Below are 57671 nucleotides of genomic sequence, written 5' to 3' on the forward strand. Positions count from 1 at the left end.
TTTGTCGACATCCAGCAGGTGATTCCGACGCCAGAAGCCGCTGATTTCATGATCAGCATGGCGGAAAAAGAAACAGAAGAGAAGACAGCCAAAGGCGCCCAGCGGAGAAGCCATCGTCTCCGGTTTGATTTCTGGGAGCAGGCCCTGGAAGCCCTGCGCGCTCGGGGACTAACCCGTTACAACACCATCAACCCCTCAGGGGCCAATTGGCTGAGTTCAGGCACTGGCGTTTCCGGCTGTGTCTACAACTTGATCTTTTCGCGCGATGAAGCCCGTGTGGAGCTCAGCTTGCAACGGGCAGATCGAGACGAGAACAAGTGGATGTTCGACGAGCTGCTCGCTCAAAGGGAGGCGATCGAAAAACGCTTCGGTGCGGAACTTAACTGGAAACGGATGGACGACAAGAAGTCCTGCCGGGTGGAGTTTCCTCAACCCTTCGACGGCTTTGACCGGGAAAACTGGCCTGACATGATCGAGTGGCTGGGCGACCATATCGACCGGTTTGAGAATACGTTCCGGGATCCTTTGCAGAGATTGAACCAGGCCATGAAATCTGGCGAAAGGGCAATCTGATGGCGTTTTTCGCGGAAGCGGAGCTTGAAGAGGTGTTTCTTCAGGATCTGGAAAAGCTTGGGTTTGCCAGACAGCACGGGTCAGAGATTGCGCCCGACATGCCGTCGGCGATGCGGGCGAGCTATCGCGATACGATCCTTGCGCCTGTGCTGAAGGTTGCGCTCACCCGCCTCAATCCTGACCTGCCGGAGAGCGCGATTTCCGAGGCACAGAAGCGGATCGAGGACGGCGTCTTTGCCACCGATCTCTTGCAGGAAAACCGGCGTCTTCATAACCTGATGGTGAATGGCATTCCCTTGACCTACTACGCTGGTGGCGAAGAGCGAAACGCCCGCGTTCAGGTTGTCGACTGGGAGGATGCGAAGAACGACTGGCGGGCGATCAATCAGGTCGATGTTGTCGGCAAGACCCCTCGCGTGCCGGACGTCGTTCTGTATCTGAATGGCTTGCCGCTGGTGGTCATTGAGCTCAAGGGCATCGATGGGGTAAATCTCGAAGGCGCCTTTCGTCAGATTGAGACGTATAAGAGCGATATTCCCGATCTCTTCCGCACCACGCTCTTCTCGGTGATCTCAGATGATGTGTCCGCTCGCTACGGGTCGCTCTCTGCCGGTTTTGATCGCTTCATGCGCTGGCGCACGGTTGATGGCGAAACCATCGCCTCGCTCAGCGCGGCGCTGGAACTGGAAACCCTGACGAACGGTCTTCTGAATCCGCGCACGCTTCTGGACATGTTGCGCGGGTTCGTCGTCTTCGAGGATGAAGGCAAGGGGCCAATCAAGAAGATTGGCGGCTACCATCAGTTCCATGCTGTGCGCAAGGCGGTTGATGCTGTCCTCACCGCGCGTGGGCGGGACGGCAGGGGCGGGGTGATCTGGCATACGCAGGGCTCCGGAAAGTCTCTTCTGATGACCTTTCTTGCCGGTCGGGTGATGCATCACCGGGACCTGGAAAACCCGACGCTTCTCGTCATCACCGACCGCAACGATCTCGACAACCAGCTGTATGCCACCTTTGCCCGCTGCAAGGATCTTCTCGGCGAGGAACCTGTCCAGGCAAATAGCATAGGCGAATTGAAAACCCTGCTGGGCCGCGAAGTCGGCGGGATCATCTTCTCGACGATCCAGAAATTCCGCCCGGAGAAGGGCGAGTTGTTCCCTGAGTTGACCGGGCGCTCAAACGTCGTGGTGATGGTCGATGAGGCGCACAGGACCCAGTATGGTTTCGAGGCCAAGCTGAACAAGGAGACCGGCGAGGTCCGCCACGGACTGGCGCATCAACTGCGGTCTGCGTTGCCAAATGCCGTCTATGTGGCCTTTACGGGCACGCCGATCGATCTGGTCGGGGCCAACACCCGTGGTGTCTTCGGCGAGTATATCGACGTCTATGACATTGCTCAGGCAGTCCAGGACGGAGCGACCGTGCCGATCTACTACGAAGCGCGGGTCGCCAAGATCGAGCTGGACGACGCAATCGTCGAAGATCTGGACGAGGACTTTGAAGAGGCCACAGAAACCCTCGACGAGACTGAGGCCACCAGCATTGCCAGGAAATGGACCCGTGTTGAAGCTCTGGTCGGTGCAGACAAGCGGTTGGACGCTGTGGTTCAGGATATCCTGACCCATTTTGACGCCAGGCTGAAAGCTATTGACGGCAAGGCCATGATTGTCTGCATGAGCCGGCGCATTTGCGTCGAGGTGTATAACCGGATTATCGCGACCCGGCCGGACTGGCACGGCGAGACGGACGACGATGGTGCGGTCAAGGTTGTGATGACTGGATCAGCGACGGATCCATTAGAATTTCAGGCGCACATCCGCTCGAAGAGCCGACAGGAAGCCATCCGAAACCGGTTCAAGGATCTGGGTGACGGCCTTAAACTTGTCATCGTCCGTGACATGTGGCTCACCGGTTTCGACGCTCCCTGCATGCACACGCTCTACGTCGACAAGCCGATGAAAGGCCATGGCTTGATGCAGGCGATCGCGCGCGTCAATCGGGTCTTTCGCGACAAGCCATCCGGGTTGGTAGTCGACTACATCGGGATCGCCTCCGACCTGAAGAAGGCGTTGTCGCACTACTCACAGACCGACCAGGCACAAACGGGCATCGATGAGCGCGAGGCGATTGCAGCCTTCCTGGACGCACTGGATGTTGCCCGCGCTCAGTTCCATGGCTTTGACTATAAGGCGGCGCTTGGCGGCACGCCTGATCAACGGCGTCGAGTGCTGCCGGGTGCGCTGGACTTTATCCTGAGCAAGGAGCAGCAGGAGGACACGAGCGTCGGTGCCGTACGGCGTTTCCGCAATTCCGTGGCAGCGTTGGTCAAGGGCTTCAAGTTGGCAGCAGGCAGTCCGGCGGCATCGGAGAGTGCAGAGGAGGTGGCGTTTTTCGTCGCCGTACGTTCGGGCCTTGAAAAACTGGGAGCCGGGTCTGGTCAGGGTTCGTCACACAGTCCGGACTTTGCGATCCAGCAACTGATCAACAACGCTGTCGCTTCAACCGAGGTTGTCGACATTCTGGAATCCTGCGGATTTGATCGTCCTGATATCAGCGTCTTTTCCGAAGAGTTCATGCTCGAGCTGCAAAACATGCAGCACAAGAACCTCGCCGTTGAAGCACTCAGGAAGCTTCTGAACGGAGAGATAACCGCTAAAACGCGGACCAACGTTGTTCAGAACGAGGTGTTTTCCTCTCGACTTGAGCAGGCAATCGCACGCTATCACAACAGGAGCATCGACGCTCTCCAGATCCTTCAAGAGCTGATTCAGATCGCGAAGGATCTGAGTAAGGAGCCGGAGGATGGGCTGACCCCTCAGGAGCGCGCTTTCTATGATGCGCTGGCCCAGAATGTGAGCGCAGTTGAGGTCATGAGCAATGAGGAGCTTCGTATCATCGCGACCGAATTGGTTACGACGATCAGAAACAATTCGGGGGTGGATTGGTGGCGGCGTGAAAACGTGCGCGCCAAAATGCGCATTGCTGTGAAGAAGATCCTTCAGAAACATGGCTATCCGCCTGATCTGGCCTCGGAGGCCATCAAGCTTGTTCTCAAGCAAGCAGAGGCGCTCGCTCAGAGTGTATCAAACTGAAAGACGCCGCCTCATTGGGTTGCCCATTCACTCCGTCGGCGTTTCAACAGTTTGAACTAGGTTTCTGTTTCCATTGAGGCCGATGTCGAGTTTGAGTTCACGACGACGCGTAAAAAGCGTATCTTCGTGCTACCCTGGAAGGGCCATTCGCTCAGTGAATTTGTCTAGCCAATGAACCGTTTCTTTGTCGTTATCTGGCGCGGAGCTTGCCCGTAAGCGAGAGACAGAAGGGGGGAGATTGACACTGGTTTTTTTCCCGGACCGGCTTATTGCTTACATGACGATAACTCCCCATTCTTCCAGGGAGCCTTCCTAAGTTCGCGTGGCCGCGTCATGGGCCCAATACGCCAAAGATTTCGCAGCCAACAGCGACAAGAATGAGTGAGTGAAGGCGGGGGAGCAGGTCACGGCTTATGAGCTCTGTCGATCAAACACCTAAGTTTCATGTTGCATCCATGTTGCACGGATTTGCCGGAACCCTAGGGAGATGGCAGGAATCTGCCGAACTTTGATGCAGCAAAGCTGCAACATGTACTGACGTATTTCAGCGCATCAGGTTCGGAAAATCATTGATTTTATTAAGATAAAGTTTGGCTGGGGAACCTGGATTCGAACCAGGACTAACAGAGTCAGAGTCTGCGGGTCTACCGTTAACCTATTCCCCAACAGGCGAGCTGGTCTCGCTGAGCGGCTTTTGGGCAAAGCCGCCGCGGCAGTGCGCCGCTGTTGTTGGAGGCGGTATATAACCATCCCGCTGCCGGACGCAAGTGCCTTCGATTTTTTTTGTCGGCTTTCCACAGACACGCCGTATCGAACGCTTGTCACACCTCATGTGCAGCGCATTTCCGCTCGCGTCCAGCCCGATGTTCATCCGTCGTCGAGACCTCATAGGGGCGGGCTCTTGGGTCTCGAGCTTGCCGCTTTCAAAGTGGAGTACAGACAACTCTGCCCGATAGATTGCCCCCCATGGTAATCTGAACTAGGCGCCGACGCCGAGAGCTGATAAAGTCCCTGTCAACGAAGCAATATTGCGCGGGGCCGGAAACACGCCAGGATTCGCGCAAATAAAGGCAAAATACGTGACTGATTCAGCTCAGGATCCTCCCGAATCTCGGAAGGAAGCCGCTGATCCGTCCGGTTCCATTTCCCGCTCAGGACAGCGGGCCAATTCCCGGCGCAAACGGCGCCGTAGTCGCAACGGCAAGGTTCAGGGCACTGCAGACGTGCCTGATCAGAGCAAAGCCGTTTCGGAGCAGGACCTGACAGGCCATGGCCGTCGGTCCGCCCGCAAGGGCAAAAGCCATAAGGGCACCAAGGCCGGAAATCCGGCTGCCGGCGCCCCTGCTGGGAGACCTCGGTCCGGGCCATCGGCCTCCGGTTTCGACGGAACTCCGGCAGTTGCCGCAAATGATGCCGCGCGAACTGGCCGGCAGAAACGGCATTTTGGCGCTTCTGGAGGAGGGGGCAAGACCTCCTCCGCGACAGGTCAAGAATTGATGACGAATTCGGGCCCAGGCTCGAATTCCAGTTCTGGCCCGGAAACCGTCCCGGTTTCGGCTTCGGCCGCGGGAAATGGATCTTCGGAAGGATCGGACCCACGAAGCGCAGCCGCCGGCCAGACACGGGCGGGAGTCTCCAATCGCGGCAAGGGTGGTCGAGGACGATCGCGCCGTCGCGGCCGCAATCGGAAAGGGACGCCGGAGCCTGCTCTGGAGCCAAGCCTTTCGGCTGACCGGACAACTGCGCCGGATCACCTGCAAGCGGGACACGTCGGGCAAGCGGGACACGTCGGGGCAGAAGCTGGCCCGTCCAGCCGTCATGACGACCCGTGGCGCCAGGAGCCGGGATCTCCGGAATCTATGCCGAATGACATCCTGGATGCGGGGCCTTCCTCCGAGACCGCAGGCCGGAAGACACTCGTTGAGCCGGCTGAAACTCAAGCCGCAGGACGACCGCCACGTCGGTCTGGTCGTCGACGGCGGGGTGCTGGTCCTGGTGGAGGAGCAGAGGTTCTTGGCACCGGAGCACGCGGAGGGGGACGTGGGCAGAGTCATGGTGCGGTGGCGCAGACCCCTGGAGACAGCGGGCGCAGCGGGCAAGCGGCGGATTCGTCGCCCGGTTCTCCCGCACGATCCTTCAGCCGGTCCGACGCTCGATCCGAGCCCGTTCCTCAGGCCGTGTCTCCGACAGACCCGGCTACCAGTGGGAGCAGACCGCGGCACGCAGACACCCCCGCACGCGGGCGGCAGGTCGGGGCGAACGGGGTGGCCAACGGCCACTCCCATGGTCAGGCCACAGGACCGCATCGGGATCGCCGTCGCTCGGCATGGGGATCAGAGGGCAATCGCGCTTCAGGACCTTTGTATGCGGCGCTGGATCTGGGCACCAACAACTGTCGCTTGCTGATTGCGCGCCCGGATGACCGGGGGTTTCGGGTCGTCGATGCTTATTCGCGGATCGTGCGTCTGGGTGAGGGGGTCGGTCGTACTGGTCTCTTGTCTGAAGAGGCTATGGATCGGGCAGTCGACGCGCTCGGCAATTGTCAGCGCAAGTTGGTCGAGCGCGGGGTGACCAAGGCCCGTCTGATTGCAACGGAAGCCTGTCGGGCAGCCGGCAATGGCGACGCGTTCATCGAGCGGGTAAAGCAGGAAACCGGAATGGCGCTGGAGGTGGTCAGTCGTGAGACGGAAGCACGTCTTGCGGTGGCCGGTTGCGTCACCCTGGTTGATCCTGAAGCAAACGGCGTGATCCTGTTTGATATCGGCGGCGGTTCGTCCGAAATTGTCTGGCTGGATCTGCGCAACCGATGCGGGGCGCGTGGCTTCGCTCTGACGCGCTTCGTCCGTTCCTGGGCCTCGTTGCCGGTGGGTGTCGTCAATCTGGCTGAACGCCACGGCGGTGTCGATGTGACCTACGCAGTGTTTGAGGCGATGGTCGATGACGTGGCGAACCATTTGAAGGACTTCGCTCTCGGCGATGATCTGACGGCTGCAATTGGTGCCGGCGGCGTCCACATGTTGGGCACCTCCGGCACTGTCACGACACTTGCCGGCGTGCACCTTGGTCTGAAGCGGTATGATCGGCGCAGGGTCGATGGTGCATGGCTGGAAAATGGCCAGGTGGGCGACATGATTGATCGTCTGAGGGAAATGTCCTACGAGGAGCGCATCGACAACCCCTGTATCGGGGCGGACCGGGCCGATCTTGTGCTGGCGGGCTGCGCTATTCTTGAGGCCATTCGTCGTCGGTGGAGTTGTGAACGCTTGCGCGTTGCCGACCGTGGGCTGCGCGAAGGTATTCTGACAGAACTGATGGCCGCCGACGGGGTGTGGTCCAAAGGCAAGGGCGGGCGCACAGGCTCCCGCAAAAGAGGCAAGACATGACCGGATCAAGCAAGGGCTCAGGCGACCGCGGTTTTCACGTCAAGGTGAAGACGTCACGCGGGCGCCGGGCTTCGTCCACCCAATGGCTGCAGCGGCAGCTCAATGATCCGTACGTGCGGCGTGCCAAGGCCGATGGCTATCGCTCCCGTGCGGCCTACAAGCTGCTGGAGATCGACGACAAGCACAAGCTTCTCAAGCCAGGCTATCGTGTAGTCGATCTTGGGGCTGCCCCTGGCGGTTGGTGCCAGGTGGCCGCAGCCCGCGTCAAATCGGCGGAAGATGCGCCCAAGGTCGTCGGCATCGACTATCTGGAGATGGACCATCTGCCCGGCGTGACCTTTCTCCAGAAGGACTTTCTGGACGATGATGCCCCGGCTGCGCTGCTGGAAGCACTGGGCGGGTATGGTCCGGACGTGATCTTGTCCGACATGGCGTCCCCGACCACGGGTCATCGTCAGACGGACCATTTGCGCACGACCCATCTTTTTGAAGTCGCCATTCACTTTGCCGAGCTCAATCTGGTGCCCGGTGGATCGTTTCTGGCCAAGGTGTTCCGTGGTGGAACGGAAAATGAATTGCTGCAGCAGCTCAAGCGGTCGTTCAAGACGGTTTCCCATCTGAAGCCCCCGGCGAGCCGCAAGGAAAGCCCGGAGCTTTACGTGATCGCCAAGGGGTTCCGCGGCCGTCCGGAAAACCTGTCTGGTCATGGGGACGACACCGACGCATGATGCGGCTGGCGATCTGACACACTGTGGTTTGAGGTGCTGCCGCAACCGCAACACAAAGTCACGCTGACCTGACGGATCAGGGCGACAGGCACTGTAGACAAGATCAAGGAACACTCGCCCTCAAGAGGCGGGTGTTCCTGCATTTTCGGTCAGTTAAATCGGCGCCTGCAGTCGATAGGCTCTTTCCAACCTGTCACCTGCATGGTATTGACCCGCGCCAACTCCTCCGGCACAGCCGAACCACATCCAGCGATGCAAGAACCCTCTCGGTCCTGCGTCGTTTCGAGCCTATTCAAGTTAAGGGGAATTGGCGCATGGCCACATTTTACGTTCCGTCGACCGGTCCGGAAGCTCTCACTTTCGACGACGTCCTGCTGATTCCCGGGCATTCGGAAGTCATGCCGGCACAGACCGACCTCAGGTCACGCCTGACCAAGGAAATGGAACTGAACCTTCCAATCATTTCCTCGGCAATGGACACTGTGACCGAAGGGCGTCTCGCAATCGCCATGGCGCAGGCTGGCGGCATCGGCGTCATTCACCGAAACCTCTCCCTTGATCAGCAGGCTGAAGAAGTCCGCATGGTCAAAAAATTCGAGAGTGGCATGGTGGTCAATCCGCTGGTCATCGGACCGGACGCGACCCTGGCTGAAGCCCTCGACGTAATGAAGCGTTTTGGCATTTCCGGAGTTCCGGTGGTCGAAAACGGCGGTTCCGGTGGGCAGTCCGTCGGTCGTCTGGTCGGCATCCTGACCAACCGCGATGTTCGCTTTGCCTCCAATCCGGACCAGAAAGTCTACGAGCTGATGACCCGGGAAAACCTGGTCACAGTGAACGACAGTGTCAGTCAGGAAGAAGCCAAACGGCTCTTGCATCACCACCGCATCGAAAAGCTGTTGGTGACGGATGTCAATCAGAACTGCATCGGTCTGATCACTGTCAAGGACATGGAAAAGGCGCAGCTCAACCCGAATGCGTCCAAGGACGATCAGGGCCGCCTGCGGGTGGCTGCGGCGACCAGTGTTGGAGACGAGGGTTTCGAGCGTGCCGAAAGACTGATTGATGCCGGCGTTGATCTTGTCGTCGTTGACACCGCCCACGGTCATTCCCAGCGTGTTCTCGAAATGGTCACCAAGGTGAAGAAGATTTCCAGCTCGACCCAGGTTCTGGCGGGTAACGTTGCAACCGGTGAGGGCACAAAGGCGTTGATCGATGCCGGAGCCGACGCGGTCAAGGTGGGTATCGGGCCGGGGTCCATCTGTACAACGCGCATCGTCGCCGGTGTCGGCGTGCCGCAGCTGTCAGCCATCATGGATTGCGTGGCCGAAGCCTCCAAGCAGGACATTCCGATTGTCGCTGACGGCGGAATCAAATATTCCGGCGATCTGGCCAAGGCGATCGCTGCCGGCGCATCCACTGTCATGGTCGGCTCGCTGCTGGCCGGCACTGAGGAAAGCCCGGGCGAAGTCTACCTGCATCAGGGCCGGTCTTATAAATCCTATCGTGGCATGGGCTCCGTCGGCGCCATGGCGCGTGGCTCGGCAGACCGCTACTTTCAGGCGGAAGTGCGTGATACACTGAAGCTGGTTCCAGAAGGTATTGAAGGTCAGGTCCCATACAAGGGAATGTTGTCTTCCGTGCTGCACCAGCTTGCCGGTGGACTGCGTGCTGCCATGGGCTATTGCGGTGGCAAATCGATCACCGATTATCAGGAAAAAGCCCGGTTCGTCCGGATTTCCGGTGCCAGCTTGCGCGAAAGCCATGCACATGACGTGACGATCACTCGGGAAAGCCCGAACTACCCGTCCAACGTCTAAGCTTCTTTAAATGAATGAGAAGGCGGGATTCTTGTCCTGCTTTCTCGAAAGGGTATTGAAATGAAAGATGGCGGTCGACTATCCGCAGCCATTGAGGTTCTGACCGAGGTGGAAACCCGTCATCGGCCAGTCCAGATGGCATTGCGTGACTGGGGGACTTCCCACCGGTTTGCCGGCTCAGGTGACCGAACTGCCATTGGCAATCTCGTGTTTGATGCCTTGCGGCATCGCGCAAGCTTGTCGGCTCGGCTTTCCAGCGACACACCGCGCATGGCGGTGCTCGGCACCTATGCGCTGACATGGCGCAATGGAACCGAAGGTTTGCAGGCGGCTTTTGAAGCTGACAGCCACGCACCTGAGCCTGCGACGGAAGACGAGATTTCGGCGCTCACAGCTGCCGCTGATATCGTTCCCGAAGGCGCTGCGGCCGCAGACGTTCCGGCATGGCTTTGGGAGTCGTTCCAGGGCGCCTTTGGCGAAAAGGCCGAAGCCGAAGGGCAGGCACTTGCCACACGGGCGCCGATTGATCTGCGAGTTAACACGCTGAAGTCCGACCGCGAAAAGCTGCTCAAGAAGCTGTCCCACATCAATGCATCTGCCTCGGCACTGACTCCGACCGGCATTCGCGTCGTGGCAAAGCCGGGCGCCGCACGTATGCCGCATGTGCAGGCCGAGGAAGGCTACCAGAAAGGCTGGTTTGAACTTCAGGATGAGGGCAGCCAGTTGGTCTCGCTTCTGGGTCAGGCCAAGCCAGGTCAGCAGGTTCTCGACTTTTGTGCAGGCGGTGGCGGAAAGACGTTGGCACTGGCTGCCAGCATGGGCAACAAGGGGCAGATCTTTGCCTATGACGCAGAACGTCTGCGCCTTGCGCCCATTCATGACCGGCTGAAGCGGGCAGGTGTTCACAGCGTTCAGGTCAAGGATCCGGCAACCACGGATCTGAAAGAGCTTGAAGGCGCCATGGACCTGGTCTTCATCGACGCACCTTGCACTGGAACCGGCGTTTGGCGTCGTCGTCCGGACAGCAAGTGGAAGTTGTCGGAAAAGGCCTTGTCCGATCGTCTGGAAGACCAGATTGCGGTTCTCGACCGGGCTTGCAAATATGTCCGCCCCGGCGGACGTCTGGTTTATGTCACCTGTTCGGTTTTGCCACAGGAAAACACAGATCAGATAACGGCCTTCCTGGAGCGCAATTCCGAGTTCGAGGCGCTGTCAGCTCTGGAAATCTGGAAGCAGGTGCTGCCTGAGTGCAAGGAACCGGAGTACGTCAACGAGCGTGGTGACGTTTTGTTGACCCCGGCAACGATGGGAACCGATGGATTCTTTGCCGCCGTGATGACGCGCAAGGCCTGATAGTCACCGATAGATTAGCCGACAAAGCATCGCCGGCCAGAAGCCATTCCGAGATCTGCCATCAGGCCGGTATCAGGATGGCTTCTCTTCGTCGGGGGCGGCGGAATTCAGCTCATCGCCAAGATCAGATTCCAGTGCCAGATCATCGGGCAGGGGCCTGCTCTCGGGCCGACTGGTTTTCTGTGGTTCAAAAGTGACTTCCGCAACGCCGGAATCGTCATCTTCGTCGTCGGAGAGGTTCTCCGACGTGCTTTGTTCCAGATTTGCCGCTGTCGCCCGCGCAGCAAGGGTTTGCTCTGCGTCCGCAGCAGCCTTGGCAATCTGGTTTTTCAGCCCCTCGGCCAGCGCTTCGTCGCGCGACGCGGCCGTCAGGACCTGACGCGCCATCTGGCCCTGTTTCAGGGCCGCCAGGCAAGTGCCGAGCGTATTCAGCACATTGGCATTGCGCGGAGCCAGCTGATAGGCCTGAAATACGTCCACCAGGGCCGCATCAAGGTCTCCGGCCTTGCGGTGAAGCGCTGAAAAGCGCAGCAGCAATTCCGGCCGCTCAGATGACTTGCAAGCTTTCAATGCCTTGGAGAGCGCGTCACGTGCCCCCTCCAGATCGCCGCTCGCCATGCGCGCATCGGCCAGAGTGCGCAATGGCAAACTGGCCTGCGGCTCCAGTGCATGGGCTTGCGCGGCCAGAACCGCGGCCTCGGCAAACCTGCGTCGGCGCAGATACAATTCCGCAAGCCCGGTGATGGCCGGCATGTGAGTTGCGTCCAGCTCCAGCGCCTTTCGGAACGAGGCAATGGCTGCAGAGCCTTGCGGGTCCTTGGATTGCGATCGGGCAAACAGGGTGCGAACCGGTGCGCTTTGCGGCAAAAGCTCCACCAGCTTCTGGGCCGGAGCGAAGGCGGCTTCCGGTTTGTTCAAATCAAGCTGGACGCTGGCCAGGCCATATAGCGCATTACGGTTGTCTGGCTGCAACCCGAGCACTTCCTTGAAGTTGGCCTCGGCGGTAGTCAGATCACCCATCAGGTATTGGCAATTGCCAAGATTGGCCCGGGCGGGAACATTCTCAGGTTCGATGAAGACGATACGGCGCAATTGCGACAGCGCTTCATCCAGATGCCCGGCACGCATCAGTGCGGTGGCGGTCCGAAAAGCAATATCCAGATTGTCCGGCGCATCTTCCAGCGCCTGCAAATAGGCGGCGAGTGCGGCATCGGACTTGCCGTTGCGCTCGTAATAGAGGGCACGTTCGAAGGCTGCTTCGCCAGGAGGGGGCAGGGAGTCGCTCACCAAGGGAATCAATCCTTATCTTGAGCCTCTATTGAAGCGGATTAGCGGTGAAAATGGAATCAGGCAAAACGGGTTCTCCAGCACCCATTTGGGACAGCTTGTTTATGTCCATTTGAAGGGCGGTATGAGCCATGCAGGAGGAACAGCCTGGAAAATCCTCAAAAACAGTTTGAGAGGCTGAATTTCAGCCTTCAAATTGGCTAGGGAAGCGGGTAGAAGCAGCCCATGACACAGCATGATCGCCTCCTCATTATCGACTTCGGCTCCCAGGTTACCCAGCTGATTGCCCGACGTCTGCGCGAACTCAATGTCTATTGCGAAATCCATCCCTATCAGAACGTGACGGATGCGTTTCTGGACGAGTTCTCTCCCAAAGCCGTGATTTTCTCCGGAGGCCCGGACAGTGTTGTCCGTGAGGGATCCCCGCGCCCGCCCAAGACCGTCTACGATCTCGGTGTTCCGATCCTCGGTATCTGTTACGGCCAACAAGTCATGATGCATGACCTGGGCGGCAAAGTCGAAGCGGGCGAAAGCCACACGGCAGAGTTCGGTCGGGCTTTCGTCTCACCGACCCCGACCATCATCGACCTGTTGCACGGCTGGTTCAAGGCTGAACGTGAGCAGGTATGGATGTCGCATGGTGATCATGTCAGCGAGATCGCACCGGGCTTTGAGGTCTATGGCACCTCGCCGGGCGCACCGTTTGCCGTCACTGCCGATTTGAACCGCAATTTCTTTGCCGTGCAGTTCCATCCGGAGGTGCATCACACGCCGAACGGCAAGTTCCTCTATGAGAACTTCGTGCGGATGGCGGGCTTTACCGGCGACTGGACAATGGGCGCCTACCGCGAGGAAGCGATCCGGCTGATCCGCGAGAAGGTTGGCGACAAGAAGGTCATCTGCGGTCTGTCCGGCGGCGTCGACAGCTCTGTTGCAGCGGTTCTGATTCATGAGGCCATTGGTGATCAACTGACCTGCGTGTTTGTTGATCATGGCTTGCTGCGTCAGAACGAAGCCGACGAAGTGGTCAAGATGTTCCGCGACCACTACAATATTCCGTTGATCCATGCGGACGAGAGTGAGCTGTTTCTGGGCGAGTTGGAAGGCCAGTCCGACCCGGAGACCAAGCGCAAGATCATCGGCCGGCTGTTCATCGACGTATTCCAGAAATACGCCAACCAGATCGAAGGTGCCGAGTTCCTGGCTCAGGGCACGCTCTATCCGGATGTGATCGAAAGCGTTTCCTTCTCCGGCGGTCCTTCCGTCACCATCAAGTCGCATCACAATGTGGGTGGTTTGCCGGAAAAGATGGGCTTGAAGCTGGTTGAGCCACTGCGCGAACTGTTCAAGGACGAAGTCCGCGCCCTGGGCCGTGAACTTGGCCTGCCGGACAGCTTCATCGGCCGCCATCCGTTCCCGGGTCCAGGACTGGCGATCCGTTGCCCTGGCGAAATCACGCGGGAAAAGCTGGAAATCCTGCGCAAGGCCGATGCGGTCTACATCGACCAGATCCGCAAGCATGGTCTGTATGATGAGATCTGGCAGGCGTTCGTGGCGATCCTGCCCGTCCGTACAGTTGGCGTCATGGGCGATGGCCGCACCTACGACTTTGCCTGTGCCCTGCGTGCGGTAAACTCGGTCGATGGCATGACGGCAGACTATTATCCCTTCAGCCACGACTTCCTTGGAGAGACCGCCACGCGGATCATCAACGAGGTCAAGGGGATCAACCGGGTGACCTACGACATCACCTCAAAGCCTCCCGGAACCATCGAGTGGGAGTGAGTTCTGAGCTCAACGAAAAGGCGCCGCAAGGTGCCTTTTTTATTTGGCTCACTGCCTCTTGTTTCATCCTTTGCATGATCGGTGTGCGGCTGCTTGCAGGTGGAGAGGCGGGTTTGGCTTGCTCGAGGTTTAAAGTCCCGGATTTGAGAGAAAATACAACATTGGTGCTTATTGAAACCGTTTGACGAGTTGCCCATGAATCCCGTTGACTTGGTCTTGAACCAACCGGGCAAAGGTAAACGTCATGCGGGCCAGTCATACAATCGATCTGCCATTGTCGTGGCAAGCAATTGCCGGCGTTGCCCGCGGCTTGGATGTCGTGCTTTCCGAACCGGCGAAAGACCGGATCCGCCGATCCCGCGATGCGGCTGAAAAGCTGATGTCGGACAACACGCGCTGTTATGGCCTCAACACCGGGGTTGGTGGTCTGTGCAATGAAGTGATCGCGCCGAGCGACCGCTCCCGGCTTTCTGAAAACATTGCCTTCAGCCATCATGTCGGCGTTGGTCAGCCACTCTCACGTGAACAGACACGCGGACTGCTGGCGGCAAAGATCAATCTTTACGCGTTGGGGTATTCCGGCATTCGGCTGGAGGTTGTCGAAAGGCTCTGCGCGTTTCTCGACAATGATTGTCTGCCTGTCATTCCCGCCAAGGGTTCGCTCGGCTATCTCAGCCACTCCGCACCGGTGGCTTTGTCTGTCTTTGGAGAAGGCGATGTATTCCTGCGCGGCGAGCGGATGACCGCATCACAAGCCTTGTCGGAACTCGGATTGGCGCCGCTGCAGCTGGAGGCCAAGGAAGGTCTCAGTCTCGTCAGCGGAACCGGTTGTGCCTCCGGCTTTGCGGCACTGGCGCTGTCCCATGCTCATATGTTGCTCGACTGGGCAGATGCCGCCGCTGCCATGAGTTTTGAGAACCTGCGGTGTGATCCGGAAGGACTTTCCGCCCGAACTCTGGCCCTGCGACCAAGCCCAGACATGGCGACAGTCGGCGAAGCGCTACGGTTCTATCTCCGGGGAAGTCAACTGGCGCAGGGACCTGGCCTCAACCCAACACAACCGCCTTTGAGCTTGCGGGCAATTTCGCAAGTGCATGGCGGTGTGCGCCGGGCCGTACGTATGTCCGGTGAAACACTCGATCTGGAATTGGCCAGTTGCACCGACAATCCGGCGATATGGGAAGACAATGGCGAAGTCCATATGGCCTCTCAGGCGCATACGGTGGCGGCCGAACTTGCAATGTCTCTCGACAGCCTTGCCTTGGCGCTGGCGCATATTGGCGTCATCAGCGAAAGGCGTATTGATCGGCTGGTCAATCCGATGGTCAGCAACTTGCCGGCTTTTCTCGCAGCCGCCGGTGGCCTGCATAACGGCTTTCAGATTGCCCATTATACGGCGGTCTCTTTGGTCGGGGAAAATCGCCGACTGGCTCAACCGTCGAGCCTTGATGGCGGCGTGACCGCAGGCCTTCAGGAGGATTATCTGGCCCATGCGACGCCTTCGGCACTGAAGGCACTCGACCTTCTGGAAAACATTGAAACCATTCTGGCCATTGAATTGCTGTGTGCCGCCCAAGCTTATGATGTGCAACCGTGCGGGGCACAGGGCAAGCGCGGGCATGGGACGGAAGGCATTTATCAGTATATTCGCGAAGCCATTGGCGCCTATGACGACCGCCGACCACTGGCGAAAGACATCGAGATGATGCGCCGCCTCATGTGGATGATGCCCTATCCTGCCAGCATGGCGTCGAACGTCTCCCTGTCGCCAACACAAAAACCGGAAGTTTGAGCTGGGTGAATTAGGCGCAGGAGCGCCTAATTCTGGTTTGAACGGGTTGATCAGGCGTCGAGCATCCGCTGTTCTTCCTCAGCCTTGATCATCTCTTCGTGGTGCCGGCTCGCCTGCACCTCGATGAACAGGCGCGTCACATCCGGGTTCTGCCGCTTGATCGTCTGCTCCATCGAATAGATCGCATCTTCAATCGCACCGGCTTTCACCTGGTCCTCGAAGTCGAGGGAAAGGGCCAGAAGAATATCATGCGGACCGCGGTGCAACGTGCGGATCTCGTTGACCGCTGTCACTGTAGGCGAGGCCTCAACGATCTGGCGTATGCTGGAGATGATCTCCGGCGATGCGCCTTCGCCGATCAGCAAGCCTTTTGTTTCAAAAGCCAGGAAGGCAGCGGTTGCGGCGAGGATCAGGCCGATTGCGATGGAGGCTGCTCCGTCGAGCCATGGCAGGCCAAGCACCTGAGCTGCAGCTAGTCCGATGGCGGCAACCATCAGGCCCAGCATGGCGGCACTGTCCTCGAAGAGAACCGTGAACAAAGTCGGGTCCTTGCTGTCGCGAACCGTCTGGAACAGGCTTCGTCCGCCACGAGTCTGGTTGAACTCTTTCAAGGCAATCCACCAGGCGACAGATTCAAACGCAAAGGCCAATGCCAGAACGATATAGTTGACCATCGGATTGCTGACAGGATGAGGATGGATGACTTTCTGCACGCCCTCGTAGATTGAGACGCCCGACCCGACCGCAAAGATCAAGATCGCCACCACGAACGACCAAAAGTATAATTCAGCACCATATCCAAAAGGATGTTGCTTATCGGCGGGCTGCTTGGCCCGCTTCATGCCGTATAGCAGAAGCCCCTGGTTGCCTGTATCGACAAGAGAGTGAATGCCCTCCGACATCATTGCAGAGGAGCCGGTAAAAGCGGCAGCAGCGAACTTGGTGATGGAAATCAGGCCATTGCCAGCGAGGGCGGCGTAAATCACCTTTTTGGAACCATGGGCGGCCATCGGGCATCCTTCTTGTTGGCGGTCGGTCAGCGGTTCCCGTGACGAACGCTGATGACGGGTCTGTGAAACTCTACTTCGAACTGTGATTATTGGTAGAGCCGAAAGTCTGGCAGCATGGCCTGACACGTGTGAATGCGGCAAAAAAGAGAAGACAGTCAATGAAACAACCGCGAAAAGCCAATCCGGTTCCCATCGGACGTAGACTGATAATAGCCGTTGGCCTGTTTTGCGCTGCGACTTCTGTGGCGAGTGCCGGTGAAGTGGAGATCAACGCGGTCGTTGTGGAGCGTCAGGGCGACAGCTTACGCTTCGACGTGACGCTATTCCATCAGGATGAAGGATGGGATCATTATGCCGACCTGTGGCAGGTGGAAAGTCAAAGCGGCAAGGTGCTGGCCGAACGTGTTCTGCTCCACCCGCATGTAAATGAGCAGCCCTTTAAGCGCTCGCTGTCGGGTGTGAAAATCCCCTCAGAGTTGAATGTGGTCTTCATTCGTGCCCGCGACACCAGGCATGGCTTTGCTTCCAACAGATACAAGGTGCAACTACCAGATTGATGCAGCCCTCGCTGTCTTCCGGATAAAGTCCCTTGCCCATGGGGGCGAGCGCGCCAGGTTTAAGGGAGCCATCCCGATCTTCGGAACCGTCTGCAGGCGGCGTCCGTTTGATCTCTACTTTTCTGGTACAATTGGAGAGCTTTTGGTGCTCGTTCATTATCTCGACAACTCCCGTGCGCATCGCATTCTGTGGCTGCTTGAAGAGCTCGCGGTGAACTACGACGTGAAAACCTACAAGCGCGGTCCTGACATGCGCGCCCCCAAGTCCCTGAAGCAGGTTCATCCGCTGGGGAAGTCGCCGGTCATCGAGGACAATGGACGGGTTGTCGCCGAAAGTGGCGCGATGGTGGAATATCTCCTCGACTTTTATGGAACGGAAACGAAGTTGCGGCCGGCGCCTGGCACAGATGCTCTGCTTGAGTACAGATACTGGCTGCATGCTGCAGAAGGTACGGCGATGCCGATGATCACGCTGAAGCTGATTTTCAAGCTGCTCCCCAAGCAAGTACCATTCTTCGTCAAGCCGCTGGCATCAGCCATCTCCAAAGGCGCGCAGAGCAAGGTGACTGATCCGCAGGCCCGCGATCAGATGGCGATGTGGGAAACTCAGCTGGAGAAAACCGGATGGTTCGCCGGAGACAGTTTCAGCGCAGCGGATATCGCGATGAGTTTCCCGGTCGATGTGGCGGTCGAAAGGTTTAAGCTTGCCCAGCCCGGCCCGGCAACCATCGCATGGCTGGCGGCGATCAAGCGACGCCCTGCCTATCAGCGGGCGCTCAAGAGTGGCGGCGGCTACGATATTGCAAGCTGATAGACGTTGCATGAGCCGGGGCGCAGACGCCGCGATTTATGCCCTATGCCCGGCAGTCCAGCCGGAGATAGGGCATAAGCAGTGCCTTAACCCTGCAACAGGGAGATGATGCCATCGGCGATGAACTGGACGGATAGTGCCGACAGCAGCACACCGAGAAGACGTGTGATGACCAGCTGTGCTGTATCGCCCATCAGGCGCTCGATGCGGTCAGCCAGCAGGAACGACAGCATGCAGGCCACGAGGATCGACAGGATCACAAGTCCCAAACCGACATAGGTCACGGTGTCAGGTGCCTGTCCTGACAGCAGGATGATAGCCGAGATCGCTGCAGGTCCGGCGATCAGCGGGATTGCTAGCGGGAAGATCGCCACTTCATGCATGTCGGCCGGGTCATGGTCGTCGACCGCAGCTTCTGCCGTCTCTGTTTTGCGCTTCTGACGCTTGCCGAATACCATTTCGACGGAGATCAGGAACAGCAGCACACCGCCTGCGACGCGAAACGCGGAAACGGAAATTCCGAGGATTTCCAGCACTGCATTGCCCGTCACATAGAAGACAAGAAGAATGAGGAAGGCGGTGATGGTGGCGCGGATCGCAATCTTGCGCCGGTCCTGCTTGGAGTATCCGGCGGTGACTGCCAGGAACATCGGCGCCAGTCCAACCGGGTCGATCGTCACAAACAGTGTCGCGAAAGCATTGATGAGAAAGTCCGACATGGGCTTCGAAAGCCTTTCAAATTGAGGCCGGAAAGGCCGCGGATTCCTGAGAGTTCTTGTGTCCTTCTAGCCCCGATTTTGGTGCTTCCTTAAGGGGGAGGGCAAAAACAATTTTCCTGCCTGTGAACTGTTTGCGTAACATATTGAATTTATTGCGTAAAACTTATTTGACGAAAGGCTCCCTGATTTGGTTGCGAGCGATGAATCGGATATAAACAACTTAGCAATAACAATATATATGAGTGCTTTCTTTGGCTGAGCAGGACAATAGCATACCGGGCGGGGGATCGTCCGATATCAAGCCGATTTCCATCGTCGACGAAATGAAGAGCAGTTATCTCGATTACGCCATGAGCGTCATCGTGAGCCGTGCTCTTCCTGATGTGCGCGACGGATTGAAGCCGGTTCATCGCCGCATTCTCTTCTCGATGCATGAAAACGGCTATGAGTGGAACAAACCCTATCGCAAGTCGGCCCGTGTGGTCGGTGATGTTATGGGTAAGTATCACCCCCATGGCGACAGCGCGATCTACGACGCGCTCGTGCGTATGGCGCAGAACTTCTCTCTGCGACTGCCGCTGATCGACGGACAGGGCAACTTCGGCTCTGTTGATGGCGATCCGGCGGCGGCGATGCGATACACTGAGTGTCGTCTGCAGAAGGTCGCCCACAAGCTTCTTGATGACATCGACAAGGAAACGGTCGACTTCCAGGAAAACTACGACAACTCCGAAAGTGAGCCTGTCGTTCTTCCGGCCAAGTTCCCGAACCTCCTGGTCAATGGCGCCGGTGGTATTGCTGTCGGCATGGCGACCAACATTCCTCCCCATAACCTGGGTGAAGTGATCGACGCAGCGATTGCCATCATGGAAAATCCGGCGCTGACGCTCGAAGAACTGATGGAGATTGTTCCCGGTCCGGACTTCCCGACCGGCGGCATCATCCTTGGCCGTTCCGGCATCCGCTCAGCCTATGAAACAGCACGTGGTTCGGTCCCGATCCGGGGCAGGGTCAATGTCGAGGAAATCCGCAAGGATCGCTTCGCGCTGATCATCACCGAGATCCCGTATCAGGTGAACAAGTCCTCGATGATCGAGAAGATCGCCGAAGCTGTCCGCGACAAGCGTATCGAAGGCATCTCGGACATCCGCGACGAGTCCGATCGCTCGGGCATGCGTGTCGTTGTCGAGTTGAAGCGCGACGCTGTCCCCGACGTGGTTCTCAACCAGCTCTATCGCTTCTCGCAGCTTCAGACCTCCTTCGGTTGCAACATTGTTGCGCTGAACGGCGGCAAGCCCGAGCAGCTGACACTGGCCGACATGCTGAAGGCCTTCGTCGCCTTCCGTGAGGAAGTGATCCAGCGTCGGACACGCTTCCTTCTGCGCAAGTGTCGTGACCGCGCCCACATCTTGGTAGGTCTCGGCATTGCCGTTGCCAATATTGACGAAGTCATCAAGCTGATCCGTTCTGCGCCGGATCCGGCGACAGCCCGTCGTCAGTTAATGGAACGCAATTGGCCGGCTAAGGACGTGGAAGCTTTGATCCTCTTGATCGATGATCCACGTCACATGGTTCAGGACGATGGCACCTACAAGTTGTCCGAAGAGCAGGCCCGAGCAATCCTCGAGCTGCGTCTGCAGCGCCTGACGGCGATGGGTCGTGAGGAAATCGAGGAAGAGCTGAACAAGATCGGTGCCGAGATCTCCGAATACCTGTCAATTCTGCGTTCACGCGCCAGAATTCAGGAGATCATTCGCGACGAAATGCTTGAGATCAAAGAGAACTTCGCGACGCCGCGCCGTACCGAGATCATCGAGGGTGGCCCTGACTTCGACGAAGAAGATCTGATCCAGCGTGAAGACATGGTCGTGACCGTGTCTCACACCGGCTACGTCAAGCGGGTTCCTCTTGCCACGTACCGCGCTCAGCGGCGCGGCGGAAAAGGTCGCTCGGGCATGGCAACCAAGGACGAGGATTTCGTTACCCGTCTTTTCATTGCCAACACCCACACGCCGGTGTTGTTCTTCTCGTCGCGCGGCATTTGTTACAAGATGAAGGTCTGGCGCCTGCCGCTTGGCGGGCCGAATTCGCGTGGCAAGGCCATGGTCAATCTTCTGCCGCTGGAACAGGGCGAACAGATCACCTCGATCCTGCCGCTGCCGGAGGATGAGGACAGCTGGGCGAACCTGGATGTTATGTTTGCTACGGTTCGTGGCACCGTCCGTCGCAACAAGCTGTCCGACTTCGTTCAGATCAACCGCAACGGCAAGATTGCGATGAAGCTGGAAGACGGCGACGGCATTGTTGGCGTCGACACCTGTTCGGAACTTTCCGACATCATGCTGACCACCGCTTCTGGCCAATGTATTCGGTTCCCGGCAACGGACGTGCGCGTCTTCGCCGGCCGAAATTCGGTCGGGGTTCGCGGTATTCGCCTGAGCGATGACGATCACATCATCTCGATGCAGATCCTTCACCACATCGATGTGTCCGCTGAAGAGCGTGCAGCCTATCTCAAGATGTCCCGTGCTCTGCGCGGTGAGACGGAAGAGAGCAGCAACAGCGATGAAGAGGCAGTGGAAGCTGGAGCTCTGCCGCAGGAGCGCTATGCCGAAATGAGTGCCGCGGAACAGATCATTCTGACCCTTTCCGAAAACGGCTACGGCAAACGCACGTCGTCCTTCGAGTACCGGGTGACCGGCCGTGGCGGCAAAGGCATCACGGCCATGGCGGTGAATGCGCGAAACGGCAATCTCGTGGCGTCTTTCCCGGTTGAGGACAAGAACCAGATCATGCTGGTAACCAACGGCGGCCAGCTCATTCGCTGCCCGATCGAAGGAATCCGCATTGCCGGCCGCTCAACCCAGGGCGTGATTGTCTTCAAGACGGCAAAAGACGAGAATGTCGTTGCCGTCGAGCGCATCACGGATGTGGATGAAGAAGATGATGGCCTGATCGACGGTGAAGTGGTCGAAGGCGCGGTCGTTGAAGGTACTGTGGTTGAAGGCGAAGCTGCCGGATCTGCAGACACCGCATCAGCTGATGCCGAAACGCCAAGCGCTGATGGCGATGCGGGCGATAGCGCTGCCGAGACAGACTCCGACGAAGGCAAGGAAGGGGACGCTTAAGGCGTCGTCTTTCTCAGGCTTTTGAACAAAAAAATGCAGCGGCTGGATTTGATCTCGCCGCTGCATTTCATTTTGAAGATCGATTTTTCATGTGGCCCGCAAGAGCCCGGTCCCGGATCGGGGCAATGGATGATGCGCATCAACCGTTGCTCGGAACCCGTGCAAGAACCGTGGTGTTGTTGCCGGCAGGCTTTTCAACGGTGCGGAAATTGACCGCACGAACATTTGTCTGGCCACTCAGCGATGCTGCACAATCAGCCGAATATGCGCCCCAGGCCTGTCCGTCACAAACATTGCTCGAAGCAACGACACGGTCGCTCTTGGTGGCGATAGCGCCCTGTGTCTCGGCGGGGCTTGCGTTTGAAGATTCGGCAGTAAATGGGTTAAGGGCAATTGCTGTCGCCATGACGACCGCTGCACAGGCCGCAATGGTCACTCCGGCGATGTGTGTTGCGGTTGTCGGGCGCATAGCTCTTACATTGGACCGAAAGACGTCGGTGCCGAATTTTTCCAGGAACGGATCGTTTTCGTAAGTATTGATGCTGGTCATTTTAAATCTCCCTGCAGTGTGCCTGCTGTTGATGTGTAAATGCATCTTTACGAGTTTGGTTCCCGAGTACCGTGACAGCCATCACATAATGTTCGTCTTTGTTCTTTGCCAGTGAAGGCATTTTCCATTGGAACAGACTTGTTTGTCTTGTCCGCAGCGACGCATCACGCTATTGAGGGCGCCATGAAACGCATCGCGCTATATCCAGGGTCATTCGACCCGGTCACCAACGGGCACATGGACATCCTTCGGCAAGCACTCGGGCTGGCCGATGAGGTCATTGTCGCTATCGGCATACACCCTGGAAAGTCGCCCCTGTTTACCTTTGAAGAGCGTAGGGAACTCCTGGAGGCTTGCGTCCATTTGGCCTTTGGCGCCGAGGCGGCAGCGCGTTTGAAGGTTGTGTCCTTCTCCAATCTGCTGATCGAGACGGCCCGCGAGCTGAAGGCGTCTATCCTTGTACGCGGTTTGCGCGACGGAACGGATCTGGATTACGAAATGCAGATGGCTGGGATGAACCTGACACTGGCAAAAGACATTCAGACTGTGTTTTTGCCGGCCAGTCCGACCAGCCGCCACATCACCGCCACGCTTGTTCGTCAAATCGCTAAGATGGGCGGTGATGCAACCGCCTTCGTGCCCCCCGCTGTCGCTGCACCCTTGAAAGAGAAGTGCAGCAAGTAGACCGGCCGGTGGCCAGATTTTTCGTGAAACCGATGGAGTTCCCCTTGTTTCGATTGTTTTCCGTGTTCGCGGTACTTGGCGCGCTTCTGTTCGCGCCTCTGAGTGCAAATGCTTCGGATCTTGATCCAGAAAATACGCTTTACATGGATCTGAAGGATGGCCGCGTCGTCATTCGCCTATTGCCCGACATTGCGCCAAAGCATGTCGCCCGGATCAAGGAGCTGACGCGCGAAGGCTTTTACAACGGCATCGTGTTTCACCGCGTCATTGACGGCTTCATGGCTCAAACCGGCGATCCCACCGGCACAGGCATGGGGGGCTCCAACAAGCCCGACCTGAAGGCCGAGTTCTCCGACAAGTCATTCGCCAGAGGCGTGATCGGAATGGCGCGTGCCGCCGATCCAAACAGCGCCAACTCGCAGTTCTTCTTTGTCTTCAAGGAAGCCAGCTGGCTGGATGGCCAATACACCATCTGGGGAGAGGTGGTTGAAGGCATGGAGTACATCGATGCCATTGAGCGCGGCGAACCGCCGGCCAATCCCGACAAGATCATCAAGATGCAGGTTGCGGCCGACGCAGGCTGAACCGCAAAGTCGCCAAAATGAATAACCCCGCAGGCGGGGACAAGACCAAAGGACTGAAAATGCCCGATATCAAAGACCCTGAAAACACGCTTGTACTGGACACCACCCAGGGCACAGTAACCATCGAAATGCGTCCGGACCTTGCCCCGACCCATGTTGCTCGCATCAAGGAACTGGTTCGCGAAGGTTTCTACGACGGTGTGGTTTTTCACCGCGTGATCGATGGCTTCATGGCGCAGACCGGCTGCCCGCAGGGCACAGGGACGGGCGGCTCTGGCAAGAAGCTGCGCGCTGAGTTCTCCAAGGAGAAGCACGTTCGCGGCACATGTTCGATGGCTCGTTCGATGGACCCGAACTCCGGCGACAGCCAGTTCTTCATCTGCTTCCAGGACGCACCTTGGCTTGACGCCCAGTACACAGTCTGGGGCAAGGTGATCGATGGTATGGACAATGTCGACAACCTGAAGCGCGGTGAGCCGGTCAAGAACCCGGACAAGATCAACTCTTTCAAAGTCGCAGCTGACGCCTGATCAAGGCGCACACGACGTGATTGCAGCAGCGCGGGGTCCCAGGCCCCGCGCTGTTTGCTTGAGAGGTCTGCAGCACTGTGGCCGTGATGGTTGACCCTGTGCAGGACAGCGTCTAAGAGCGGCCTCAAGGGTTCGATCTGCAATGATCGGACGATGATTTCCAACACTTGAATGGCTTGAAGACCAACCGCCCCATGCGCGTAGACCTGTTCGATTTCGAGCTTCCCAACGAACGAATTGCCTTGCGGCCGGCTCGCCCGCGTGATTCTGCACGCATGCTGGTTGTTCGCCCGGGCCAAAGTCCCGAGCTGACGGACACCGGTGTTGCCGATCTGGCTGCTTGTCTTGATCCCGGTGACGCGCTGGTCTTCAACGACACCAAGGTCATTCCCGCACAGCTTGAAGGCACCCGCACGCGCGGTGACGCAGTGGCCAGGATTTCTGCAACGCTGCACCTGCGTTCCGACATTGACCGTTGGTGGGCCTTTGTTCGCCCAGCCAAGAAGTTGGTGATCGGTGACCGTGTGCGTTTTGGCAGCGACGACGAAACCTGTCTGACCGGCACTCTGGATGCGACGGTGGCCGACAAGGGAGACGCCGGGGAGGTACTGTTCGTCTTCGACCTGTCCGGCCCGGCTCTCGATGACGCCATCATCGCCGTCGGCCATATTCCTTTGCCGCCTTACATCGCGCTGAAGCGCGGTGAGGATGCTCAGGATCGCGAAGACTATCAGACGATGTTTGCCGACCGAAACGGTGCGGTAGCGGCACCGACCGCCGGACTGCACTTCACGCCCGCCTTGCTGGACAGTCTGACAGCGCGTGGCATCGAGCAGCACCGTGTCACCTTGCACGTCGGTGCCGGCACGTTCCTTCCGGTCAAGACCGATGAGACCGATGAGCACAAGATGCATGCGGAGTGGGGCGAAATCAGCGCCGACACAGTCGCCGCGCTCACAGCCGTGAAGGCCCGCGGCAACAAGGTCGTGTCCGTCGGCACCACATCGCTCAGGATTTTGGAAAGCGCCTCGCAAGGGCCGGAAGGCTTGCAGCCTTTCTCTGGGGAGACGTCGATCTTCATCACACCGGGCTATCGGTTCCGCACGATTGACGCTCTGATGACCAACTTCCATTTGCCGAAATCAACTCTCTTCATGTTGGTTTCCGCCTTCTCGGGCCTGGAAACCATGCGGGCAGCTTATGCCCATGCCATCAAGACCGAATACCGCTTTTACAGCTACGGAGATTCCTCCCTGCTGTTTCCGGCAGTCGGCGCGCTAGCGAAAGACTGAACCCATGAGCGACGCACCCAAGACCGACCCGACACCAATTCCGGCCAATGCGTCTGATAATCCGGCGCCTTTCGCCTTTGAGTTGAAGAAGACAGATGGGCGTGCTCGGCGCGGAGCAATCCGCACGCCGCATGGCACGGTTCAAACGCCTGCCTTCATGCCGGTTGGAACTCAGGCCACCGTCAAGGCGATGTTCATGGGGCACGTGGAAGCAACTGGTGCGGAAGTGGTGCTTGGCAACACCTACCATCTGATGCTGCGCCCGACGGCGGAACGGGTGAACCGACTCGGTGGATTGCACAAGTTCATGAATTGGAACAAGACGATCCTGACCGACAGTGGCGGCTTTCAGGTGATGTCGCTGGCGCAGTTGCGCAAGCTGGATGAAGAAGGCGTGCGCTTTCAGAGCCATATCGATGGTCAAAAGTATCACCTGACGCCGGAACGCTCCGTCGAGATCCAGGGCCTTCTTGGCTCGGACATTCAGATGCAACTGGACGAGTGCATCAAGCTTCCGGCGTCGCGCGAAGAAGTACAGCGCGCCATGGAGTTGTCTCTGCGATGGGCGGCACGCTCTCGCCAGCAGTTCGAAACAATGGGTGGCCCGGCAAAGGGTCAGGCGCTCTACGGCATTGTTCAGGGGGGCGATGTTGGAGACCTGCGCATTCGCTCAGCAGAAGAACTCGGCAAATTACCGTTTGAAGGCTATTCGGTCGGTGGACTGGCCGTAGGCGAGCCCCAGGAAGTCATGCTGGAGATGCTGGACATTACCTTGCCAGCAATGCCCGAGGACAAGCCGCGCTATCTGATGGGCGTCGGCACTCCGGATGACTTGCTGGAAAGCGTCAAACGCGGCATTGATCAGTTTGATTGTGTCATGCCAACACGCGCCGGTCGTCACGGTCTTGCCTACACCCGCTATGGCAAGGTCAACCTGAAGAACGCCCGGCACCAGGACGATCATCGTCCGCTGGATGAGGCATCAGACTGCGAGGCCACCCATCATTATTCGCGCGCCTATTTGCACCATCTGGTGCGCACCGGCGAAGGCCTGGCTGCCATGCTGCTGACCTGGAACAACATCCACTATTATCAGACCCTCATGCGCGAAATGCGCGAGGCAATCGAGGCCGGACGGTTTGACGACTTCTATCAAGAGACCAAAGAGAATTGGGCACGCGGCGATATCGCTGCGCTGTAAGGCTTGCCTTGTGAAGACATGGGCATTGCTAAAAAGCCGGGGCAGATGCTCCGGCTTTTTTGTCAGGCGGCCAGACCGGAGGACTTAGTCAGATAGCAGCCAGAGATTTTCCAGGTACCGTCGTCCTGCTGCTCAAAACTGTAAAGAGCCAGCCAGTTCTGCCCTTTGGGTCCGATAAGATAGACTTCCTGAACTGGCCCGAAATCCGTGTCCTTGATCTTGCCGAAGGTGACGGATTGCGGCCGATAGACCGGCGGATAGCCACGCTTCACCATTTCAATGAATACGTCCGGAGACTGGTATCGCTTCTGCAAGGTGCGCGTTGCCAGCCCGAAGGCGGACGTGGCATCGCCGCGCTGAAACGCTTGCATCTGGTTCTGGATGATTTGCCGGAAGGTTCGGCTCTCAGAAGATCCATCGGCCCGCACCAGACTGGCAGGCAGGGATAGAATCGTTGCAAGAGCAACGAGGTGAAAAAGCTGACGAAACCGCATGACGGAGCGCTCCTCTTCTTGGCACACAAGAAGTGTACGCAGGAAACGCTGCAAAAGATTGCTGTCAATTTGCGCAAGGGTAAAAATGAGCCAGACAAGCGACTGGGAAGATCAGGTTCCAAGAGCCTAAAGCCGCCAGAGAGTGACGTGCTCAGGCGTTGTTTCCCGTGGCAGGCTGGCAGAGATATCAGCGACCAGACAGCGGCCCCCATCACTTAGCTGCTTGATCAGCCCCCAACCATGCTCTTGCGCCAGATAAGCCTGATGCGGCACGGCCACCACATAGGCATCCGCGCCCTGTAGCTCCGCAAGGTCGGAGAGCGACAGCCCGTATTCCTCGTGAACTTCATCCGTTTGGGCCAGCGGATCATGAACGAGCACTTCCGCCCCGAATTCCTGAAGCTCGCGAATCAGATCGACCACCTTGGAATTGCGCGTATCAGGCACATTCGCCTTGTAGGTGATGCCGAGGACGCCGATTTTAAGCGGTAAGGGCCGCCCCAGTTTGACGCAGGCCTGGATTACCTTTCCTGCGACAAAGCCAGGCATGTTCTCATTGGTTCCGCGACCGGCGAGGATCACCTGCGGTGTCAGCCCGAGTTCATGAGCCTTGTGGGTCAGATAGTAGGGGTCAACACCGATACAGTGGCCCCCGACCAGCCCGGGCTGGAAGGGCAGGAAATTCCACTTGGTCGAAGCCCCGGCCAACACGTCGCGCGTGTCCAGACCCATGGTCTGAAACATCTGCGCCAACTCGTTCATCAAGGCAATGTTGAGGTCCCGCTGGGTGTTCTCGATAACCTTGGCAGCTTCCGCCGTCTTGATGTTTGGCGCCTTGTGTATGCCGGCCGTTACAACACCACCGTAAACGCCAGCGAGAAACTCCGTCACTTCGGGCGTGTTGCCCGCAACGATCTTGACGATATCCTTGAAGTCGCGGTCCGGATCGCCCGGATTGATCCGTTCCGGAGAGTACCCCAGGGAGAAGTCCTGCGGATAGGAAAGGCCGGAGTGTTTGACCAGGATCGGCAAGGCGATCTCTTCAGTCACCCCCGGATAGACTGTGGATTCAAACACCACGGTCATGCCACGGCGCAGGACTTTGCCGACCGTCTGAGCCGCACCGCGAAGCGCCCGCATATCGGGACGTTTGGCCTGATCGACGGGCGTCGGGACCGCAACGATCACCACATCCGCAATGGCCATCTCGCTCGCGACATCCGTAAAGGAGAGCCCGGCAACCCGCAGGCGCGAAGGGGCAACGGATCCGGTTGCATCTTCTCCGGCGCGCAAAGACTCTATCCGGGCGGAATTGATATCAAACCCGATAACCGCATGGCCGGCCTCCGCAAAGGCAACGGCTACGGGAAGTCCGACATAGCCCAATCCAACGACGGCCAAACGGGGCAGGGCAGTGGACTGGAATGACATGCGGAAGAGGCTCCGAAAGAGGCAAGGGGGTAGGGATTGGACTCAGCGACCCGAACACTGCGCGCCTGCTGATTAACGCAAAAGCCGGACCGCGTCATCCACGATCCGGCTTCAATTTTTGCAATCAGTATGCCTACTCGGCAGCAGCCGGCTGGTTGATCATCTGGTTCAGCATCGGCACCAGTTCGCGCGCAAGGTTGTCGTCTTCCAGAGCATAGGCAACATTCGCTGTCAGGAACCCGGCCTTCGAGCCGCAATCATAGCTGTGGCCTTCAAAACGCAGGGAGGCGAACTGCTGATCATCCATCAGCGACAGCATGCTGTCGGTCAACTGGATCTCGCCACCCGCACCTTTTTCCATGCGCGACAGAAGATCGAAGATTTCCGGCTGCAGAATGTATCGGCCGGTAATCATCAGATTGGAGGGGGCAGTTCCAGGCTCAGGCTTCTCGACCATGCCCGTGATCTTTGAGGCCCGGTCGTTGATCTTCTCGCCCAGTTCGACGATGCCGTACTTGTAGGTTTGGTCCTCAGGCACTTCTTCAACAGCAATGACGTTTCCGCCCTGCTCATTGTAGATGTCGACCATCTGCTTGAGACAGCTCTGCTGAGACTTGATAATCACGTCCGGCAGAAGTACGGCAAACGGCTCGCGGCCGATAATGTCGCGGGCGCACCAGATCGCATGTCCCAGACCCAGCGGCTCCTGCTGGCGGGTGAAGCTGGTTGACCCGGCATTCGGTCGAAGTTTTTCAAGCAGCTCCAGCGCTTCATCCTTATGGCGACGCTTCAGCGTTTCTTCCAGCTCATACGCACGGTCGAAGTGATCGGCAATCACGGTCTTGTTACGGCCCGTCACAAAGACGATGTGCTCGATGCCCGCTGCCCTTGCTTCATCCACCACGTATTGGATGATCGGCCGGTCGACGATGGTTAGCATTTCCTTCGGAACCGCCTTGGTGGCGGGCAGAAAACGGGTACCAAGACCAGCGACAGGCAAGACGGCTTTGCGGATCGGTTTGTTCATAGGGGCAAAATCCACGAATGTTATTGGACCAGAAACGGGAGGGTTAAAGGTCACGGGGATGGCGACACTTTGATGTCACAACGCATGAATAAGGTTTTGGTTTCCTGCAAACGCACAGAGTATGACGGGAGGGTCTCATCTTTACGAATTTGACCAAACGGCAACAGCTTAACCTTAGCCGATGGACGCGATAAAACAAACTTCGGAAGGCACATTACCGCAAGGCCCGGCTATCGCCCTTTTCCGTCGTTGATGCCGCCGGCCGTGTTGCTCCGTCTCGTAAGAAAGGCTAAGGAGAGGGCGATTTTATTCAACTCCAGGTCTGCCTCTAGGATCCGAACCTCATGACATCCGCAAATCGCGCCGTTCAGGTCGCCAATGTCACTTTCTCGAATGACGCGCCGTTCTCGCTGATCGCAGGCCCTTGCCAGATGGAAAGCCGCGAGCACGTTCTGGAGTGCGCCGCAGCGGTCAAAGAGATAGCTGACAGTCTTGGTATCTCGGTTGTCTTCAAGGCATCCTTCGACAAGGCGAACCGGACGTCGCTTTCCGGCAAGCGTGGGGTCGGCCTGAAGGACGCCCTGCCGATTTTCGCAGAAATCAAGGAAACCACTGGAATGCCGGTCGTAACCGACATTCATACTGCAGAGCAATGCGCTCCAGTGGCTGAGGTCGTTGATATCCTGCAGATCCCGGCTTTCTTGTGCCGCCAGACCGACTTGCTGATTGCCGCAGCCAAGACCGGCGCCGTGATCAACATCAAGAAGGGGCAGTTCCTGGCACCCTGGGACATGCAGAACGTCCTCAGCAAGGTGACCGAAAGTGGTAATCCGAACGTGCTGCTGACTGAGCGTGGCGCAAGCTTTGGCTACAACACATTGGTCAGCGACATGCGCGCCCTGCCGATCATGGCCGAAACCGGAGCGCCGGTGGTGTTTGACGCCACACATTCCGTGCAGCAGCCTGGTGGACTTGGCGGCTCGACCGGTGGCGATCGCCGCATGGTGGCAGTTCTCGCCCGTGCCGCTGTCGCCGTCGGTGTTGGTGGTCTCTTCATCGAAACCCACCCGGATCCGGACAACGCGCCTTCTGACGGTCCGAACATGGTTCCACTGAAGGATCTCGCAGCGCTTTTGAAAGAGCTGCAGGCGATTGATGCCGTGGTAAAGGCGGCGCGCTGAGCCTGAGCTACAGCGCCCACCAATAAGTAATCTGAGCCATCGCGGCTGTCCCCAAACAGGCTGCGTCCCAAGGCTCATGGGAGAAACAGGACCTCATCCTCTCAAATTTTCGAGGTCCATGAGAAGGAGTAGACAATGACCGCAATCATTGACGTGACGGCGCGCGAAATTCTGGACAGCCGCGGCAACCCAACCGTGGAAGTCGATGTATTCCTGGAAGATGGGTCTTTTGGCCGCGCAGCGGTTCCTTCAGGCGCGTCCACTGGCGCTCACGAAGCTGTAGAACTGCGCGATGGCGGTGCCCGTTTCCTTGGAAAGGGCGTTCTGCAGGCAGTCGACGCGGTCAACTCCGAGATTTTCGAGGCGATCGCCGGAATGGATTCCGAAGATCAGCTGGCCCTTGACCAGTCGATGATTGATCTGGACGGCACAGAGAACAAGGCGCGCCTTGGCGCCAACGCTATTCTCGGTGTGTCGCTCGCCAATGCCCGTGCGGCTGCGCAGGCCTGTGGCCTGCCGCTCTACCGCTACGTTGGCGGTACAAGCGCACGCACTCTGCCCGTTCCGATGATGAACATCATCAACGGTGGCGCTCATGCCGATAACCCAATCGACTTTCAGGAATTCATGATTGTGCCGGTCGGCGCGGAAAACCTGAAGGAAGCCGTTCGCATGGGGGCGGAAGTCTTCCATACACTGAAGAAGTCCCTGAACGCCGCTGGTCACAACACCAACGTCGGCGACGAAGGCGGATTTGCGCCCGGCCTGAAGTCGACTGACGAAGCCATCGGCTTTGTCATGAAGGCAATCGAAACAGCCGGATACAAGCCGGGCGAAGACATGTTCCTGGCGCTCGATGCGGCCGCGACCGAGTTCTTCAAGGATGGCAAATACGAGCTGGAAGGCGAAGGCAAGTCGCTCGATCCGGATCAGATGGCAAAGTATCTGGACGATCTCGTCTCCCGTTATCCGATCATCTCCGTGGAAGATGGCCTTGCCGAAGACGACTGGAACGGCTGGAAAGCGGCAACCGACCTGTTCGGTTCCAAGTGTCAGCTGGTTGGCGATGATCTCTTCGTGACCAACTCCAAGCGTTTGCGCCAGGGTATCGACATGGGTGTGGCAAACTCCATCCTGGTCAAGGTCAATCAGATCGGTACGCTGTCTGAGACCCTCGATGCCGTGGAAACAGCTCACAAGGCTGGCTACACTGCCGTGATGTCTCACCGCTCCGGCGAAACCGAAGATGCGACGATTGCCGATCTCGCGGTTGCCACCAACTGCGGGCAGATCAAGACAGGCTCTCTGGCCCGTTCCGACCGGTTGGCCAAATACAACCAGCTGATTCGCATCGAAGAAGAGCTCGGCCCGCTGGCGCATTATGCCGGTCGCTCCGTTCTGCGCGGCTAACCACAGCCGACTGCGAAACAAGAAGAAGGCCGGGGCATTTGCTCCGGCCTTTTTGGTTCAGGCAGACAGGAAGTCGATTACATCTTGTAGATGGACTTCACGTTGACGAACTCCTTCATGCCAAAGCCGCCATGCTCGCGGCCATAGCCGGAGTCCTTGACACCCCCAAACGGCATGTTCGGGATCGCGATATTGTAGCCGTTGATGCAGATCATGCCGGTGTCAAAATGCTTCTCGGCAAGCTCTCGGGCGCGCTCTTCGTTTTTGGAGAAGATACCGCCACCCAGGCCGTAGCGGCTGTCATTTGCCACGCGGATGGCCTCATCATCGTCTTTTACCTTGATCACAGATGCGACAGGGCCGAACAGCTCGTCGTCATAGGCTGGTTGTCCCGGCTGCACATTACTGAGAACGGTTGCCGGATAGTAGGCGCCTTTTTGATCGGGGATCTTTCCACCGCATTCAATCCTGGCGCCCTTGGTGACACTGTCATCCACCTGTTTGGCCAGCTCGTCGCGCAATTGCGTGCGTGACATTGGCCCAAGGCCGGTACCTTCTTGTGTCGGATCACCCAGTTTGACGGCGTTCATCTGCTCGACAAAGCGCTTGAGGAATTCGTCGTGGTGGTTTTCCGTCACAATGAAGCGCTTGGCGTTCACGCAAGTCTGGCCGTTATTGTAGATGCGGCCCTGAACGCAGGTTTTGACGGCAAGCTCCAGATCTGCATCACTGAGCACCAGATAGGCGTCGTTCGAGCCAAGTTCCAACACAGTTTTCTTCAGGTTCTCGGCGGCTTTCTGCGCCACTTTTCGGCCTGCGCCATCAGAGCCTGTCAGGGTGACGCCGCGCACGAGTTCGTGTTCGATCACCTTGTCGGATTGATCGTGGTCGATCACCAGGACCTTGAAGAGATGCTTCGGCAGGCCGGCGCGTTCAAACACGTCGCGCAGCATCAAGCCACTGCCGGTGCAGGTTTCAGCGTGTTTCAGCAACACGCCATTGCCGGCCATCAGGTTGGCGATGGCATAGCGCACAGCTTGGTAGCAGGGGAAATTCCACGGCTGAATGCCATAAATGATGCCAAGCGGAGCGTAAGCTACTACTCCCGTGCCGCCGGGAATATCGCGCTCTTCAGAGGCCAGAGCTTTAGGACCGGATTCGGCTGTGAATTCGCATATGGCGGCGCAAAGTTCCACTTCGTCCTTGCTGTCTTTCAAAAGCTTACCGACCTCCTGCGTCATAAGGGCAGCCAGCTCTTCCTTGCTGTTTCGCAATTCCTTGGCAATGGCGCGCAGAACATCAGCACGCTCCTCCAGAGACAGCGTTTTCCATTCGGAAAAGGCGGCCTGGCATTGATCGATTGCCTGAGAAACGTCCGTGTCGCTCATATAGGCATAGGTCGCGATGGGCTGTTCCGTTGCCGGATTGATCGTTTGAACTTCGCGGGTCATTTTCTGTCCTCTTCGAGTCTAGGTACAGAGCTAACGCGTGACCCGCCGTTTCCTTTCCAAGATGAATTATATTTTACATTGCAACTTTTTGGCGCTTCGGATCGCTTGCACAAAAACGCCCGAAACCAGCCCTATCAGGCGTGGTTCCGCGCGAAAATCATAAAGGCTCAAATTTCGGATACAGGTTCGTTGGACTGGGTCTCCTTGGCGTGCAACAGAGCGGCTACAAGGGTTTCCGGAGTTTCAGCGCCATTGACCGAAAACCGTCCGTCGATAATAAAGCATGGCACTCCCGTGACACCCATGAAGCGGGCACGGTCAACCTGATGCTGAATTTTCTCGAGATCACTGTCCGTCTCCAGCAGCTGTTCGACCAGATCCGACTCCATGCCGGCCTTGGCTGAAATCTCCACCAGTGTCTTGCTGTCGGTCAGGTCCTTGCCTTCGAGGAAATATGCCCTGAACAGCAGTTCCACCACTTCGTCCTGCAGCTTGTCGGCCCGAGCCCATAGAATAAGGCGATGACAATCTAGTGTGTTCGGCGACAAGGCAATCTTGTCGAAGGCAAAGTCGATCCCTTCGCCTTTTCCGGCTTCTTTGATCTGCTCGTAAAATGTCGACGCTGCAGCGGCACCGCCAAATTTATCGCTCAGATAAGTTTGACGATCCTTGCCGGTCTTTGGCAGGCTGGGATCGAGTTGATAGGGATGCCAGCCAATTTCGATGTTGAGGTCCGGAACCTTGGCCAGGGCCGTCTCCAACCGGCGCTTGCCGATGAAACACCAGGGACACATCACATCGGAAATGATGTCGACGGTGAGGACCTGTTCGTCAGCCATATGGCAGTCTCTCCTAAGGGTAGAATTTGATCCAAGCCTAGGCGTTTCACGGGACAAGGTCTAGCGGGCGCCCCCCTATCAACGGTTAACTTGGTAAAGGCGGGAAGGACAGGCGCGTACCGGTTAAAGCCGGGTATGCCCGAGAATAGCCGTGATCCGCTCTTGAAGGCGTTCGAGCCCGCGGCGGCTTTTCAGCACGGCAACAGGGCCCAGTTCAGCGACCTGACAGACAAGATCCTCTTCGCGGCTGGTTGCATCGGCCACAGACAGGACGGTCTCATAAAGGTCAGGCGCCAGTTGAAGCGCGACAACGGTTTCGCCAAGGTTTGCAGCCTGCATCCGCAGCTGGTAGGGCACGAGCCCACGTTTGGCGAGCGCTTGCTGGGTCAGCGCCAGATAGGTCTCGAAGGTTGCCAGCGGCACACCGCCGGAGCGGATCTGACGCATGACGAAATGATGCGTTTCGGCCAGAACCCGATCTGCCAGACGTCGACGTTTGCCCTGGCGGATTGCTATGACCAAGCGCTGCGGCAATGTGGTCTCATCGATCGGCGCCAGCAGAACGTCGGTCGCACCAGCACGGTAGAGTACGGCAGAATCGGCCGCATCCTCACTGACCACCAGGGTCGGCAAGGCCGCAAAACGCGAATCACGCCGCAAGCGGTGCAAGGTTTCCAGGGCATCGGCAAACGGCTCGTCGACGACCACCGCATCAAAGGCCCGATGTTCAAGATAGTCTTCTCCAATCGCCTGGTTAAGCGCGCCGACCACCTGGACAGCCGAAGAATTCGCACTCTGAAGATGCAAAAAGCGACCCGTTACGCCGATCACAAGCAAGCCGCTGCCGCCGGAAAAGCGCTTCGCGACACCATAGCCGGAAAGCCGTCCGAACACTTGGCGGCGGATACGGGCCTCTTCTGAACGGATCATCGCTCGCTGAAGACTGCAGATGGCCGAGAAAATCACATCCGCAGGCGTCGCCGTGTCCAGCACAGCGTTGGCGCGCAAGGAAGACGCAGCTGTGGGGACCGTTCCCCCGAGCAGCAGGAGAGGGACTTCCGATGGCAGGTCAGACAGCGCCTGCCTCACAAATGCTCCAAAGGCGGCCCCGGCCTCACCGTCCAAACAGGCGCTGGAGACAAGAACGGCCATCGGCAGCGGCGCCTTCTCGGCAACGAGAGTCTGGCCCGTGCGCGCAGCATCCAGCAGATTGATCGACTTCGGTTGGCCCGGCAACGGTGGCTGGTCCGGCGACAAGCCAAACGCCTCAAGCCCCTGGCCTGTATGCCACAGAGGTCCATGCCAGGAGAGAGAAGGATCCAGATCCATTTTGTTTCAATCGGTTCGGCTCAGCTCATGGGGCTGAAGCAATCACAGTGCGGGCAAAAGGCAGGTCATGCGACTTTGGAAGGCAGCCGTTGAGTGCGCAAGGTCAGGCGTTCCCGATCAACCCGGCCATCTGCCTGACGCGGTAGCGACTGAAGCACGAGAACCCTGTTTGGAATTGCGGCCAAATCGACGCCCTGGGCATCCAGAAAGGCGAAGAAGGCCTTCGCATCAGGAACCCGTCCAGGTGTCGGCACGACCGCTGCATAAAGGCGCGCACCCATGACTCCATCCTCGACAACGAAGGCCGCAGCCTCTGCTATGTCGGGATAGCTGGAATACACATCGTCAATCGCTGTCAGATCGCCGATCCCCGGCGCAAGCTGGCCGGGAATCCCGAAGCTCTGCAGGGTTTCGCCATCCCAATCCGGCTTCAAAGTGGTTTCCAGAACGCCTTCACCCACATTCTTGGCGGCCACACCAGCGACATCGTCCAGTCCGGCACCTTGGTGCCACTTCAGTCCCGGAACCATCGGACCTTCAAAGCTCAGTTGAGCGCTTTGGCCCTCTTCGCCCTTGGTGACGTTGACTTCCACAAGGGCCGGCCCGCTTTCACGCCCCGCTGACCCGAACTGCTTTCCCGGTGGAAAGTTGACAGGCGTTCCGGTTTCGGGGCGGCGATGAGCGACAAGCGCGAATTCATCGGCGACATGAACGTCGACCATGCGGTGGCGGGGGGTATAATTCGTCGCCCTTGGTGAGGCCACATTCCAGGCGGCGATCATCGTCTTCTCGTGGGCGATCGCTTGATCCAGAACGGCTACAAGAGGGCCCGGGGCGAGCACTACATCCGCTTTGACCGCCGTGGCATGGTCGGCGAGCCTCTTGAGTGAGGTCGGATGATGCAGATGCAGACTGCCACCGGTCATCAGCCAGGGCAGGACGCCGGTTCCAAGCCCGGTGAGGCCACTCAAAGCGTAAGGCACGAGGAACCGGGGAGCATCGTCCAGCTCCATCTCGCGCAGCAAGGCTTCGCCGGCCGCTGTCCAGTGGTTATGGCACCGTGTCATCGGCTGGCTTTCCGCACCGCTGCGGGTCCAGGAAATCGTCGCAACGTGGTCAGAAGCCGACGGGCGATCAGAGGCCGGCAGGATCAGATCGTCGCCGATTTCAGCCAGCATCGTTCCGAGTTCGATCAGCCCGTCCGGAACCTCTTTGCCCAGACCGAAGACGAAGCGCAGCGAGAAAAGTTCCGCCGCCACATCTCTGGCATCATTGCCGACCATGCGGGTTTCGACCCGGTCAGCGGCGACAAACCCCTTGGCACCGATGGAATTCAGCGCCGCGACGACATTTTTCTGCCGCCAATGCAAGGGGAGGGGCGTGACGACAAGATCTGCTCGCAACGCCGCCAGAAAAGCAATCACCATGTCGACAGTGTTGGGCGCCTGAAGCCCGATGACATGGTCTGCGGCCAGACCGACTGTGCGAAAGAACCCGGCGAGCCGCTCGATTTCCCGGTCCGCCTCGCCATAAGTCACCTGTCGTGGCTCGCCGCCAGTCCACTCGGCCTTATCCGGCGCATCGGCGATGGCCAGACGGTCCGGCGCAGCTTCGGCGGTTTTCTTGAACAGTTGATCCAGAGTCAGATCCGACCAGGCGCCTTGGCGCTTGTAGGTCTCCGCAAAGGTGTCGGATACGGCTTTCATGGCATTCTTTCCAGTGACCACTTGGTCGTTCTTGTTCGTCGCTGAGGCGTCCACTTTACTGGTCTGCTCCGGCCCACCAGCTGTCATATTGATGACCATAGAGGGGGCTTTCATCGGGACCTTGCACCCGCCCCCAACGGCCAAGCCATTCTTCGCCCACATGATACAGGGGCACCGCGTAGGCACCGGAAATCAGCAGCCGGTCGAAGGCTCGTACGGCAGAGACGAATTCGTCCTGGGTGCGGGCCGCCACGATGGCATCAATCAGGGCGTCGATGGCCGGATCGCTGGCACCGACGATATTGAAAGACCCTTCAGCCTCCGCTGCGGCCGATGACCAGCGGCCATATTGCTCAGAGCCCGGTGACAGGGAAGCGGTCCAGGTGTTGAAGACCATGTCGAAGTTGCGCGAGATACGACGATCCTCGAACTGGGCCGGATCGACATTGCGCACGCTGACATCAATACCAAGAAGCGTCAGGCTACGCTTGTAGGCCAGCGCCAGTTTCTCTTCGTCTTCGTTCTTGGTCAGGATTTCAAAAGCCAATGGGTCACCGGAGGCGGTGTTCACCAGCTTCTTGTCCTTCAGCGCGTACCCTGCATCCTTGAAGATGCCCATGGCAGCGCGCAGAACCTTGCGGTCGCGGCCCGAGCCATCGGCCTGCGAAGGACGCCAGGTTCCGTTCATGACTTCTGGCTGCACCGCGTCTGCGAAGGGAGCCAGAAGTGCCTGTTCCCGCTCGTCTGCCGGCCGACCGATTGCACTCAGGATCGACCCGTCCCAATAGCCGGCGGTGCGGGTGTAAAGCCCAAAATAGATGTTCTTGTTGACCCATTCGAAATCGAACAGCATCGACAGCGCGCGACGTACGCGGACATCTTCAAACTTTGGCTCGCGGGTATTGAAGGCAAGACCCTGCATCGCAGCCGGAGTACCGAGTTCAATTTCCTGCTTTACGACGCGACCATCATTGAAGGCGGGGAAGTCGAAACCAGTTACCCAGCGAACCGGATCGCGGAACTGCAGCACATCGATAAGCCCCTTCTTGAAGGCCTCCTGAAGGCTGGTCTCATCGCGGAAATAATCGACGCGGATCTCATCGAAATTGTCGAAGCCGCGTTTGACCGGCAGGTCTTTGGCCCAATAGTCCGGGTTCTTCTTGTAGACCACACGTTTGCCCGGATCGATTTCAGAAAAAACATAGGGCCCGGTGCCGATGGGTGCGACGAGGGTCGACTTATCGAAGGTTTCCGCATCCGTATGGGCCTTGGAGAGAATCGGCGCCAGAGCAATCAGCAATGGAAGCTCGCGGTTGTCGCCATTCTCGAAGTTGAGACGGATTGTCCGCTCGTCCGGGTATCCCTTCGACACAATCGATCCGTACCAATTGCGGTAGGGCGGGCGTCCCTTGTCGCGAATGATGTCAAAGGAGAACGCCACATCCTCTACCGTCACCGGCGTTCCATCGGAAAAAGCAGCCTTCGGATTGAGGGTGAACTCGATCCACTCGCGATTTTCCGGCATCCGGACGCTTTCAGCCAGATGTGCATAGAGCGTGAACGGCTCGCCATAGGAACGCATCAGCAGGCTTTCAAAGATATTGCTGCCGAATTCCCGTTCCTTCATGCCGCGCGCGCTGGTCCAGCCACCCTGGACGATGAAGGAATTGAGGCTGTCAAATGTGCCCTGAACGCCGAGCTTGAGTATGCCGCCTTGCGGTGCATCCGGGTTTGCATAGGGGAAATGAGTGAAATCCGGTTCCAATGCCGGCTCACCATGCATGGCAATCGCATGCACCCAGGGGACACTCTCTTCGGCGGCAAATGACTTGCTCACAGGCATGGTGCTCAGCAGCATGGCAGCCCCCCCTGCAAGGGCAGTCCGTCCGACGCTTTTGAAGGTCGGAAAACGGCAAAAGTACGGGGAAAGCAAGTGAAGCATCAAGTGGGCCCAAGTCGCTGCAAAGGAGTTGATTCCAGACAAATCCTATCACAATCAAGACTGCGAGGATGGCCGCAAGTGTTAAGGACTTTGGTTACTCAACCCTTAATTCAGCCCTTCAACTCTCAGTCTAACCGTTGCAGGAACGTCACCATATCGCCCTATTCGTACATCAACCAGAGTTGAAACGTTAATCCTGCACTGCCGCACTTGAAGTTGCAGCCCAGATGCCGCAGAAAGTCCGCAGAAGACCGCGCTCTTAGAGATTGAGGATGGTTCCTATGAAGAAAATGTTCAAAAGAGGATTGATTGGCGGTGCTGTTGCAGCGCTCGCGATCTCCTCTTTTACCGGTGTGACCCAGGCTCAGGAAACGGCTGAAGATCAGCAGTCTCCATGGGTCAAGGTGTGCAATGTCGATCCTAAGGTCGGTAAGGAAATTTGCCTTATCACGCAGGAGCTGCGCACCAACACCGGACAGTTCCTCGCATCGGTCGCGGTTCGCGAGATCGAAGGCGAAGCGCGCAAGACGCTTCTTGTCGCTGTGCCAACCGGTATGTTGATCCAACCTGGTCTCCGGGTTCAGATCGATCAAGGCAAGCAGGTTCAGGGCAAATACGGTATTTGCTTCCCGAACGCCTGTTATTCCGAACTGGTGATTGATGCTGGTTTCGTCACATCGATGAAACAGGGCGGCAAACTGATTCTTACCACTTTGAACCAGCAGGCCAAGCCGATCCCGATGGATCTGACCCTGATTGGCTTTACCAAGGTTTATGACGGCGCGCCAATGGACGTCGCCGAGCTGCAGAAGCGCAATGAAGAGCTTCAGGCGGAGCTGCAGAAAAAGGCACTCGAACAGCGCCAGAAGCTGATTGACGCCCAGAAGACCGCGACAGACCAGTAAGTCCGAACTTCACAGCAATAAAAACTGAAAAACGCGGCTCCGGGGCCGCGTTTTTTTCATATCTGCCGTCTGATGCTCGCAGATGAAAATTCCGACGAGGGGACAGATCAGTGCAGATCGACACCGCGCGGAACGTAGGATCCGTCGGACTGCTCATCAAAAATTTCGGCAAGTTGAGGGTGACGAATCGGATCGCCGGTAATATCGGCAATGAGGTTTTGCTCACTCACATAAGCGACGTATTCGGTTTCCTCATTCTCCGCCAGCAGATGATAGAATGGCTGATCCCGGCTTGGACGAACGTCCTCAGGGATGGCATCCCACCACTCTTCAGTGTTGGAAAACGTCGGGTCCACATCGAAGATAACGCCGCGAAACGGATAAATCCGGTGCCGGACGACCTGACCGATTTTGAATTTTGCCGTACGCATACTCTTGAACCTGGACTAGTAATCTGGACCCGGAAATAAGTCGTCTTGCAGAATCTGACAAGTCCGGAGCTTTATGTAGTGCGTTCTATTGATAAGGCAAAGTGCTCTAGAGACCGTAAATTTCCGAAAAATTCTTGTCGCGCGCCGCGACCTGTTTGGCCAGGTCGACGATCACCTTTGCCTGTTTCCAGGTGGCATCGTCCTGCATTTTACCGTCAATCATAACGGCGCCGGTTCCATCCGGCATTGCATCGAGAATCTTTCTTGCAAATGCAACTTCCTCCGCATCCGGGCTGAAGACCCGTTTGGCAATGTCGATCTGGCTGGGGTGCAGCGACCATGCGCCGGCACACCCCATCAGAAAGGCATTGCGAAACTGCGCTTCGCAGGCCTCTGGATCAGAGAAGTCGCCAAACGGGCCGTAGAAGGCCTTGAGGCCGTAGGTCTGGCAGGCATCCACCATGCGGGCAATTGTGTAATGCCAAAGATCCTGCTGAAACGCCGGGCGGGGAAGACTGTCGCCTTCAAGGTCCGCCAGAACCCGGTACCCCGGATGACCACCGCCAACGCGCGTGGTCTTCATGCCGCGCGACGCCGCAAGATCCGCCGGTCCGAGGCTCATACCCTGCATGCGCGGTGAGGCGGCTGCGATCTCCTCGACATTCTTGACCCCCTGCGCGGTTTCCAGGATCGCATGGATGAGGATAGGCTTGGATACTCCAGCTTGGGCCTCGAGTTGCGCCAGAACCTGGTCGAGATAATGAACGTCCCAAGCGCCTTCGACCTTGGGAAGCATGATGACGTCCAGCTTGTCCTTCAGGGCCGGAACAATCGCCATCAGGTCATCGAGCACCCACGGACTGTTGAGGCAGTTGATTCGAACCCAGAGCCCGGTGTCGCCGAAGTCATTCTCCTGACCCATGGCGATGAAGCCGTCACGAGCAGCTTCTTTCGCATCGGCCGGAATGGCATCTTCGAGATTGCCCAGAACCACATCAACCTGAGAAATCAGCTGCGGAACTTTGGCGCGCACCTTTTCGATGTGTGGCGGTACGAAATGGATCATCCGCTCGGTGCGGATCGGCAGACTTGTCAGGGGAACCGGTGCGCCAATTGCCAGCGGCTTGAAGAAATCACGGGGCGGTTTCATGGGACGAACACTCCTGACAACGGTTGGATGAGCCTTCATAGCGACTTTGCCGCAGGGCCCATATTCCCCATAAGTGGAGGGTCTTCGCAACTGCGAAAGAAAAACGACCGGCATTCAATCAACTCAGACCGAACGGATCAGGCCCATTTCCGGTGGATCCACATCCACTGCTTCGGATCTTCGCGAATCCATTGCTCGAAAATGTCGTGATAGGCCTGTGTCGCGGCCTGAATATCGGCTTTTCGATCCGCCGTTTGAAGGACAGGCAACAACCGCCCTTCGACACGGAAACGAACGCCTTCAAGACGGCTGACCCGCCCGACGATGATCGGCAGATTTCCTGAGCGCGCAAGCGTGGCCGGAACCGGTGTCGCGGTCGCCTTCTGGCCGAAGAACGTGATGTCCAGCCCGCGCTTTTCCTTCAAATCTGCCATGATGGCGATATAGGCTGACTTGTTTTTCGCCAGCGCCATCAGTTTACGCGCCGTCTCTGGCCCTTTGGAAAACAGGCCGCCGGGGTACAGGTCTCCGCGCATGTCGCGCAGCAGTTGATCGGCACCGGGATTCTTCAGCGCCTGATAAACCCCGGCCATGGGAAACCGGTTGAGCACGGCAGGCAGAACCGACAGCTCCCAATTGCCACAATGCAAAGAGACGAACAGGCACGGCGCATGCGTATCGAAGACGGCTTGTGACCCTTCGTCAAGCACCAGCTCAAACCGTTCGGGTTGGTTCAGAAGCTCAGGGATATGAAAGGTTTCGACGGCCACCCGCCCAAGGTTGTCCCACATCCCGCGCAGGATCTCTTCGCGGTCAGCCGGCTCAAGCTCCGGTAAGGCCATTTCAAGATGACCCAACGCCCGCTTGTGGCGATGGGTGAGGGGAGCGATTTTCTTCCACAGCCACCCCATCATTGCAGAAGCCGGGTCCAGAGGCAGTGCGCGGAACAGCGCGACCACCAGCTTCAATCCCCATAGCTCGACTTGGTAAAGCGCATTCGAACCAGGATTTGAAAGGCGTTTCGTCAAGACATGTACCGTTTCAGCGGTTTCCCGACTTGCGCAACATGTGCAAGCAGGCGTAGGGAGCAAGAGTTGGCATTGACCATTGATTGCTCGAAGCGTTAGGCGTGCTTAGCCAAGCGTATCGCCATATGCAAGCGGGAGGCGGCATTCCGCAGCGTGTGGCTGATCGCAGCCGAAGCAGCCCATTTATGGAAGTATCATGCAGGACGTAATTTCACTCGCCTTTCCATTCTTTGGTTTGATTTTTCTCGGCTACGCAGCAGGCAAGTTCAAGAAGATCCCAGAGGAAGGACTCGCATGGATGTCCTTTTTCATCATTTATGTGGCGCTTCCGGCCCTGTTTTTCCGGCTTCTGTCGGAAACCCCGATCGAGCAGCTGACCGATCCGAGCTACATCACCGCAACGACTTTCATCACTTACACGGTCTTCGCGATTGCCTTCTGCATTGGCGTGTTCGCCACCAAGGGCAATATCCGTGAATCCGCCATTCTGGGCATTGCCGGATCCTATTCCAACGTTGGTTACATGGGGCCGGGGCTGACATTGGCAGTGCTTGGACCGGCAGCAACCGTGCCGACAGCCCTGATCCTGTGTTTCGACAACACGTTGTTGTTCATTCTCGCGCCATTGATGATGGCCATTGGCGGCAGCGGCAATGAGCCAGCGTCAAAGATCATCAAGCTGATCCTCTGGCGGGTGTTCTCCCACCCGTTCATTCTAGCAACCATCGCCGGGGTGTCGGCGGCAGCGATTGGCTTCAAACCGCCTCTGGCGATCGATACATCGTTGAAATACCTCAGCAATGCAGCCGCTCCCTGCGCATTGTTTGCCATGGGCGTCAGCGTTGCAATCCGCCCGGCAGGACGCATTCCACTGGAGCTTCCGGTGATCCTTGTGGTGAAACTGATCCTGCATCCGCTGTTGGTCTTCGGACTTTTGATGTGGATCGGCGGTTTCGAACCGATCTGGGTGGCCACCGCCATTCTGATGGCGTGTCTGCCACCGGCGACCAATGTCTTTGTCATCGCCCAGCAGTACAGCGTCTATGTGCAGCGCGCGTCCAGCTTCGTGCTGTTTGGCACGATGATGTCGGTGGTGACCGTGACCGGCTTCATGTGGGCCCTGACCCATGGCATCTTCGGCTTCACCATTACACCGCCCTGAAAAATGAGCCGCTGTGCTGCCTCACCACGCTGAGAGCATCAACGTTGTCTCGGTGACAATCGCGGCAGCTTCGGCAATGTCGGCAGACGGGGCTTCGGCAACGCGCCCGGCACAGGCAGCGGCAGCCCCGGGCGCTTGCTTTGCGGTGCAATGCCTTCGCGCATCAGATAGCGGCGCAACGGTCCGATTCGATTGGCCAGATACAGCCCGGCACTGCGGACGACCTGAACCGGCAGAAAATCTGTCAGAAGCGAGCGGTTGAGCGCATCAACTGCAGCAGTCCGGCTGTTGATGTCCTGCCAGCGATCCTTCTCGTAGGCTTTCAAGACGACAGCTGTGCCCGGATCCTTTGCTGAAGCTGTTTCGAAGCCCGTCTTCTTGTGCACCTGTGATCCGACGATCCCCACCAGGCTTGCGACATCACGCAGGCCGAGATTGAGCCCTTGCGCCCCAATCGGTGGGAAAACGTGAGCAGCCTCGCCAATCAACGCCAGCCGCGGTCCAACGAGAGCGTTGGCCGTCAGCCCCGACAGCGGGAAGCTCTGCGGCTTGCTGGCGAGTTTCATCTTGCCGAGGATCGAATGTGCCCGGCGCTCCAGTTCAAGCGCCAATGCTTCTTCCGCCATGGCAAGAAGCGGTTCCGCATCGTCCGGCTTGACCACGCAAACGAGCGACGACTTGTTGCCCGGCAGGGGCACCAGCGTGAACGGACCGGTCGGGGTGTGAAACTCGTTGGAGGTGTCCTGATGCGGCTGGTCATGCTCCAGGTTCAGGACAATGGCCGTTTGCGGATAGGACCAGCTCTTTACATCGATGCCGGCGGCTTCACGTGCAGGGGAACGGCGCCCGTCTGCTGCTACGCACAGCTTTGCCGTAATCGCCTGACCATCCTCAAGCGCGATCGTGACCTGATCTTCGGCAAAATCGTAGGAGCCGGCAAAGGCCGCGATCCGCTCAAGGGCCGGCTCAGCCGATACGGCTTCGTCGAGAACCTTGTTCAAATCCTTGTTGAGGATGTTGTAGCCAAAGGCGTCAAGCTCAAGTTCAGCACTGTCGAACGTTACTTCAGGTGCCCGAATCAAGCGCCCCGTTCCGTCGATCATCCGCATCCGACGCAAGGGGGCGGTGTGGGCGGAAATCGCCTCCCAAAGACCAATTCCTTCGTAGATTTGCGCCGAGGACTGGAGCAGTGCGGTGGTGCGCCCGTCATCCAGATTGGCACCGGGTGCCACAAGCACTGTACGATAACCGGTCTTGGCCAACAGCAATGCTGCCGTCATTCCGGCAGGGCCGGCTCCGACAACGGCAATGTCATAAACGGGCGTCGAGATCTGGGCAGTCATGTCTAATCCGATTTTGAACTCGGTCTGCAGGGCGGTGTCGCGTGAAGGGGACATTGGGGCAGTTGGCCACGAATGCAAGTCACTGGTGAAACAACGGCTCAAATTTGACCGTGGTTCCTTGCCGCAGTCTTGACTTGCATCATGGCGCCGACTTGCAAAGGGTAGCTTAATCGATGCTGCGGCTTGCCTGTGGAACCTTCAGACGATCGAGAAATGACAAAAACCGACATTCAGACACCTTCTTCCGGCCATTCCGGCCGCGTGGAAAGCATGGCGAGCGTCGCCGCGCTGATCCTGATTCTCGCTGGCCTCGGCTGGGGTTTCATGGCAACGATGCTTGTTCAGATGCTCGCAGCCACCGACATGGAAGCGCTCGGGCCGGGAATGGGGCTTTTCAACCGCTTCGGCTTCTTCGCCGGACTTTCACCTGAAACCCGTGCCGCTCTCAGCGTCCTGTGCCTTCCGGCTGCAGCCAGTGGCACGCTGACAGGCTGGACGGTGGACCATTGGCTGGCAGCTTACGCCATGTGGTTGGCCATGGCCCTGGCCATGATGGTGCCAACGGCTTATCCGATGCTGCGCAGCTTCTTTCAGGCCAGCGGCGCCAAAGTCGGGGCAACGGTTGTTGTCCTAGGCGGTTATCTTTCGGTCTGGGTTCTCTACGCGGCCCTTGCCACACTTGCTCAGTGGCTCTTCAATGCACGACTTGCTGTTCTGAGTGACGTCGCGGCGCCCATGTCCCTGGCCTTTTCCGCCAGCGTTCTGGTCGCCGCCGGCATCTACCAGTTCACGCCGTTAAAGTTTGCCTGTCTGGCGCGTTGCTGGTCACCACGGTTTGATTTCTCCCGCCACGATCCTTCCTTCGCGGCCGCCTTCCGCACGGGTGTGGAGCAGGGATGGGCCTGTCTTGGATGCTGTGCTGCCTTGATGAGTGTCATGTTTGTCGTTGGTGTCATGAACGTGATCTGGATGGTGCCACTCACCGCCCTGATGGCTCTGGAAAAGGCACATCCGTCCCGGTTTTTGCCAAAACTGATCGGTGGAGCGCTGTTGATCGCCGGAATGGCGCTTATTTTTCTTGTTTTTACCGCTGCTGAAGCGTAACCGAATTCCCTTACGGAACGGGGCTTTCATTCGATTGATGATGCGATAAATTTGCCGTTTCTGCAATTTGCGGCAAAACTGCTGTTCATTCTGTCGCGAAATTGAAATAATACAGCAACATTCTGGCTGCCGCCTATGTGGCGCGGCCCAACAAGAACCCCGTTGGCGTGAGGCCGGTAACCCGTGACTGATTTCCCACAAGAGCGCTCGCCACAGGAGCCCGCGCTGTTCCTGATCCATATGCTCACCGCGCTCGGAGCGCCGGTGGCGCTGGTGGCGCTTCTTGCCGGAGCCAGGGGCGCTTGGGCGGAGATGTTCGCCTGGCTTGGACTGGCCCTGGTTATTGACGGGATCGACGGGCCTCTGGCGCGCAAATACAATATTGCGCAGCGGTTGCCGCGGTGGTCCGGGGCCTCGCTCGATTTCGTCATCGATTATGCCACCTACGTTTTCCTGCCGGCCTTTGCCCTGTCTGCCAGCGGCATGGTCGATCAGCCGTGGAGCTGGATCTGTGGCGGTCTGGTGGTCTTCACCGGTGCGCTGTATTTTGCTGACAACGGAATGAAAACCCCGGACGGGTCCTTCAAGGGCTTCCCCGGCGGGTGGAACATGGTGGTTTTCGGACTGATGGCCCTGTCGCCGTCCCAGACCTTCACCATTGGCTTCGTGATTTTCTGTTGTCTTCTCACTTTTATGCCGATCCGTTTCGTGCATCCCGTGCGGGTCAAGCGTTGGCGTGTTCTGACGCTGATCGTCACGTTGGTCTGGTTCATTGCAGCCGGCATTGCCGTCACAAATGATATGTCTGCCACCGGCACGACGGCGATTGTATTGACCCTCGCAAGCCTCTATCTCTTCTGCGTTAGTGCCGTTCAGCAGCTGTTTGAACGGTTCATCGACTGAGCCTTCGCTTCGGATTCAGGCCGACGCGCACAGGCGTCGAGCGCGGCCAAAGCCGGGGAGAGAGCGAATGATCGAGATGTTGGCACAACCAGAAATCTGGGCCAGCCTGTTGACCCTGACCATCATGGAGGTGGTGCTCGGGATCGACAATATCGTCTTTATTTCTGTCATCGTTTCCAGACTGCCCGAGGAAATGGCTGCCAAGGCGCGCGCCATCGGCCTGACTATGGCGCTGGTCTTCCGCATCATGCTGCTGTCGGTTCTCAGCTGGCTTGTCGGGCTCACCGCGCCGCTGTTCTCTCTCGGTGGTCATGACTTCTCCTGGCGCGATGCGATCCTCATGGCCGGTGGCTTGTTCCTTCTGGTGAAGGCAACCCACGAGATCCACAAAGGCATTGAAGGCGACGAAGAAGAATCTGGCGTCACCGCAGCCAAGGTCGGCTACGCGGCCGTTATCGCCCAGATCCTGGTCATCGATATGGTGTTCTCGGTCGACTCAATCATCACCGCCATCGGCATGGCCCAACACATCGAGGTGATGGTCGCGGCGGTCGTGATCGCCATGGGCATCATGTATGTGGCTTCGGGGCCGGTCGCTAATTTCATCAAGCATCACCCGACCACCAAGATGCTGGCACTGTCATTCCTGCTGCTGATCGGTGTCGCCCTTGTGGCTGATGCGCTCGGCTTTCATATTCCGCGCGGCTACATCTATTTCGCCATGGCGTTTTCAGCAGGCGTCGAGATGATCAATGTGATCGCCGACGGCCGCAAGAAAAAGTCCAGATAGCGGCAGCTCAAAACAACAATCAATGGGAGGAACCAACGATGGTATATGCCATTCGTATCCATGAAACCGGCGGTCCGGAGGTCATGAAGTGGGAAGAGGTCGAGGTCGCAGCACCTGGTGCTGGCGAGATCCGCATTCGCCACACGGCTGTCGGACTGAACTACATCGACACTTACTTCCGCTCCGGCCTCTATCCGTCGCCAAGCGGCATGCCGCTGATCCTCGGCAACGAGGGTGCCGGCGAAGTTGTGGCGGCTGGTGAGGGCGTCACCAATCTATCCGTTGGTGATCGTGTGGCCTATGCCGGACCGATCGGCTCTTATGCGGAAGAACGCGTGATTGCCGCCGATCGTGTCGTCAAGATCCCTGATGGCATCGACGACAAGACCGCAGCGGCCATGATGCTGAAGGGAATGACAGCGCAGTATCTCTTGCGTCAGACGTTCCAGGTCGGTCCCGGCACCACCTTGCTGTTTCATGCAGCAGCGGGGGGCGTCGGCCTGATTGCCGGCCAATGGGCAGCGCATCTGGGCGCAACGGTCATCGGCACCGTCGGCTCAGACGAAAAGGCGGAGCTGGCCAAGGCCAACGGCTATGCCCATGTGATCAATTACCGGACCGAGAACTTCGTCGAACGGGTTGCCGAGATCACCAAGGGGCGCGGCTGCGATGTTGTCTATGACAGCGTTGGCAAGGACACCTATCCCGGCTCGCTCGATTGTCTCAAGCCGCTTGGTCTCTGGGCGACCTTCGGTCAATCTTCTGGTCCGATCACTGACTTCAATCTGGGCATTCTCTCCCAGAAGGGCTCGTTGTTCACAACCCGGCCAACACTCTTCAGCTACATTGCCACACCTGAAGCGCTGGCTTCCACCGCCGGTGACTTGTTCGACGTGGTCGCCAAGGGGATCGTAAAAATCCAGATCCACCAGGAATACAAGCTGCAGGATGCAGCTCAGGCTCACACCGATCTACAGGCGCGCAAAACCTCCGGCACAACGGTTCTGCTGCCTTAAACTCAGGGAAAGATGCATGGCGGGTGAAAAAAGAACCGACAGGGCGCGCAGTCTTTATGCGCCCGCCATGCGTTATTTCGCAGCTGTTGCCGAAAAGGGTTCGATCCGCGCCGCTTCGCGCGATCTGAATGTCGCCGCGTCGGCCGTCAACCGACAGATCCTCTGGCTGGAGGAGTCTCTGGACATGCAGCTGTTCGAGCGGGTGGGGCGCCGCTTGCGGCTTGCGCAGGCCGGTGAAATCCTGCTTGCCCATGTGCGGCGTACCTATTCCGATTTCGATGCAACCATGTCCGAGCTGGATGCTCTCAAGGGTCTGCGTCGGGGCAGTGTTTCCATCGCCAGTGTGGAAAGCGTCGCCGAAAGCTTGCTGCCGCGTCTGGTTGCCGGCTTTCGCAAGCAGTATCCGGGCATTCATGTGGCCGTAACCGTGACCAACGCGCGCGAAGCTGCGGCCCGAGTGATTGCCGGCGAAGCGGATGTCGGTTTCACCTTTGATCCCCCACGGGCGTCTACTCTGACTGTCGCCCATCACCATGACCTTTGTATCGGGGCTCTTATGGCGCCGGATCATCCTCTGGCGCTGCGCGATACACTCAGCCTGGCGGAGTGCCTGCGGTACCCCCTGGCACTTCCCTCCTCGGGCCTGTCCCTGCGCACCCGGCTGGATGCGGTCATGGCGCAACTGCCCGGATCCTTGCGGACCTATGTGGAAGCCAACTCCCTGCGCTTCATGCGCCAACTGGCCCGCGATGGCCAGGTCATCGGGTTTCAAACCCGCATTGGCTGCGAGGACGATCTGGAACGCGGGTATCTGGTGTTTCGACCGCTGACGGATCACCCTTTGCAGGACGACCGACTTTGCATCGTCACCAGCTCGCTCAGGGCTCTGGCACTGTCGCCAGGCATGTTCTTCAACCATGCCGTGATGATGCTGAAAGATCATTTGCCAGATGATGTTGCCAAAACGGCAACAAGGCGAACTGAAATCAGCGCTTTGGATTGAGGTCCTTTTGAGGCAACCTGTCTTTTGATTGGGAGCCGAACGGGCTCACAACTGAGGGAGATGGAAGACCGATGGGCCGTTTGACGACTCATGTTCTGGACACGGCATTGGGCAAGCCCGCCGCAGGCCTGACAATTGAATTGCGCCGCCTCGAAGGCGACGGCAAGCACTGGAAGGCGGTCTCGTCCCTCGTGACAAACGACGATGGCCGGGTGGACGCTCCGTTTCTGGAAGGCGACACGATGACCGCTGGAACCTATGAGTTTCGGTTCCATGCTGGTGACTACCTGAAGGCCTCCGCGCTTGGCACCTTGCCTGAGCCGCTTTTCCTCGATGTTATCCCCATTCGCTTCGGCATTGGCGATGTCGATGCGCACTATCACGTGCCGCTGCTGCTCTCGCCTTTCGGCTATTCCACCTACAGAGGGAGCTGAGGCACCATGCGCGAAACCATCCGCTTTTTGAGAAACGGTTCTGTTGTCGAGGTGCGGGACCTGCGCCCCACCGATACTGTTCTTGATTATCTGCGTCTGACACTGCGCCGCACCGGCACCAAGGAGGGCTGTGCGGAAGGCGATTGTGGCGCTTGCACGGTTGCAGTCGGACGGGTGGTTGACGGCGAGATGGTTTATCAACCGGTCAACAGCTGCATTCAGCTTCTCGGTCAGCTCGACGGTGCGGAACTCGTGATTGTCGAAGACCTGGCCCAGGATGGGCGTTTGCACCGGGTGCAACAGGCGATGGCCGATCTGCACGGCTCCCAGTGTGGCTTCTGCACGCCCGGCTTCATCATGAGCCTTTTCACGCTGTATCATGCCAAGGGCCAAAGCCGGTCGCGCAAGGCCGTAACCGAATGGCTGGCCGGCAACCTGTGTCGCTGCACCGGCTACCGGCCTATCGTTGAAGCGGCCCTCAACTCCTGTTTCGACGAAGCCGACGATGCCTTTTCCTGGCGGGCGAAGGATACCATCGCCCAACTCGGCCAGCTGGATGACAAACGCGACGTTCTGATCGGTAATGGCGACGGCTTTTTTGCCTCTCCGGCCAGCCTGGAAGGTCTCACGGCGATCTATGCCCAGCATCCCGATGCCACGCTGGTCGCCGGCGCGACGGATGTCGGCCTGTGGATCACCAAACATCTGATGGAACTACCGAAAGTCATCTGGCTTGGCCGCATCGAGGGCCTGGACCGGGTGGAAGAGAGCCCCGCCGGTCTGTTGATCGGGGCAGGCGCGACCTATCAGGCCTGTGAAGCGGCAATTTCCCGTCTTTCTCCTGATCTTGGCGCGCTCTGGACCCGCATTGGCTCCAAGCAGGTTCGCGCCTCAGGCACGGTCGGCGGCAACATTGCCAACGGCTCGCCGATCGGTGACACGCCGCCCGCTTTGATCGCTCTGGGCGCGACACTGGAACTGCAATCTCGGGAGGGCGACAGAACGCTGCCGCTGGAAGACTTCTTCATCGATTACGGTCGTCAGGATATTGGCGCAGGGGAATTCGTCACCGGTTTTTTCGTGCCGCGTCCGAAACCTGATCAGGTTTTCCGCTGCTACAAGATTTCCAAGCGCTTCGATCAGGACATCTCAGCTGTCATGGGAGCCTTCCTGTTGACCGTGGTCGACAACCGGATCTCCGAAGCTCGGATTGCTTTTGGTGGAATGGCGGCCACACCCAAAAGAGCGAAGACTGCCGAAAAGGCACTGACCGGCGCCTCTCTGGCAGATCCCTCCACTTGGAACGAAGCCTTGAAGGGTCTGCATGCGGACTACACACCAATGAGTGATATGCGCGCCAGCTCCGCCTACCGGCTGGAGACAGCCCGGGCTCTATTGGTCAAGGCCCTGATGGAGGCCAGCGGTACTGATCCGGCACAATTGCGTCTCCGAGGTCCAGACCCGGATTTCGCAAGCGAAAGCATGGAGGCGGCTGAATGACCACCAAAGCCAAGGCCACCGAAAGCCAGACGATTGAAGCAGGCAACCTGGTGTCCGTGCAAAGGCCGATCCGTCACGACAGCGCAGCCAAGCATGTCAGCGGCGAAGCCATTTATATCGACGATATGAACGAGCCGGTCGTTACACTGCATGTGGTTCCGGGCTGGGACCGGGACACAGTGTGTGGGCGCCTGATTTCGCTGGATCTGGAAGCCGTTCGGGCAACCCCTGGCGTGGTGGCGGTCATCACTGCGGACGACGTGCCCGGCACCAACGATTGCTCGTCGGCAGCCGGTGACGATCCGGTCATGGCCAAGGAAGAGATCTCCTTCTTTGGTCAGGTGGTTTTCGCCGTCGTCGCAACGACCCGCGAGATCGCCAGCAAGGCTGCCCGCAAGGCGGTTTTTGACGTCGAAGCATACCAGCCCCTATTGACCCAGGAAGATGCGGCTGCGAACGACAGCATGGTCCTGCCGGACTACCAGTTCCGCCGTGGCGACCCGGAGGCCGGACTGGCGGGGGCCGATCGCAAGCTCGACGGCACGTTCCGCATTGGCGGACAGGAGCATTTCTATCTGGAAGGGCAGGTCGCCTTTGCCATGCCGCAGGAAGATCTGGGCATGCAGGTCTACTCCTCGACCCAGCATCCGACCGAAATTCAACACACGGTGGCGAAGGTTCTCGGCGTGACCGACGCTCTGGTGAACGCCGAGGTGCGGCGCATGGGCGGCGGCTTTGGCGGCAAGGAGAGTCAGGCCAACCAATGGGCGGCACTGGCGGCCATCGCCGCTCGGGTCACGGGCAAACCCTGCAAGCTGCGGCTGGACCGCGACGACGACATGATCATGACCGGCAAGCGTCATGACTTTCGCGTTGACTGGCAGGTCGGCTTCGGTGCCAACGGGCTTATTCGGGCAACCGATATCGCCTTTCAGGCCCGCTGCGGTTACTCCGCCGACCTGTCGCTCGGTGTCAACGACCGTACCATGTTCCACGCCGATTCCAGCTACTTCTATCCTGACGCAGTAATCCGCTCGCGCAGGCTCAAGACCAACACTTGCTCCAACACTGCCTTTCGCGGCTTCGGCGGCCCCCAGGGCATGATCACAGCCGAAAAGATGGTTGAATGCATCGCCATTTCCCTTGGAGAAGATGCGCTGACCATCCGCAAGCGCAACTTCTACACCGAAGAGCGCAACGTGACGCCCTACGGTATGCCGGTGGAGGAGCACGAGGTGCTTCACGACATCGTGGCGCAGCTGGAGGCAAGCTCCGACTACTGGGTGCGGCGGGAAAAGGTCCGCGACTTCAACAAGCACAACGCTGTGCTGAAGAAAGGCCTGGCTTTGACGCCGGTCAAGTTCGGTATTTCCTTCACCTTGAAGCATCTCAATCAGGCCGGGGCTCTGGTCCATCTCTATACCGATGGCTCTGTTCAGTTGAACCACGGCGGCACGGAAATGGGGCAGGGACTTTACACCAAGGTGGCGCAGATCGTCTCCGAGGAGCTCGGCGTCAACCTGGACAAGATCCGGATCACAGCCACTGACACCTCCAAAGTGCCGAACACGGCCCCTACGGCAGCCTCTTCTGGCACCGACCTGAACGGTATGGCCGCCAAGATCGCCGCCCGCACCATCAAGGATCGGCTGATCGCGCATCTCGCGGAACAGCATGACTGTCCGCCGGAAGCGATCTTCTTTCGCGATGACAAGGTGGTCGTCGCCGACGAAACCTTCTCCATGGCCCAGATCGCACGGGAAGCCCATATGGCGCGGATCCAGCTGTCTGATGCGGGCTATTACGCCACACCGATGATCACCTGGGACCGGGAAAGCACGACCGGCCGACCGTTCTTCTATTTCGCCTATGGCGCTGCCTGTTCGGAAGTCACCATCGACACGATGACCGGCGAGATGATCGTCAACCGGGTCGATCTTTTGCATGACGTTGGCCATTCGCTCAATCCGGCCATAGACATCGGTCAGATCGAGGGCGGCTTCGTGCAAGGCATGGGGTGGCTCACCACGGAAGAGCTCGTCTGGGATGAAAAAGGCCGACTGCGCACCCATGCACCGTCGACCTACAAAATCCCCACAGCCTCCGATATTCCCGATGATTTCCGGGTGAGGCTGTATGAAGGCAAAGGCAATCCGCAGGACACAGTCTATCGGTCCAAAGCCGTCGGCGAACCACCGGTCATGCTGGCGAATGCGGTTTTCTGTGCAATTCACGATGCGGTGGCCAATGTGGCTCCGGGCTTTATCCCCGACCTCAATGCTCCTGCAACCCCGGAGGAAATCCTGCGTGCCGTTCGGCTGATGCGGGATCAGGCGCACCGCGCCGCCGAAACCGCCGTCAAACCGCCGGTGAAAGCACCTGTTGATCCGGAAGGGGCGCCTGCCTGATGCGTATCTGGGGCATCATATCCAGCGCATTGGAGCGCGACGGTGCCTGTGTTCTGGTGTCCGTCACCCAGGGAGCTGGGTCCACGCCGCGCGATGCTGGAGCCCGGATGGTGGTCCGTCAGGATGGGTCGCTTGCAGGCACCATTGGTGGCGGTCATCTGGAGTTTCAGGCCCATCGCCTTGCCATGGATTTATTGGGAGCGGACAATGCGTCTACTGAGCATGGGTCAACCGTCCCTGCCAGACGCTATCTCACACGCAGGTTCTCACTCGGCCCCGACTTGGGACAATGCTGCGGGGGACGCGCGGACTTGAGTTTCGAAGTGATCACTCAAGACGCAAGCGACACCCTTTCCGAACTTCGCCGAGCGGAAGAGGCCGGGGGCCGATTTGTCACACGCATGTCCGTACTCGACGGCGTGCCGGGTTTACGGCAGATTGCCAGCGTCGGATTTTCAGACGTTTCTGGCCAGACCGGATGGATCGAAGAGGTCTTCGGCGAAAGCCGCCAGAAGCTCTATCTGTTCGGGGCAGGGCATGTCGGTCGGGCTGTCGTCCTGTCGCTGGCCGCCTTGCCGTTCGATGTCATTTGGATCGACAGCCGCCGCGAAAGCTTTCCCACTCATATGCCGGCGCAAGTGACGCCGATCCTGAGCGCAGAGCCCGCCAGCGAACTGGCCCACGCAGTGCCCGGCTCCTTCGTCTTGGTCATGACCCACAACCACGGCCTCGACGAGGAGATTGTGGCAGCGGCACTGGCGCGAAATTGCTTCGGCTATGTCGGCCTGATTGGCAGTCAGACGAAGCGCAAACGCTTCGAGACGCGGCTCAAGGCCCGCGGACTGACACCGGCAGCCCTCGATGAACTTGTCTGTCCGGTCGGCTGTGGTCGACTGCGCTCCAAGTTGCCAGCTGCAATTGCAGCGGACATCGCCTTGCAGCTTCTGGAAAAACAGGAAATGCTGGAAAGCCGCCTGTCCAGCGCGCCGTATCAGCATCAAGCACTTGCAAAAACTGCGATATCTGGTCGATAAGGCGGAAATTGCTCGGGGGAACAATAATTTGAACGAGTGGCAGAACGACAAGACGCCGGATGAGACCGAGCCGAGGCCAAGCGGGCGGCAAACCCGCGAAGCCTTGCTGGAGGCGCGTGGGCTGACAAAACGCTTTGGTGACACGCTCGCCAACGAAAACGTCGATCTGCGCATCAACAAGGGTGAGATCCACGCGCTGCTGGGCGAAAATGGCGCCGGCAAGTCGACACTCGTCAAAAGCTTTTACGGATCACTTGAGCCCGACAGCGGCGAGATCTTCTGGCTCGGCCAGAAAGTGAATATCGATAATCCTTCCGAAGCCCGGTCCCTCGGCATCGGCATGGTGTTTCAGCACTTCTCGCTCTTCGAAGCTCTGACCGTCGTAGAAAACATCGCACTCGCGCTGCCAAATCCGGGCAACATGGCTGAACTGGCAGAACGCATCCGCAGCATTTCGGAAGATTATGGCCTGCCGCTGAACCCGGCCGATGTAGTTGCCGATCTTCCGGTTGGTATTCGCCAGCGTATCGAGATTATCCGCTGCCTTTTGCAGGAACCCAAGCTCATCATCATGGATGAGCCAACCTCCGTCCTCACGCCTCAGGAGGCGGATCGTCTGTTTGTCACCCTGGAGCGGCTGGCAGGCGAAGGCTGTGCAGTGCTCTATATCTCACATCGTCTGGAAGAGGTGCAGCGTATCTGCCATCACGCGACGATCCTCCGCCATGGCCGGGTGGTGTCGGAGTGTGACCCCGCGAGGGAAACCGCTTCCAGCCTTGCGCGCATGATGGTTGGCGTTGATGTTGCCAATGTCTCGGCCGCCGCCAATGCGCCACAACTCGGCCCCGTCCGCTTGCGCCTGACCAATCTTGACCTGCCTGCATCGTCACCGTTTGCCACAGAGCTCACCAACATCAATCTGGATGTTCACGCTGGAGAAGTGGTCGCCATCGCCGGTGTTGCGGGAAACGGCCAGAGTGAACTGTTTGACGCCATCTCGGGTGAGCGGCCCGTCGCGCCTGAAATGATCACCATGGACGATCTGCCCAGCGGCGCCCGCAGCATCACCTGGCGACGCCAGAAGTCGGCAGCCTTCGTGCCGGAAGAACGGCTCGGGCATGGCTCTGTCCCCGGACTGGAATTGACCGGTAATATCACCCTGACCCGCCACAGCACCGGCGACGGGCTGATTGCCTCCTTGGGGCTGCTCTCAAGGACAGCTGCTGGCCGGTTGGAACAAAAGATCAAGCGCGCCTTCGATGTGCGCATGTCGCATGACAACCCGGAGGCCCGCTCCCTGTCCGGCGGCAATCTGCAGAAGTTCGTCGTTGGGCGAGAGCTCGACCGACGTCCCGGCATCATGGTGATCAATCAGCCAACCTGGGGCGTTGACGCCGGTGCTGCCGCCCTCATTCGGCAGGCGCTGATCGATCTGGCTCGCTCTGGCTCTGCCGTTCTGGTGATCTCTCAGGACCTGGACGAGATCTTCGAGATCGCCGACCGGATTGCCGTCGTCTCTCGTGGAATTCTGTCCAAAGCCGAGCCGGTTCACATCATGAATCGTGAGAAGATCGGGCTATTGATGGCGGGCGGCGCGGAAACCCAGGCGGCTAAATCCGGACAACAGGCGCCGGACGTCCTTCCTGAAGCACCCGGAGGGGCTGTCTGATGCGCATTGAACTCGTCAAACGCAAGGAACACAGCCAGCTGATGACGGTGCTTTCACCGCTGTTGGCCGTTCTGTTGACCCTGATCACGGCGGCTATTCTCTTCT

General features: G+C 58.4%; 47 protein-coding genes and 1 tRNA gene (2 of these 48 running past the window's edge). 31 read left to right on the top strand and 17 right to left on the bottom strand.

Annotated elements, in window-relative coordinates; genetic code table 11:
• Positions 1-573: the 3' portion of a DUF4268 domain-containing protein gene (locus tag J0X15_RS04085; protein ID WP_206938435.1), read on the top strand. It extends 564 nt beyond the left edge of the window; only the last 573 of its 1137 coding nucleotides appear in the window; its start codon lies beyond the left edge, outside the window; its stop codon occupies positions 571-573.
• Complete coding sequence (locus J0X15_RS04090; RefSeq protein ID WP_206938437.1) at positions 573-3665, top strand: type I restriction endonuclease subunit R; 3093 nt, start codon at positions 573-575, stop codon at positions 3663-3665. The genes J0X15_RS04085 and J0X15_RS04090 overlap by 1 nt, the downstream gene beginning before the upstream one ends.
• Positions 3666-4256: 591 nt before the next feature.
• Here the strand turns inward: J0X15_RS04090 and J0X15_RS04095 are convergent.
• A tRNA-Gln gene (locus tag J0X15_RS04095) sits at positions 4257-4330 on the bottom strand.
• Between the two features lie 1194 nt (positions 4331-5524).
• Between J0X15_RS04095 and J0X15_RS20015 the strand changes: the two genes are divergently transcribed.
• The 4 genes from J0X15_RS20015 to J0X15_RS04115 all read left to right on the top strand — a co-directional run bounded on the left by J0X15_RS20015 (position 5525) and on the right by J0X15_RS04115 (position 10946).
• Positions 5525-7048 (top strand): Ppx/GppA phosphatase family protein, encoded by a 1524-nt coding sequence (locus J0X15_RS20015; RefSeq protein WP_209015072.1) that lies wholly within the window; start codon positions 5525-5527, stop codon positions 7046-7048.
• Positions 7045-7776: an RlmE family RNA methyltransferase gene (locus J0X15_RS04105; protein WP_206938438.1), complete on the top strand. Its 732-nt coding sequence runs from the start codon at positions 7045-7047 to the stop codon at positions 7774-7776. Before J0X15_RS20015 ends, J0X15_RS04105 begins: the two co-directional genes overlap by 4 nt.
• Before the next feature lie 314 nt (positions 7777-8090).
• A complete protein-coding gene (gene guaB / locus J0X15_RS04110) occupies positions 8091-9593 on the top strand; it encodes an IMP dehydrogenase (RefSeq protein WP_206938439.1) in 1503 nt (500 codons plus the stop codon).
• A gap of 60 nt (positions 9594-9653) precedes the next feature.
• The gene (locus tag J0X15_RS04115) at positions 9654-10946 is read left to right on the top strand and encodes an RsmB/NOP family class I SAM-dependent RNA methyltransferase (RefSeq protein ID WP_206938440.1); all 1293 of its coding nucleotides are present in this window, start codon (positions 9654-9656) and stop codon (positions 10944-10946) included.
• 72 nt (positions 10947-11018) lie between these two features.
• Here the strand turns inward: J0X15_RS04115 and J0X15_RS04120 are convergent, their stop codons facing one another.
• Entirely contained in the window at positions 11019-12233 is a 1215-nt protein-coding gene (locus J0X15_RS04120) for a tetratricopeptide repeat protein (RefSeq protein WP_206938441.1), read from the bottom strand.
• Positions 12234-12458: 225 nt separating this feature from the next.
• Between J0X15_RS04120 and guaA the strand changes: the two genes are divergently transcribed.
• Both guaA and J0X15_RS04130 read left to right on the top strand, forming a co-directional pair.
• Positions 12459-14018 (top strand): glutamine-hydrolyzing GMP synthase, encoded by a 1560-nt coding sequence (gene guaA, locus J0X15_RS04125; RefSeq protein WP_206938442.1) that lies wholly within the window; start codon positions 12459-12461, stop codon positions 14016-14018.
• 244 nt (positions 14019-14262) lie between these two features.
• A complete protein-coding gene (locus J0X15_RS04130) occupies positions 14263-15810 on the top strand; it encodes an HAL/PAL/TAL family ammonia-lyase (protein ID WP_206938443.1) in 1548 nt (515 codons plus the stop codon).
• Positions 15811-15860: 50 nt separating this feature from the next.
• Here the strand turns inward: J0X15_RS04130 and J0X15_RS04135 are convergent, their stop codons facing one another.
• On the bottom strand, positions 15861-16820 hold the full coding sequence (locus J0X15_RS04135; protein ID WP_206938444.1) for a cation diffusion facilitator family transporter: 960 nt from the start codon (positions 16818-16820) through the stop codon (positions 15861-15863).
• 158 nt (positions 16821-16978) lie between these two features.
• Here J0X15_RS04135 and J0X15_RS04140 point away from each other — a divergent pair, with 158 nt between their 5' ends.
• A complete protein-coding gene (locus J0X15_RS04140) occupies positions 16979-17377 on the top strand; it encodes a hypothetical protein (RefSeq protein ID WP_206938446.1) in 399 nt (132 codons plus the stop codon).
• Between the two features lie 142 nt (positions 17378-17519).
• Positions 17520-18188 carry a glutathione S-transferase family protein gene (locus J0X15_RS04145; RefSeq protein WP_209015136.1) on the top strand — a complete coding sequence of 223 codons (669 nt, stop codon included), beginning with the start codon at positions 17520-17522 and terminating at the stop codon, positions 18186-18188.
• An 86-nt stretch (positions 18189-18274) separates the two neighbouring features.
• On the opposite strand, the gene J0X15_RS04150 is transcribed toward J0X15_RS04145, so the two are convergent.
• Positions 18275-18907 carry a MarC family protein gene (locus J0X15_RS04150; protein ID WP_206938450.1) on the bottom strand — a complete coding sequence of 211 codons (633 nt, stop codon included), beginning with the start codon at positions 18905-18907 and terminating at the stop codon, positions 18275-18277.
• A gap of 323 nt (positions 18908-19230) precedes the next feature.
• Between J0X15_RS04150 and gyrA the strand changes: the two genes are divergently transcribed.
• Positions 19231-22035, top strand: coding sequence for a DNA gyrase subunit A (gyrA, locus tag J0X15_RS04155; RefSeq protein WP_408015328.1), 2805 nt, complete (start codon positions 19231-19233; stop codon positions 22033-22035).
• A gap of 139 nt (positions 22036-22174) precedes the next feature.
• On the opposite strand, the gene J0X15_RS04160 is transcribed toward gyrA, so the two are convergent.
• Positions 22175-22585, bottom strand: coding sequence for a phosphopantetheine adenylyltransferase (locus J0X15_RS04160; RefSeq protein ID WP_206938453.1), 411 nt, complete (start codon positions 22583-22585; stop codon positions 22175-22177).
• A 183-nt stretch (positions 22586-22768) separates the two neighbouring features.
• Here J0X15_RS04160 and coaD point away from each other — a divergent pair, with 183 nt between their 5' ends.
• From coaD to tgt, 5 genes are all read left to right on the top strand, one after another.
• Positions 22769-23269, top strand: coding sequence for a pantetheine-phosphate adenylyltransferase (gene coaD / locus J0X15_RS04165; RefSeq protein ID WP_206938454.1), 501 nt, complete (start codon positions 22769-22771; stop codon positions 23267-23269).
• Between the two features lie 44 nt (positions 23270-23313).
• Complete coding sequence (locus J0X15_RS04170; protein WP_231710290.1) at positions 23314-23853, top strand: peptidylprolyl isomerase; 540 nt, start codon at positions 23314-23316, stop codon at positions 23851-23853.
• A 59-nt stretch (positions 23854-23912) separates the two neighbouring features.
• Complete coding sequence (locus J0X15_RS04175) at positions 23913-24383, top strand: peptidylprolyl isomerase (protein WP_206938455.1); 471 nt, start codon at positions 23913-23915, stop codon at positions 24381-24383.
• Positions 24384-24577: 194 nt separating this feature from the next.
• Positions 24578-25675, top strand: a complete 1098-nt coding sequence (gene queA / locus J0X15_RS04180) for a tRNA preQ1(34) S-adenosylmethionine ribosyltransferase-isomerase QueA (protein ID WP_206938456.1) — start codon at positions 24578-24580, stop codon at positions 25673-25675.
• Positions 25676-25679: 4 nt separating this feature from the next.
• Positions 25680-26876, top strand: a complete 1197-nt coding sequence (gene tgt, locus J0X15_RS04185) for a tRNA guanosine(34) transglycosylase Tgt (protein ID WP_206938457.1) — start codon at positions 25680-25682, stop codon at positions 26874-26876.
• 62 nt (positions 26877-26938) lie between these two features.
• On the opposite strand, the gene J0X15_RS04190 is transcribed toward tgt, so the two are convergent.
• The 3 genes from J0X15_RS04190 to galU all read right to left on the bottom strand — a co-directional run bounded on the left by J0X15_RS04190 (position 26939) and on the right by galU (position 29828).
• Positions 26939-27370, bottom strand: a complete 432-nt coding sequence (locus tag J0X15_RS04190) for a DUF4864 domain-containing protein (protein ID WP_206938458.1) — start codon at positions 27368-27370, stop codon at positions 26939-26941.
• A gap of 126 nt (positions 27371-27496) precedes the next feature.
• A complete protein-coding gene (locus J0X15_RS04195) occupies positions 27497-28801 on the bottom strand; it encodes a nucleotide sugar dehydrogenase (protein ID WP_206938465.1) in 1305 nt (434 codons plus the stop codon).
• A gap of 133 nt (positions 28802-28934) precedes the next feature.
• On the bottom strand, positions 28935-29828 hold the full coding sequence (gene galU, locus J0X15_RS04200) for a UTP--glucose-1-phosphate uridylyltransferase GalU (protein ID WP_206938466.1): 894 nt from the start codon (positions 29826-29828) through the stop codon (positions 28935-28937).
• Positions 29829-30172: 344 nt separating this feature from the next.
• On the opposite strand from galU, the gene kdsA reads away from it, so the two are divergent.
• Entirely contained in the window at positions 30173-31009 is an 837-nt protein-coding gene (kdsA, locus tag J0X15_RS04205; protein WP_206938467.1) for a 3-deoxy-8-phosphooctulonate synthase, read from the top strand.
• A 135-nt stretch (positions 31010-31144) separates the two neighbouring features.
• Positions 31145-32419 carry a phosphopyruvate hydratase gene (gene eno / locus J0X15_RS04210; RefSeq protein ID WP_206938468.1) on the top strand — a complete coding sequence of 425 codons (1275 nt, stop codon included), beginning with the start codon at positions 31145-31147 and terminating at the stop codon, positions 32417-32419.
• Positions 32420-32496: 77 nt separating this feature from the next.
• Here eno and J0X15_RS04215 read toward each other — a convergent pair whose 3' ends face one another.
• From J0X15_RS04215 to J0X15_RS04235, 5 genes are all read right to left on the bottom strand, one after another.
• Positions 32497-33870 (bottom strand): NAD-dependent succinate-semialdehyde dehydrogenase, encoded by a 1374-nt coding sequence (locus J0X15_RS04215; protein WP_206938469.1) that lies wholly within the window; start codon positions 33868-33870, stop codon positions 32497-32499.
• A gap of 167 nt (positions 33871-34037) precedes the next feature.
• Positions 34038-34709, bottom strand: a complete 672-nt coding sequence (locus J0X15_RS04220) for a DsbA family oxidoreductase (protein WP_206938470.1) — start codon at positions 34707-34709, stop codon at positions 34038-34040.
• Positions 34710-34832: 123 nt separating this feature from the next.
• On the bottom strand, positions 34833-36038 hold the full coding sequence (locus J0X15_RS04225; RefSeq protein WP_206938472.1) for a PleD family two-component system response regulator: 1206 nt from the start codon (positions 36036-36038) through the stop codon (positions 34833-34835).
• Positions 36039-36103: 65 nt separating this feature from the next.
• Positions 36104-37744, bottom strand: a complete 1641-nt coding sequence (locus J0X15_RS04230) for an AMP-binding protein (protein ID WP_206938474.1) — start codon at positions 37742-37744, stop codon at positions 36104-36106.
• Between the two features lie 55 nt (positions 37745-37799).
• The gene (locus J0X15_RS04235; protein ID WP_408015329.1) at positions 37800-39677 is read right to left on the bottom strand and encodes an extracellular solute-binding protein; all 1878 of its coding nucleotides are present in this window, start codon (positions 39675-39677) and stop codon (positions 37800-37802) included.
• Between the two features lie 290 nt (positions 39678-39967).
• On the opposite strand from J0X15_RS04235, the gene J0X15_RS04240 reads away from it, so the two are divergent.
• On the top strand, positions 39968-40591 hold the full coding sequence (locus J0X15_RS04240) for an invasion associated locus B family protein (protein ID WP_206938477.1): 624 nt from the start codon (positions 39968-39970) through the stop codon (positions 40589-40591).
• A 107-nt stretch (positions 40592-40698) separates the two neighbouring features.
• Here the strand turns inward: J0X15_RS04240 and hspQ are convergent, their stop codons facing one another.
• The 3 genes from hspQ to J0X15_RS04255 all read right to left on the bottom strand — a co-directional run bounded on the left by hspQ (position 40699) and on the right by J0X15_RS04255 (position 43200).
• Complete coding sequence (gene hspQ, locus J0X15_RS04245) at positions 40699-41022, bottom strand: heat shock protein HspQ (protein WP_206938479.1); 324 nt, start codon at positions 41020-41022, stop codon at positions 40699-40701.
• A 106-nt stretch (positions 41023-41128) separates the two neighbouring features.
• Positions 41129-42172 (bottom strand): HpcH/HpaI aldolase/citrate lyase family protein, encoded by a 1044-nt coding sequence (locus J0X15_RS04250; RefSeq protein WP_206938481.1) that lies wholly within the window; start codon positions 42170-42172, stop codon positions 41129-41131.
• A 137-nt stretch (positions 42173-42309) separates the two neighbouring features.
• Positions 42310-43200, bottom strand: coding sequence for a lysophospholipid acyltransferase family protein (locus J0X15_RS04255; RefSeq protein WP_206938483.1), 891 nt, complete (start codon positions 43198-43200; stop codon positions 42310-42312).
• Between the two features lie 196 nt (positions 43201-43396).
• Between J0X15_RS04255 and J0X15_RS04260 the strand changes: the two genes are divergently transcribed.
• Complete coding sequence (locus J0X15_RS04260; RefSeq protein ID WP_206938485.1) at positions 43397-44362, top strand: AEC family transporter; 966 nt, start codon at positions 43397-43399, stop codon at positions 44360-44362.
• A 38-nt stretch (positions 44363-44400) separates the two neighbouring features.
• Here J0X15_RS04260 and J0X15_RS04265 read toward each other — a convergent pair whose 3' ends face one another.
• Positions 44401-45705 carry a UbiH/UbiF family hydroxylase gene (locus tag J0X15_RS04265; protein WP_206938487.1) on the bottom strand — a complete coding sequence of 435 codons (1305 nt, stop codon included), beginning with the start codon at positions 45703-45705 and terminating at the stop codon, positions 44401-44403.
• A gap of 213 nt (positions 45706-45918) precedes the next feature.
• Between J0X15_RS04265 and J0X15_RS04270 the strand changes: the two genes are divergently transcribed.
• The 11 genes from J0X15_RS04270 to J0X15_RS04320 form a co-directional block, all read left to right on the top strand.
• Entirely contained in the window at positions 45919-46809 is an 891-nt protein-coding gene (locus J0X15_RS04270; protein WP_206938489.1) for a DUF2182 domain-containing protein, read from the top strand.
• 183 nt (positions 46810-46992) lie between these two features.
• Positions 46993-47712: a CDP-alcohol phosphatidyltransferase family protein gene (locus J0X15_RS04275; RefSeq protein WP_209015074.1), complete on the top strand. Its 720-nt coding sequence runs from the start codon at positions 46993-46995 to the stop codon at positions 47710-47712.
• A gap of 67 nt (positions 47713-47779) precedes the next feature.
• Positions 47780-48502: a TerC family protein gene (locus J0X15_RS04280; RefSeq protein ID WP_206938491.1), complete on the top strand. Its 723-nt coding sequence runs from the start codon at positions 47780-47782 to the stop codon at positions 48500-48502.
• Positions 48503-48540: 38 nt separating this feature from the next.
• Complete coding sequence (locus tag J0X15_RS04285; protein ID WP_206938493.1) at positions 48541-49518, top strand: quinone oxidoreductase family protein; 978 nt, start codon at positions 48541-48543, stop codon at positions 49516-49518.
• 16 nt (positions 49519-49534) lie between these two features.
• The gene (locus J0X15_RS04290) at positions 49535-50521 is read left to right on the top strand and encodes a LysR family transcriptional regulator (RefSeq protein WP_206938496.1); all 987 of its coding nucleotides are present in this window, start codon (positions 49535-49537) and stop codon (positions 50519-50521) included.
• A gap of 71 nt (positions 50522-50592) precedes the next feature.
• On the top strand, positions 50593-50955 hold the full coding sequence (gene uraH / locus J0X15_RS04295; protein WP_206938498.1) for a hydroxyisourate hydrolase: 363 nt from the start codon (positions 50593-50595) through the stop codon (positions 50953-50955).
• A gap of 6 nt (positions 50956-50961) precedes the next feature.
• The gene (gene xdhA, locus J0X15_RS04300) at positions 50962-52455 is read left to right on the top strand and encodes a xanthine dehydrogenase small subunit (RefSeq protein ID WP_206938500.1); all 1494 of its coding nucleotides are present in this window, start codon (positions 50962-50964) and stop codon (positions 52453-52455) included.
• Positions 52452-54863 carry a xanthine dehydrogenase molybdopterin binding subunit gene (gene xdhB / locus J0X15_RS04305; protein WP_206938502.1) on the top strand — a complete coding sequence of 804 codons (2412 nt, stop codon included), beginning with the start codon at positions 52452-52454 and terminating at the stop codon, positions 54861-54863. The genes xdhA and xdhB overlap by 4 nt, the downstream gene beginning before the upstream one ends.
• Positions 54863-55897 (top strand): xanthine dehydrogenase accessory protein XdhC, encoded by a 1035-nt coding sequence (gene xdhC, locus J0X15_RS20115; protein WP_206938503.1) that lies wholly within the window; start codon positions 54863-54865, stop codon positions 55895-55897. The genes xdhB and xdhC overlap by 1 nt, the downstream gene beginning before the upstream one ends.
• Positions 55898-56000: 103 nt before the next feature.
• Entirely contained in the window at positions 56001-57566 is a 1566-nt protein-coding gene (locus J0X15_RS04315; RefSeq protein ID WP_231710311.1) for an ABC transporter ATP-binding protein, read from the top strand.
• A protein-coding gene (locus tag J0X15_RS04320; protein ID WP_206938505.1) for an ABC transporter permease crosses the window boundary here: on the top strand, positions 57566-57671 show its 5' portion. 977 nt of this gene lie beyond the right edge of the window; only the first 106 of its 1083 coding nucleotides appear in the window; the start codon lies at positions 57566-57568; its stop codon lies off the right edge, out of view. Before J0X15_RS04315 ends, J0X15_RS04320 begins: the two co-directional genes overlap by 1 nt.

The organism is Roseibium limicola (genome assembly GCF_017313085.1).
Lineage (GTDB): Bacteria > Pseudomonadota > Alphaproteobacteria > Rhizobiales > Stappiaceae > Roseibium > Roseibium limicola.

Bases quoted from the DNA above. Each gene is read 5' to 3' on its own strand.
- J0X15_RS04090 (WP_206938437.1), top strand. From the start codon at position 573: ATGGCGTTTTTCGCGGAAGCGGAGCTTGAAGAGGTGTTTCTTCAGGAT.
- J0X15_RS20015 (WP_209015072.1), top strand. From the start codon at position 5,525: ATGCCGAATGACATCCTGGATGCGGGGCCTTCCTCCGAGACCGCAGGC.
- J0X15_RS04105 (WP_206938438.1), top strand. From the start codon at position 7,045: ATGACCGGATCAAGCAAGGGCTCAGGCGACCGCGGTTTTCACGTCAAG.
- guaB (WP_206938439.1), top strand. From the start codon at position 8,091: ATGGCCACATTTTACGTTCCGTCGACCGGTCCGGAAGCTCTCACTTTC.
- J0X15_RS04115 (WP_206938440.1), top strand. From the start codon at position 9,654: ATGAAAGATGGCGGTCGACTATCCGCAGCCATTGAGGTTCTGACCGAG.
- guaA (WP_206938442.1), top strand. From the start codon at position 12,459: ATGACACAGCATGATCGCCTCCTCATTATCGACTTCGGCTCCCAGGTT.
- J0X15_RS04130 (WP_206938443.1), top strand. From the start codon at position 14,263: ATGCGGGCCAGTCATACAATCGATCTGCCATTGTCGTGGCAAGCAATT.
- J0X15_RS04135 (WP_206938444.1), bottom strand. From the start codon at position 16,820: ATGGCCGCCCATGGTTCCAAAAAGGTGATTTACGCCGCCCTCGCTGGC.
- J0X15_RS04140 (WP_206938446.1), top strand. From the start codon at position 16,979: ATGAAACAACCGCGAAAAGCCAATCCGGTTCCCATCGGACGTAGACTG.
- J0X15_RS04150 (WP_206938450.1), bottom strand. From the start codon at position 18,907: ATGTCGGACTTTCTCATCAATGCTTTCGCGACACTGTTTGTGACGATC.
- gyrA (WP_408015328.1), top strand. From the start codon at position 19,231: ATGAAGAGCAGTTATCTCGATTACGCCATGAGCGTCATCGTGAGCCGT.
- J0X15_RS04160 (WP_206938453.1), bottom strand. From the start codon at position 22,585: ATGACCAGCATCAATACTTACGAAAACGATCCGTTCCTGGAAAAATTC.
- coaD (WP_206938454.1), top strand. From the start codon at position 22,769: ATGAAACGCATCGCGCTATATCCAGGGTCATTCGACCCGGTCACCAAC.
- J0X15_RS04175 (WP_206938455.1), top strand. From the start codon at position 23,913: ATGCCCGATATCAAAGACCCTGAAAACACGCTTGTACTGGACACCACC.
- queA (WP_206938456.1), top strand. From the start codon at position 24,578: ATGCGCGTAGACCTGTTCGATTTCGAGCTTCCCAACGAACGAATTGCC.
- tgt (WP_206938457.1), top strand. From the start codon at position 25,680: ATGAGCGACGCACCCAAGACCGACCCGACACCAATTCCGGCCAATGCG.
- J0X15_RS04190 (WP_206938458.1), bottom strand. From the start codon at position 27,370: ATGCGGTTTCGTCAGCTTTTTCACCTCGTTGCTCTTGCAACGATTCTA.
- J0X15_RS04195 (WP_206938465.1), bottom strand. From the start codon at position 28,801: ATGTCATTCCAGTCCACTGCCCTGCCCCGTTTGGCCGTCGTTGGATTG.
- galU (WP_206938466.1), bottom strand. From the start codon at position 29,828: ATGAACAAACCGATCCGCAAAGCCGTCTTGCCTGTCGCTGGTCTTGGT.
- kdsA (WP_206938467.1), top strand. From the start codon at position 30,173: ATGACATCCGCAAATCGCGCCGTTCAGGTCGCCAATGTCACTTTCTCG.
- eno (WP_206938468.1), top strand. From the start codon at position 31,145: ATGACCGCAATCATTGACGTGACGGCGCGCGAAATTCTGGACAGCCGC.
- J0X15_RS04215 (WP_206938469.1), bottom strand. From the start codon at position 33,870: ATGACCCGCGAAGTTCAAACGATCAATCCGGCAACGGAACAGCCCATC.
- J0X15_RS04220 (WP_206938470.1), bottom strand. From the start codon at position 34,709: ATGGCTGACGAACAGGTCCTCACCGTCGACATCATTTCCGATGTGATG.
- J0X15_RS04225 (WP_206938472.1), bottom strand. From the start codon at position 36,038: ATGGATCTGGATCCTTCTCTCTCCTGGCATGGACCTCTGTGGCATACA.
- J0X15_RS04230 (WP_206938474.1), bottom strand. From the start codon at position 37,744: ATGAAAGCCGTATCCGACACCTTTGCGGAGACCTACAAGCGCCAAGGC.
- J0X15_RS04240 (WP_206938477.1), top strand. From the start codon at position 39,968: ATGAAGAAAATGTTCAAAAGAGGATTGATTGGCGGTGCTGTTGCAGCG.
- hspQ (WP_206938479.1), bottom strand. From the start codon at position 41,022: ATGCGTACGGCAAAATTCAAAATCGGTCAGGTCGTCCGGCACCGGATT.
- J0X15_RS04250 (WP_206938481.1), bottom strand. From the start codon at position 42,172: ATGAAACCGCCCCGTGATTTCTTCAAGCCGCTGGCAATTGGCGCACCG.
- J0X15_RS04260 (WP_206938485.1), top strand. From the start codon at position 43,397: ATGCAGGACGTAATTTCACTCGCCTTTCCATTCTTTGGTTTGATTTTT.
- J0X15_RS04265 (WP_206938487.1), bottom strand. From the start codon at position 45,705: ATGACTGCCCAGATCTCGACGCCCGTTTATGACATTGCCGTTGTCGGA.
- J0X15_RS04270 (WP_206938489.1), top strand. From the start codon at position 45,919: ATGACAAAAACCGACATTCAGACACCTTCTTCCGGCCATTCCGGCCGC.
- J0X15_RS04280 (WP_206938491.1), top strand. From the start codon at position 47,780: ATGATCGAGATGTTGGCACAACCAGAAATCTGGGCCAGCCTGTTGACC.
- J0X15_RS04285 (WP_206938493.1), top strand. From the start codon at position 48,541: ATGGTATATGCCATTCGTATCCATGAAACCGGCGGTCCGGAGGTCATG.
- J0X15_RS04290 (WP_206938496.1), top strand. From the start codon at position 49,535: ATGGCGGGTGAAAAAAGAACCGACAGGGCGCGCAGTCTTTATGCGCCC.
- uraH (WP_206938498.1), top strand. From the start codon at position 50,593: ATGGGCCGTTTGACGACTCATGTTCTGGACACGGCATTGGGCAAGCCC.
- xdhA (WP_206938500.1), top strand. From the start codon at position 50,962: ATGCGCGAAACCATCCGCTTTTTGAGAAACGGTTCTGTTGTCGAGGTG.
- xdhB (WP_206938502.1), top strand. From the start codon at position 52,452: ATGACCACCAAAGCCAAGGCCACCGAAAGCCAGACGATTGAAGCAGGC.
- xdhC (WP_206938503.1), top strand. From the start codon at position 54,863: ATGCGTATCTGGGGCATCATATCCAGCGCATTGGAGCGCGACGGTGCC.